Origin of the sequence: Streptomyces sp. NPDC020845 (assembly GCF_044334165.1) — a bacterium.
Classification (GTDB): Bacteria; Actinomycetota; Actinomycetes; order Streptomycetales; family Streptomycetaceae; genus Streptomyces.
The window spans coordinates 229,642-287,312 of sequence record NZ_JBIRSJ010000004.1 but is presented as its reverse complement, the minus strand read 5'-3'; the positions used below and the strand labels follow the sequence as shown (position 1 = coordinate 287,312).

The following is a 57,671-nucleotide window of genomic DNA, read 5'->3' as shown; positions in this document are numbered from 1 at the left end:
GATTCGAGGCAGACGCGGAGCGGTCGGAATCCGCATCGGAGTCGGAGTCGGAGTCGGAATCGGAGTCGCTGTCCTCGGTTCCGGACGAGCGGGCGTCGTCCGAGAACAGGCTGTCCGCCGAGTCGGAGGACTCGGACGCCGAGTCGTCCAAGGCGTCCGGCATGTCGTCGTCGGAGTCCGACTCCGCCGACGTCTCGAAGTCCAGCAGGTCGGCGTCCCATGCCTCCCCGTCCAAGGACGCCGCGGCCGTCGACACGACCGGCCGGGGAAGCGGGGCGGGCGCGGCGGCCTCGGTCCACCGGGGCCGCAGACCCAGCTCCCGCCGCAGCGTGTCGGCCAGTTCCCCGGCCGACCGGGCGTTCGGCCCGTGGGCGAGCAGGTGCTCGGCGACGTTCCGAACCGCCTCGCGGAACGCGTCCCTGGCGTAGCGGACATCGGCCTGCGCCGCGTACGGCGGAAGGGGCAGCACCAGGAAGGCGGCGAGCTCCCAGGCCCGAGCGGCATCCAGCGCCGCGCCGTCTTGCGCCTCGGGCCCGTCCTGCGCCTCGGGGCCGTCCTGCAGTCGCGCGTCGTCGTGCGGGGCCGCGCTCTCCGCCGGGGCCGCGCCCTCGCGCGCCGCGGCGGCCTGCGCGAACTCCGCGTACGCCGATCGCCACAGTCGCCGCGACACCTCGGCCGCGACCGTGTCGAGCCCGTCCGGCCCCGGGCCGGGCCGGTGCAGCAGCAGCCGCACCTGGTCCTGCGGGGTCAGGCGCCTTGCCTGGAGGCGGTCGCCGCCCAGTGTGGCTTGGATCTCCAGAGCGGGCGTCAGCTCAGCGCCTGCGGCCCGCAGTTCGGCGAGGGTCACGGACTCGTCCGGGTCCAGGCGCGGCGCGCCCTGGTGCAGATCGTTGGCCGTTATCTGGTCGGCGAGCCAGCTCCGCAGGTGCTCGCCCAGGGCCGGGGGCGGGACCGCGGCGGTGTTTTCGGGTGTGGTGGCGTCGGTCAGCCGGGTCGGCGGGACGCCGAGGTGGTACAGCAGGGTTACCGCGTCCTCGAGCCGCGCCAGGGCGTCCTCCAGCCGCCCGGCGGCGTCCGTGGCGGTGTCCGTGGCGGCGTCCGCCGCCACGGCGAGAGATGCCAGCGCCCAGGTGTGCTCGTCCCAGGCGAGCGCGACGGTCGCCGCGTCCTGGCGGCCGTCGTCCGGGGGCGGCGTGGCGGTGGAGTCGTCGGCGTCCCCGGGCGGCGCGGCCGGAGTGTCGGCCGGCTCCACGGCGTGCGGCGCCGCGCGGCCGATCCCGTAGGTGGCCACGGGGCCGCCCACGGGCGGCAGCGCCCAGGCGGGCCCCGAGGCCGGCGGCGTGAGATCGCCCGGCCTGATGAGGTGCCAGTCGGACGGCTGGGGCCGGCGCCCCGACGCGTCCGGCGCCAGGTAGAGGGTGTACGTCCTGGACCCGGGCCGGCGGTGGATCCCGGTCCGGCCGGAGGTGGCCCAGACTCCGCGGCCCGAGTTCCGGGCGGCCTCCCCGGCGAGCGTCCCGGCGAGGGGCGCCCCGGCCGGGGGCCGGGCGCCGTCCGCCACCAGGAGGATGTCGGCCTTCCAGGGCGCGCCGTGCAGCATGGCGTCGCGGAAGACCAGTTCGCCGAACTCCTGCCGCGGCACCGGCGCGCCCAGGAAGCCACCGTCGAAGACGTACTGGAACGGGGCCGGGCTGCCCGGTGCGTACCAGGGGGCCGGGGCCGTGCCGACCTCGACGAGCGAGCCGTCGGGCGCGTAGTCCATGAGGGTGATGACACTGGCGTCGAAGTCGCCGTCCAGCCCGGCTGAGCCGTGGCTCAGGTCGCGGCCGTTGATCGCGCCCGCGGTGTTCCTCCCGAGCGTACGGTCGGACAGGGCGCCCCCGCTCTCCAGGTGGTAGGCGGCCAGCTCGGGCAACGACAAACGGCCCACGGCCAACGCCTTGCGCGCCAGCGCGACCGCCTCGCCGAACCGCGCCGGGTCGGGGCGGTCGAGGTGCAGCACGCCGGCGGCGAACTCCGCGCCGTCGACGACGGTGTCCAGCAGCTCCAGCAGCCTGACCTCGGTCCACAGCAGCCAGGACAGCTCCGCCTCGCGCACCGGCTGCCCGGCCCCGAGGCCCAGGACCTCCCGGGCCATGGCCTCGGCGGCCGGGGTGCCCGCCGCGGGCAGCCGGTTCAGCGCGGTGGTCACGTGCGGCAGCGCGGCGAAGCCGCCGAGCGGGCGCCCGGGCCTGGCCTGCCACGCGGCGTCGGCCCAGGCCAGCACCTCCTGGATGTGCTCGGCGCCACCGGGCCGCGTGCCGGGCCGGCCCGGCGGGAACCGGCGCACCACCCGGTGCAGCAGGTCCAGGGTGAACTTGCGGTTGCCGTCGCGGTCGAGGTCCGGATCGCGCTCGCGCATGCGGTCCAGCGCGCCGAGGCCCCTGAGCAGGTCCGGATAGTCCGGCCGGAGGTCCACGTCCGGGTCGTCGAATGCCTCGCGCAGCGCGCGCACCAGCCGCAGCGCCCGGTCGCGCGTCGCCTCGGGCGCGGGGCCGGGGCCGTGGTGCAGCCCGGCCGTCCGGGCCCGCTCGTCGAGCGCGGTGTCCTCCGGCTCCGGCGGGAACTTCACCAGACGGTCGCCCTCCCCGCGGGCGTTGGTGAACAGGGCCACGGCCAGGGTGCCGTCCGCCAGCGTCGGCGTGGCAACGCGGTACAGGGAGCCGTACGCCGTCGCCCCGGTCTCGTTGGCCACGTCCTGTCCGACGGCCACCACCGCGAGCGGGTCGGGGACGAACGGCAGCGGGCCGTCGTACATTCCGTGTCCGACGACGCCGCCGACGCCCGGCCGCGCGGCGGAGAAGCAGATCAGCAGCGCCTGCGAGCGGCGCGGCGACACCTGGGCCAGGGAGAACCAGCGGACCACGGCACGGGCGTGGTCACGGCCGCTCATGTCACGGCGCCCGTCCCGCGTGATCCAGGAAACGACGCCCGGGAGGCCGTGCAGGGCCTCGTAGACGGTCGTGCCGAGCGGCCAGGGCACGTCCCGCTTCGCGCCATACGCATGGAGCTGGGCGTTGTAGCTCACCAACGAGGTCGCCGTCGGCACCCGCGCGGCGCCCAGCAGCCGAGTCCGGCCCCCGTCGTCGTCGGCGCCGAGGTCGACCGAGACGAAGCCCGTCACCCAGCCGTCGGCGTCGGGGAGGGGGAAGGTGTCCGCGTCCCGCACCCAGTCGTCCGTCCCCGGGCCCGGGGCCACGGGCCCGGGATGGGACATGAAGAAGTCGCCCCGGGGCCGCCCCTCCTCGTCCAGCAGGCCCAGCACCCGGTGACCCGCCCGGCCCGGAAGGTCCATGACGGTCAGGAAGCCGCTGGTGGACACCACGGTGCGGTTGTGCCGGGTGGCGAACGCCCGGGGCCGGGCGACGATCCGGCCGAGGCCGGGGATCATCAGGGCCACCGCGACGTCCCAGGGGAGGGCGGCCAGGACCGGGTCGAGCGCCATCAGCTCGTTGAACACCTCGAACGGCACATGGCGCGCGAATCCCGCGCGGCCCCGCACCAGAATCCGGTCCTCGCCCGAGGTGGCGAGGAAATAGGGGTCGGGACGGCCCGGCCCGGAAGCCCACAGCGCCGGCCGGACGTCGCCGACGGTGCTCCCCCCGTCCCGGCGGACCATCACCGCGGTGGTGCTCGGATCGAGGCCGGCGGGGATCCGGCTCCCGGTCCAGTTGATCCCGAGCGGACGGCCCCGGGTGTCGGTGACGCGGAAGCGGTCGTCGAACACGCCCCGGTCCACGAGGTACAGCGCGCTCAGGCCCGTCAGGCTCGTCACGTTCCGGGCCGCGGGCGAGGACGCCAGCCGGATCAGCTCGGCGCGCCGGTCGCCGGTCACCCGCTCCTCGGGGGTGAGCAGCAGTACGCGGCGGGCGAGCCGGTCCATGTCCAGCGGGCCGTGGCGCAGCTCGGGGTCGGCCGACCGGAGTTGGTTGAGCCGGGCCCGGGCGGCCGGTTCACCGGGCGTGAGCCAGACCGTGCGGCCCGGCGAGGAGGGGCTGCCGACGGCGCGGTCGGGCCACTGCCACCGGCCTCGGGGCCGTCCCCGGGAGCCCGCCCACGGCCCGGTCCGGTGGGTTCCGGGCCGGTGCCGGTCCACCCTGCCCGGTCCGGGCCTGTGCGCCTGTCGGGGTGCGGGGCCGCCGGGTGCGGTCCCGCCGGGTGCGGTCCCGCCGGCCGCGGGGCGCCCGCTGTAGGTGGGGCCGGGGCCGGTGGCCGGATCGCCGGTGGAGGTGCCGGGGCCGGTGGGCGGCCCGGCGGTGGTGCGGCCGGCGGGGGCCGTGGTGGAGGCGAACCGGGGGGCCGCGGTGCTGCCCTCGTAGTGGTCCCCTCCCATGGGGCGCCCGCTCGCGTCGACCACTCTGCTGTGGAAGAGCTCGATCTCCCATGCGGCGCTCGCGGGACCGATCCCGCGCCGCATGCCGCGCAGGCCCGGCCGCCCGTCGACCCGGCTGTGGGACGAGGCGATGTCGATCCGTACGTCGAAGGCGTGCGCCAGCAGGTGGGGGAAGATGTCGCCGATGTCGGAGTTCCAGCTGTTGTCCCAGTCCAGGACCGCCGCGCGCAGGCCGGACAGCTCCTTGTCGTCCAGCGGGGTGTGCCGGAGGACCAGGTCGCCCATCTCCCCGCGCAGTTGCCCCCTGCTCGGGAACCGGCTCTGGTCCGGTACGGGGACGCCCAGCTCGGTCAGCCGGGTCACCAGCGCGACCTCGTCCATCCGGTCCACGGCCGCGGCCAGTCCGCCGGGCACCGAGTTGCGGTACTGGTGGACGATCTCGACCGGCAGCCGTCCCCGGCTCGCGGTCAGGCGGTCCGCGACGAACCGTCGCATGGTGTCGAGGACATGGCGGTCCGAGGGGCCGGGCGCGGCGGCGCGCGCCAGGTCGGCCCGGACCCGGGCGGGGTCCGACAGCCAGGCGTACGCGTCCCGGTCGGCGGTGGACCGGCCGTCCGCGGCCAGGCCGGGCAGGGCGTCGCGGACGAGCAGCGGGCCGCTCGCCAGGAACGCGTGCAGCAGGCAGAAGCCGTCCCCGGGCACCGGCAGCGGCCGCCCCCGGGCCCAGCCCGGGGTGCCGCCCACCGGCGACGTCATGATGGGCGACCGTGGCGGCGCCTTGGGCGGTGCCCCCTCCGGCGGTGCCCCCTCCGGCGGTGCCCCCTCGGGCAGCGTCGGGCCCTTGGGTGCCGTCCCGTCCGGCGGTGCCCCCTCGGGCAGCGTCCCGTCCGCCGGTGTCTCCTCCGGTGCCGGCCCCTTCGGCAACCGCGGCGGGGCCTCGGGCATCGTGGCCGGCGGCACCCTGCGCGGCCGCTTGGCGGAGGGCGGCGCCGCTCCGAGCGGACGAGCGTGCCGCTTGGCCCCGGCCCGCGGACGGGGCCGCTTGCGGCCGGTCGCCGGGCGGGGGGTGACGCCGGTGGTGGTCGTGACGCCGGCGCTCGGGCCGGCGGAGACGAAGTCGGCGGCGGTGCGCTGCCGCCCGTGCCGGTCGGGGCCCAGGGCGATGGTGGTCCGGCCGTCCTCATCGGTGTAGAAGTCCGCCATGCCGTAGGCGGTGTGCACCTTCACGCCCGTGCTCCGCGTGACCGCGTCCAGCAGCTTTTCGACGGCGGGCCCCGCCGTGGCGGGGTCGGTGCGCGGGAGCAGCAGGACGATCTCGCCGCCCGCGCGGCGTTCGGGGTCGATGTGGAGCAGGTGGGCGATGTCCTCCACGGGGACCCGCCCGGACAGCAGCCCCTCGCCCAGCGGGCCGTTGAGCCGGACCACCCAGGGCGCCGGGCCCTCCGGCCGGTCCCAGGGCGCCGTTTCGGTGGTGTCGAAGGTGAGCCTGCCGTCGGGCCCGGCCCCGACCAGGGTGACCTGGCTCAGGTCCAGGTCCAGGGCGGGGAGGGGCTGGTCGCCGTCGCGGCCCATCGCCGTGCCGTCGAAGCGGCGGATGACCCGCTCCGGCGTGAACAGGCCCCCGGTCGCCAGGTGGAACGTGGCCAGCCGCGCGCTCCGGCTCGCGTCGATCCCGACGTCGGTGGCCCGTTCCAGCAGCCGCACCAACTCCCGGCGCCGGGCCGGGTCGGGGGCGTCCAGGTGCAGGACGCGGGCGGCGAGGGCGTCCACGTCGTATCCGAAGTCCCGGACGACGGTCGCCCCGCGCTCTGCCAGGCCGAACCCGGCCAGCACCGCGAGGCTGGGCGCGGCGGTCATCTCGGGGGCCAGCGCGATGCCCAGCAGTTCGTCCCGGTGCGCGTCGGTCACGGGCGTGTCCGGGTCCAGCATCAGCACATGGCGGGCGAGCGCGTCCATGTCCAGCGGGCCTTCGCCGAGTTCGGGGACCCCCGCCCGCAGCGTGTCCAGCAGGTCCAGGGCCCTCCGCAGGTCGCGGGGGCGGACCAGCGACCGGCCCTCGGCGTCGGACCGGCTGCGGGTGCCGGCCGGGGGCGTGTCCAGGCCGAACGGCAGGCCGTCGTTGACCGGCCGCCGCCGTCCCCGGCCGGTGGGCGGGGGCTTCGGCGCGCCCTTGCCGCCGGGCGGTCCGACCGGGGGCAGGTCGACCACCGGCGGGGGCGGCGCGGGCCGGGTGGGCGGCGGCGGGGGCGGCGCGGGCCGGGAGGGCGGCGGCGGGGCCAACCGGGCGGGCGGGGACGGGGGCGGGGCCGGCTTGGTGGTGCTGAAGTTCCAGGGGCCGCGCGGGTTACGGGCGCCGCGGGGCAGCGCCGCGAGGTAGTCGCCGCCGCGTTCGTACAGGACAATGGCGTTGTCCACGTCGGCGGACGCCGTGCCGAAGGTGTCGATCGTGCCGTTCTCGTGCACGTAGGTCACGTGCAGGTTCATGTGCTTCGCCACCAACTCGGCGGCGAGCAGGGCCGTCCCCGGGCTCCAGCGGCGGGAGCTCCGCAGGTGGGCGCGGATCAGGCCGTCCCGCACCCAGTCGGGCGGCGTCGGCCAGGACTCGGGCAGCCGGCCGCCGCCGCGCAGGAACTCCCGGCGCCGCACGGGGTCCAGCGGGCGGAACCCGGCCTCGTACAGCTCGTCCTCGGTGAACGTGGCCCGGGGGTCGAGCCGGGCCGTCCGCGGCAGCGGCACCGTGTCCACCAGCTCGGTCAGGTCGTCGATCACCTCGAACCCGCGGCCGCCCGTGGGGGCCGCCCCCAGGGCGACGGCGATTGCCTGGTAGAACAGGTTCCCCTCCCCGGCCAGGGGCGCGACCAGGTCGTAGGTGTAGCCGTCGGGGTCGGTCAGGGTATGGACATCGGTGGCCGCGTCGAACTTGGGCTGCTCCGCGTAGGTCTCGTCGTCCAGGCCCTCCCACGTCCACGGACGGGTGGCGTGGGCGGTGAGCAGGGAGTCGTCCACCGGAGGCTCGGGCTTCGGCGGCGGGGGCGGGCCCTCGGCCACGGCGGCCGCTTCCACGGCGCGGAAGTGCCGGTCGGCCACGTACAGCACGACGCGCTCGGCGCCGGGAGGCAGCGGACGGTCGGAGTTGGGCGAGAAGTCCTGGTAGGTGCCGTCCTCGCGGACGACGCGCACGCCCACCCCGTACGTCCGGGCGGCGAGCGCGGGGAGCAGGTCGGCGGCGCTGTGGTCCCAGCCGGTGTCGTTCGCGGCGTTCGCGGCGCGCCGCAGCTGACCGGCGGCGAGGCCACGGCGCTGGGCTGGGGTCAGCGGCTGGTAGCGCCGCTCGGGGCCGGGGCGGTCGCCGGCCGAGTGCGGGATCACGCCGAGGACGTCGAACTCCCGGCGCTGCGGGGTGTCGATGCCCAGGTCCAGAGCCGCGGCGTCCAGTTCGGCGGAGGTGAAGGTGTCCGTCTCGTCCGGGGAGAAGTACGCCAGCAGCGGCGAGTCGTCCGGCAGCCCCTCCACCGCGTCCGCGAGTACGTTCCGCAGCCCGGCGGCGTCGAGCGGGGCGCCGTCGGCACCGGTGCGGGCCGCGGGCAGCGCGCGCTGGAAGGCGCGGTAGAAGGAGTTGTCCTGGGGAACGTCCAGCAGCCGGTGGGTGGTCCCCTCCGGGGATTTCAGCGCGGGCGTGCCGTCGCGGAGCGCGGTCACCTCGGTGTACCGCGGCGGCGTGCCGGAGGTCTCGGGCTCCTCCCGGAACATCGTGTCCGGGGTGTCATGCCGCCGGTCCGTCCCCGTGTCGGACCCGTCGGACCTGTCGGTGCCGGTGTCGTCCCCGGTGCTCCCCGGGTCGGAGGTGTCCGGCGCCGGGGCCTTACCCTCGGTCAGGTCCTCGGTCAGGTCCTCGGGCAGCTCCTCGGGCGTCTCCTCGGCGATGGGGTCCAGCCCCGACGGCGGCTTCGGTGCCGGCTTGGGCTTCCGCGCCGGCTTCGGCTCCGCCGACGGCTCCTCCGTGATGGAGTCCAGCTTCGGCGCCCGCGCCAGCTTCGGCTTGTCGGAGTGCTTGGCCGGGTTCTCGGTCCGCTCGGTCTTCACCGGCTCCCAGTCCGTCACCTTGGGCTCGGGCAGCCCGGCGCGGGTCGGTACCGCGCCCTCCTCGCCGCTGGGCGGGTCCTCGGGCAGCCGGTGCCAGTGCGTGAGCCGGTCGGTCTGGGCGCGCAGGTGGTGCAGGGCGTCCGCCGCGTTCTCGGCCTTGCGCTCCTGGCTCCGCACCGCCGTGATACGCGCCTCCACGGCGCGCTCGGCCGTCCGGAACGTCTGGGCCGCCGCGTGGGCCGCGTCCCGCGCGCCCGCCACGCGCTCGTCGGCCGCGGCCGTCCGGCGCTCGAAGGCCCGCTGCGCCTCCGCCGCCATCCGGTTCCGCTCCCTGCGCCGGATGGAGCCGACCAGGTCTTCCGCCTCGGACAGCGCCTGCCGGGCGCTTTCCAGCCGGGCCTCGGCGGCGGCTCGCAGCGCGGGCGTGGTGTCGTCCGTCAGGTCGGTCAGCAGGGCGTCCTGGAGGGTCTGCCGCGCCCCCTCGGCCAGTTCCGTCGCCGACCGCAGCTCGTCGCCCACCGGGGCCGGGAAGTCCCCGGGGTCCTGGGTGAGCGCGGCGTCGGCGGCGGCCGTCGCCGCCACGAGGTCCTGCCGCGCCGCCGCGAACTCCGCCCTCGCCGCGGCCTGGGCCTCCCGGCGCTCCCGGCGGGCCACCGAGCGCGCCACCCGGGCGGCCTCGACGGCCTCCCGCAGATCGGGGAGGTCGCGGCGCAGCTCCCAGTACTTGGCGTCCTCGTCGGCCCATGTCTTGGCCGCGTCCTTGACCTTGTCCCATGCCTTGGCGACGGACTCGGGGAAGTTGTCGTCGGTGATCAGCCCGAGTTGGCGGGCGACGTCCTCCCGCACCCAGGCCAGCACGTGGGTCTGCGACTCGACGGTCTGCGGGCCCGGCCTGACGCCGCCGAGCGAGCCCAGCAGGTGCTCGCGGACCCAGTTGCTGGACGGCAGGTCCTTGAACTGCCGGTGGACGTCGGCCACGCTCAGCCAGGCGGTGGGGATGGCGAACGCGAACACCCGGCCCGTGTTGGGCTTGACGGTCACCTGGCGGGCCTGATCGCCCGCGATCACCCGGCCGTCGCTGTCGGAGGTGTCGGCGCCGGTGCCGGAGGCGCCCGGGTTCGCCGAGCCGGTGGTGTCCGACTTCAGGGCGGGCGCGGCGCCGAGGACGGTGTTGTGGTCGCCGCCCTGGGAGGCGGTCGCGTTGTCGCTCTGGGTGATCCGGGTGGCGGACTCCATCCGGGCGCCGTCGGCCACCGCCATCAACCGCGCACCGGCGAAGTCGGGCCGGGAGAACACCCGCAGCGTTCCCTCGGAGCGGTCGGCGAGGGCGTTCTCGACCAGGCCGGCGGTCTCGTAACCCCTGTTGCCCGAGGCGTGTTCGAAGAACGCGGACAGCGCCCCGGAGCCGAGGGAGTCCTCCAGCACCTGCGCGGAGCCGGTCCCCTCGGCGGTCAGCGGGGTGATCCGCGCGGTGCGCAGGACCCGCTCCAGCTCCTCCCCGGTGAGCCGGCCCGAGGTGGTGGCGAGCCGGTTGTCGTACGCCTTGGCCAGCGCGATGGTGCCGGCCGCGAGGATGTTCTCGGCGCCGATGACGTTGCGGACGTGGAAGCCGTTCTTGGGCGGGACGAACGGGCCCTGCGTCCCGTCGGGCAGGGTGATGGCGCGCCAGGAATCGAGAACACCGGTGATATCGCTGCTCTTCTCCAGCGGGGAGTCTTTCCCGGTGAGCACGTTCACCGCGGTCGGCTCGTCGCCGATCTCCGGCGGGGCCAGCGGGTCCGGTCCCTTCGCCGGGGCGGAGCCCCGGGCGGTGTCCGGCCGCATCAGGCTGAGCGGGACGATCTCGCGCTGGATGCCGACGTCACCGCTGTGCTCGATCCGCCGGGTCTCCGGGTGCCTGGGCCCGTCGCCCCGCTTCCGGCCCATCTCCATGGTGATGCGCAGCCGGTAGCGGGTGGCGTACTCGGCGTGCGGTTCGCTGGTGTACGAGGACCACACCCGGCCCCGGACGCGGGTGTCGGTCGCGGAGACGTTCTGCCGGTTGGAGCCGGTCTCGGCCATCGACGGGCCCGCCGTCGGCACATCGGTATCGCCGGTGTGGACGCCCTCGTTGACCTGTGTTCCGGCGTCGCTGCCCCGGCCGCTGGAGAAGCCGTCGCTGTAGGTCTCCACCGCCCACCGGTGGTCCTCCAGCTCGGTGCGCGGCCACAACTGGACGAAACGCGGCTCCCCCACGGGTTCGAGCTGCGCCCGGATGCGTACGTTCCGCCCGCCGATCCGGATCTGCTTCCAGCCGGGGCCGCCGATCCTCGCGGTCACCGCCGAGCCCGTGCCCATCATCTCCCGGCGCAGCGCGCGGGTGACCCGGGCCGAGGTCAGCCGGTGGATGGCCTCCCGGCTCTCGTCGTCGATGGCCAGGTCGTCCAGTTGCCGCTCGAACTCCTCCACCACCTTGGAGGTGTCCACGGAGTCGACCGGGTACGTGGCGAACGGCGCCTTGCGGAACCACCGGGGCTGGAGCCAGTCGCGGCGGGTGTACGTCGGGCCACCGCCGAGGTCGTCGCCCCGGATGAGGCCGAGCCGGTGGGCGGCCCGCTCGGGCAGGTGGCCCAGCCAGCCGCCCTTGACGACCTGCCGCTCCCCGGCCCAGTCACGCAGCCTGCGCACCACCGCGCCCAGCGGCGAGAGCACGCCGGAGGAGCGCATCTCGGCGGCCACCTCGTGCTCGGCGTCGCCGGTGGTGAGCACCTGGTGGCCCTGGTCGACCCGGTTGATGTCCGAGGTGACCGTGCGGGTGATGGTTCCGCTGGCGCCCCGGGTGCGCCACCACGGCCGCCAGACCGTGCCGTAGTTGCCGGTGACGGCCGAACCCTGCTGGTGGGAGTGGCCGTAGACGGCGGTCAGACCGGCCGACTGGGTGAAGGACTTGCTCTGCGCCCCCGACATCCTGTTGCTGCCGCCGACCGTCATCTCGGTCTCCATCGGCTGCGGCCGGGTCAGCGCGCGCAGGTTGGTGACCCGCATCCGGTGCACGACGGTGGCCAGCCAGTCGATGTAGGGGCCCTTGCCGAACAGGCCCGTGGTGCGCGATCCGGTCGCGCTCGCGTTCTGGTCGACGTTGGCCGTCAGGAACTGCGGCTGCTCCGGGCGTACGGCGGCGTCGTGCGCGGGGGCGCCGACCCGGGTCAGCTGCCACTTGTTGTGGGACGCCTTGGCCAGGACCCGGTCGACGATTCCCGGGGAGGTCCTGTCGGCCACCACCGAGAGGGTCTGGTGGGGCACCCCTTCGAGCGGCCCGGGTTGCCGGCCGTCCTCGGTGGAGGCGTCGAGCAGCTTCCTGGCCTCGTCGCGGGTCATCGGGGCGCGGGTGACCGGGTTCGGGTCCAGGTACGGGTTGTCGGCGCCCGGCGCGTGCGGGTCGGTCTTCGGGGAGTGCTCGGACGGGATGCTCAGCAGCACCTTGCCCCGGACGGCCGGCACCTCGGCGTTGCCGCCGATGATGTCCCCCCGGCTCTTGGGGCCGCGGACGAAGAAGGAGGTGCCGAGAATGCCGAAGCTGACCAGGCCGCGCAGCAGGCTCCGGGGCCGCCAGTAGCCGCCGGTGCTCACGGTGAGGGACAGATCGTAGGAGTACAGGTTGCCCGGCTTGGTGCTGATCGACATCTGGTCGAACGTGGCGGTCGCGCCGTAGTTGGACTCGTCGCGCGTCTGCCAGCCGGCCTGGTAGCCGAGCTGCCCGGTCAGGGCGTGGCTGGGGAACCCGATGTCATCGACGGCGGTGTCCCGCACCGACGCCAGCGCCTCGAAGCCGAACTCGGCTCCCTGCACCCCGTACTGGCTCTCGCCCAGGGTCGTGGCGCCGGGCGCACTGTGGCGCAGGATGGTGTCCGTGGGAGACACATAGGTGCGGTTGGTCAGCTCCGCGTCGATCCAGATGTGGTAGTAACCGCGGGTGAACCGGCCGGGGTTCACCAGGCCGATCCGGATGCCGGTCCGGCTCATCGCCTCCAGGTTGCCGGCCATGCTGTGGTGCGAGAGCGCGTTGATGACGGTCAGCGTGTTGTGCAGCACCATCTGGTAGTGCGCGTGGTTGCGCCACCTCTTGTCGCCCGGGTCGCCGAGCTCTTCGAGTGTGGCGACCATCGTCGGGTACCTGCGGGAGACGGCGGTCAGCACCTGCCGGGTGAACGAGTCGAGCCGGTTGCGCTCGGCGAAGGTGACCTGCGGGCCCGCCTCGGTGGCCGGGCCGGGCTCGATCGCGGGCACGGTGCCGGTCCCGGTGCCGGCCCCGGTCCCGCTGTCGGTTTCGGCGGCGGGCGGGGGCGTGGTCCCGGAGGAGGTGTCCTCGCCCTCGGTGGCCGCCACGAACCTGCGGCTGTAGCGGCCGTTGGCGTAGAGGAACTGCACCGGCCGGGCCATGCCGAGGGTCGGCGGGTGGTTCTCGGTGAGGTAGGCGGGGGCGTACGGCTCGGTGGCGCCGAAGGTGTTCTCGTCCTCCATGCCGGCCAGGCGGCGCGCCTCGGTGCGCGTCATCCGGTCCAGGCTCCAGGTGGTGAACGGTGTCGCGTGCGCGTCCCCGGTCTTGCGGATCCAGACGGTCTTCTCGACCCGGTAGAGGTCGGTGGTGACGTTCTTGGCCCGGCCGACCGAGCGGACGGCGCCCGAGCCGCCGGTCATCGCCGAGCGGCCCCGGGTGTGCCCGATGCGCGCGCTGGGGCCGAGCTGGATCCGGGGCTTGACCCGGTTCATCCAGTCGGAGATGACGTTCTGGAGGCCGAACGTCGGCAGATTGAACGTGGGCCCGAGGACGAGGGAGAAGTCCTTGGCGATCGCCTTGGTCTGCTTCCGGGTGTTCTGCACCGTCAGGAAGGCCGAATCCCGCAGCTCCGCCTTGTCCGTCTCCGAGGCCAGCACGGCCCGCCCCGGGACCACTCGCTCGATGACGAAAGCGCCCAGCGGGGTGCGTTTCTTGTCGTCGGCGAACAGCGGCTTGCCCGGAACCGAGCCTCGGGCCATTCGCCCGGCGAGCTGGTGGAAGTTCCGGGAGGAGATGAACCGGTCCAGCTCCCGGTAGGCCGAGGAGTCCGGTTCGGCACCGATCCGGTCCACCGCCCAGTCGCGGATCTGCGCGACGGGCCCGAAGTCCTCGGTGATGACGAGCCGGTAGTCGGACTCGGGCCCCAGCTCCAGCGTCCTCGGGGTACGGCGGAGCTTGGGGTCCTTGGTCACGGCCTCCGGCAGCCGCGCCCCCAGCCCGTGGCGCACGCCGAACGCGAACTCCACGTCCGGGGCCGCCGCGGTGGCCGGCTTCGCCCGCCAGCGGGTGCCCAGGATCCCCCGCTTGGCCGGGCGCGGCGTTTCGGCGTCGGTGATGCGCACCTCGACGTACGCGTCGTCCAGGTACGGGTGCGAGGTGTCCCACCCGCGGGTCTCCCCCACGTTCAGGACCTGGTCCTGCATGGAGTAGTTGACCTCGCGGGTGCGGCCCAGCCGGAGGCCGATCCGGCCGAACGCGGAGAAGACCGTCCCCTGTGGCCCCAGCGGCACGGTCGGGGCGAGCTGGCGGGTCTGGCCGACCGTCTTCGAACCGCCGACGCTGGCCTGCGCGCGGGACGCGTTGTCGACCTTGATGGGGGAGGTGCCGTCGGTGAACTTGGTCCACTCCCCGTAGTTGCGGACCCTGATGTGCATCCTGCGCAGCCGCCCCGACTCCGCGCGGTACACGAACTCGCGGCCCTCCCCGAGGAAGGTCTGCGGGCGCTCGCGCATCGCGCGCTGCATCCGGTCGAAGACGGACTCGTCGATACCGCCGCCGCGCACCCGGTGGCGCAGCGACGGCTCCTCGCCCGAGGCCGTCTCCGCGCCCTCCGCCTCCATCTCGGCGTCGATGTGCTCCACGATCCGCTCCCAGCCGCGGAGGTAGACGTCGCTCTGTCCGAAGGCGATGGGCATGGCGGTGTCGTCGGACTCGTCGCCGGGGAACGCCAGGAAGCCGTCGACGTAGCCCGGCATCCGGGTGTCGTCGGTGAACTTGCTGGGCCGGTGCACCTGCGGCGGCGGCAGCATGTCACTGTCGACGCGCGGCCGGCGGCGCTTCTCCAGCTCCTCGTCGATCTGCCGCCCGGCCGGCCACGGCCGGGGGTTCTGGCCGGGCGGCGGGGTGGGCCCGAGCGTCGAGGGCGGCGACGGCGGGGGCGGGGGCGGTGAGGGCGGCCGGACCTCGGTGAGGGCGGTGGTGAGGTCGGGCAGCGGATCGTCGAGGCCCGGCACCCGGCCGCCGAGGTCGGGCAGCGGGTCGTCCAGCCCGGGCACCGGGGCGTCCAGCTCCAGGGTCGGGGCGGGTGCGCGGCGGTCGCCGCGCGAGGAGCCGGGGGCGTCGGCGTCGAGCGGCGGGGGCGGCACCGGCCCCGGCATGCTCACCGGGTCCAGCGCGCGGGGAGCGGACACCCGGATGTCCCCGGCGGTGGGGGTGGCCCCGGTGGCGGGTGAGGGGTGCAGGGAGAACACCGGGTGCGCCGCCCCGGCGGCCGTGTGCTTCCCGACGGGGAACTCGGTGGAGTAGGTCTCCCGGCCGATGCGCTGGGCCAGGTCCTGCGCCAGGCCGGGGGCGAGCCGGTCCAGTTCGGAGACGGCCAGGAAGACGGGGACGGCCTGGTCGAGGGTCAGCAGTCCCGGGTCGCCCGCCACCAGTTCGAGGAACTCCGCGGCCGGCACCCGCCGGGTCACCCCGGCGTACGACACGAAGAGGTGGCTCGGGTCGTTGCGGTCCAGCTCGGCGCGGACCACGTACGGGTGCGGCCGGTCGCTCCCGTCCGCGGTCTTCCCGTGCCATGGCGCGTCCACCGTGCCGCCGGGGGTGTGGAGCTTCGACAGGTCCACGGCGGTGTCCCCCTGCGGCGTGGCCAGCAGATGGCGCCCGGCCGCCGGGCCGCCGGCCGTGACCGGGGGCATGGCCGTGGCGGCGGACAGGGCCTGTTCGGTCTCCAGGTGGTAGGCGCCCACCTGGGCCGGGTCGGCCCCGTCGCGGCCGACCCCGTACGCCGCGGCCGTCAGGTCCCGCGCCTGGTCCCGCCGAGCCTCGTCCACCTCGGACGGGTCCAGGTGCAGCACCCCCGCGGTGTACGCGTCCAGGCCGGCGGCGTCGAGCGCGCCCAGCGCCTCGTGCGCCTTGACCCGCGCCCAGAACATCCGCGAGCGTTCGTCCTCGCCCACCTCGTCCGGGCCGGAGAGCTGGAGGACGTCCGCGATCTCCCGCGTCACGTCCGGGCCGCCCAGCCAGGCGACGGCCCGGTCCACGGCCGGCGGCAGCGTCACGAAGTCGCCCAGTGACGTGCCGGGGCCGCTGCCGAGGGCCTGGGCGAGCACCGCGCGGTAGTCCGCTCGGCTCGGCCCGGCCTGCCCCAGGGAGAGCTTCGCGGCGGCGACCCGCTGGAAGAACTCCAGGGTGAACGGGCCCGCCTGCCGGAAACGCGGATCCTCCCGCCACATCCGCTCCAGCGCAGCCGCCCCGCGCAGCAGCTCCGCGTAGCCGGGGTCCTGCTCGATCCGGACGTCGTCGTCGACCTCGTTCCCGAGCGTCAGCTTCAGCGCCCGCACCAGCTCCAGCGTCCGCTGCCGCGCCTCCTCGGACACCGGCCCGGGGCCGCTGTGCAGCCCGATGGCGCGCGCCCGGCGGTCCAACTCGTCGGTCTCCGGCTCCGGGAAGAACTCCGCGTACGACCCCCAGCGCCCCTGCGGGTCGGTCACCAGGCCATGGACGTACTCGCCGTTGTGGAAAAAGACGCCTGAGCTGACGGTCGTGGCGCTCGTCTTGTTCCGCATCTCGTTCGCGTAGTGCTGGCCCTGGGCGACGTTCCTGAGCGGGTTGGGCACGAACGCGCCGGCGTTGCCGTAGCCGCGACGGGACGGGACAGCGCTGTCCTTCGGGGAACCCGCCTGGCACATCACCAGGCCGAGCCAGTCCTCCTTGTCCTTCAGGAGGCCGGTGAAACTCCTGCGCTTCTTGAGCCACTTGGCGCCCGCGTCGCCCCACGCCGTGTGCTTTCCCCCGTCGGCCAGGGCGAAGGACGTGTAGCCCGCCCCGCCGTGAGCGGCGAAGAACGCCTTCAGCTTCCCCCGGGCGGCCGGTTCCAGGGGGAACGTCTTGGAGAGGGTGCCGGTGGCGAAGTTGGTGTGCACGTACTTCGTCACCTGGTCGAGGTGGCGGAAGTCCTCCTCCCGTATAGCCAGATGGTCGGGCGAGTAGGAGGCGCGGCCGATCTGCAGGTCCGTCGCCGCGCTCGCCAGCGGGGAGGACAGCACGTCCTCGTGCCAGTCCTCGTCGCTCCCGTCGTCCGCGTCGTCCGTGTCGTCCGCGTCGGGCAGCATGCCGGGCGGGACGGGGAACCAGGAGCCCACCGGGCGCCCGGAAGCGGTGAAGACCGCGACGGCCAGCCGGCCGTCCGGCGTGGTCATCAGCCGCGCGTCGCCGCTGTGCGCCCATACGGTGCGGCCCGTCCGCTCCGCCAGCAGCCGCGCCAGGTACTGTTCGCCGTCGCCGGCGAACGGCATGGCCAGCACGATGGGCGCGTCCGCGGGGAGGCTCGCCAGCTCCTGGTCCTTCAGGACCTCCGCCACGAACCGCTCGGCGCTCACGGTCCGCGTCGTGCGGTCCAGCGTCGGGATCCTCACCCGGTCGCCGTCCATGGTGGCCGCCAGCAGGTACGGCGTGGGGCCGCCCAGCCACCTGGGGACCTTCGAGTCGAGGATCCGGGGGGTGGCGCCCGGCTGCTCCTCCAGGAGGCCGATGGTGTCCGTGTACAGCTCGCGGTCGGGCAGGCCCGTCCAGTTCAGGCCCGGGGCGCGGGTGCCGCCCGTGGTGAAGCGGTGGGCCGCGTAGCGTTCCGCGTCCTTCTCGGCGCGGTACGCCGCCACCTCCGCCAGGCTGCCCGCCCGGCCGTCCCGCATCGCCGCGTCGGTCACCGCGTACAGGTCCGCGCGAAGTGCGCCGGTGACCGGGGTGGCGTCGGCCAGGCCCAGGACGCGCCTGGCCAGGGCGGCCGGCCGGAACGGGCCGTCCCGTAGACCGGCTTCGGCCTGCCGCAGCTCGTCCAGGCGCAGTGCCGTCGCCGAGTGCCGGTCGGCGGTGATGCCGATCGTCACCGAGGCGGGCGCCGGATCCGGTGACGTGGTGCCGTCGGTCGTCACGTGGAGGGTGAGGCCGCCTGCGGACAGGTCCGCTCCGGCCGCGCCGAGCGCGCTCAGCGCCCGGTCGAGGTGGCGCCGGAACACCGCGGCCACCGCGTCGGCCCGCGAGCGGGCGAGCTGCCCGTCCGCTCCGCTGCCGTGTCCGGTGATGCGGATCGGGGTCTCGGCCAGCTTCGCCCGCTTGTTCCGCAGGCCGGTCTCGGCCACCCGGGCCGCCAGCCGCGCGATCTCCGCCTCCTGGTCGGCCGACACCTCGGCGGACTGCCCGTCGAACGCCACCGGGGTGGACCGCGGCAGCACGGACGGCCCGGGGGAAGAGGCGGCGGGCGGGGCTACGGGAGCAAACCTGCCGGTCGGCGTCGCCGGGGCCGGTGCGGCGGGCGGATCGCCGACGGGCACGGTGTGCACCTGGTCCGAGTCGATCCGGGCGGCCAGCTCCGCGATCCGGCCCGCGGACAGGCGCGGGCCCGGCGCTGGCGGTGACGCGGACGGGGCCGCCGACGGCTGCGCGGGCCGGGCGGCCGACGCCCGCGCCAGGGCGGACCGGAGCGCCGGGGGCAGCGCCGGCATCGGCGCCCAGGGCGACGGCATGATCCGGCCGGCGCTGCGGGGCAGCGGGGCCGGCACCGGGCGCGGGGTGTCGACCGGCGGGTTCGGGGTGATGGGTTCGGTCTCGCGGAAGTCCGCGGCCGTGGGGGCCGGGCCGTTCGGAGGCGGGATCAGAGCGATCACGGGCGCCTGGGAGCCCTGGGCCGCGGGAGGCGTGATCCGGTCCACGGGCAGGGAGGTCGAGTGGACCGGATGGCCGATCCTCTGGGCGAGCCGTTGCGCCAGGCCGGGGAAGTGCCGGTCGAGCTGCGAGATCTCCAGGAGGACGGCGGTGTTCTGTGGCGTGACGAGCAGGTGACGGTCGCCTGCCAGCAGCTCGACGAACTCGGCCTCCGACACGCTCACGTCCGAGCCGTTGAGGAACAGCGCGAGGCGACCCGGGTTGTTCCAGTCCACCGAGGCCCGCACCACGTACGGGGCCGGCCGACCGGGCCCCGCCCACGGCGCGTCCTCGAGACCGCCGGGTGTCCAGACCTTCGACAGGTCCAGGTCCGCGGTCTTCGGCGCGTCCACGAAGTGGCGTCCGGACGCCAGTTGCGGCGGGTCCCCCGGCTTACCGGGGGTGGACACGGCGGTGGCGTCCGACAGAGCGCCCAGGCTCTCCAGGTAGCCCGCCCTCACCGTGACGAGGTCGCCCCCGTCGCGCCCGATCGCGTACAGCGCGGCCATCAGCCACCGGGTGGCATCGCGCAGGTCGTCGTCGGGTGTCCCGCCGAAGACCTGGGCGGTGATCCGGTCGATGTCCATGCCGGGAGCGGCCAGGGCCTCGTACATCTTGACCCGGGCCCAGAACACCCGGGACAGCTCGGCGGTTCCCACCTGCTGCGGGTCGTCCAGGGCCAGGGCGGCGGCGGTGGCCACGGCCGGGTCCACACCGCTCCACCAGGCGGCCGCCTCGTCCAGCGCCCCCGTCAGCCCCGGGGCGAAGGCGGTCAGGGGCGTACCGTCGGGCGCGGCCGCCGCGGCGGTGAGCACCGCGCGGTAGTCGTCGTGGCGGGCCTCGGTCTGCCCCTGGGGGAGCCGGGCGGCGACGATCCGCTGGAGGAGGTCCAGTGTGAACGGGCCCGCGTCGTCGGACCGCGGGTCGTCCCGCCACATCCGGTCCAGCGCGGCGGCCCCGCGCAGCAGTTCCGCGTACTCCGCGTCCTGCTCCACCTGGACGCGGTCGTCGACGTCGTTCCCCAGCGTCAGCTTCAGCGCCCGCACCAGACGCAGCGTCCGCTGCCCGGCCTCCTCGGGCACCTCCCCCGGGCCCGTGTGGTATCCGGCCACGCGGGCGCGGCGGTCCAACTCGGCGGTGTCGGGCTCGGGGTAGAACGTGACGATCGCGCCGAGCCGCCCCTGCGGGTCGGTGTAGACCGTGATGACGTATTCGCCGTCGTGGAACAGGACGCCGACCGACCCGAAGGTGGCGCTGACCTTGTGCCGGGTCTCGTTCGCCGTGTGCTGTGCGACGGAGATGTCGGCGAGCGGATCGGGGACGAAGGCGGTGGACAGTGCGTGCAGCGCCCCGGGGAAGACGGTGTCCGAGTTCCCGATGCCCGGAACGGCACGGTCCACGGGAGAGCCGCTCCAGCACGACTCCATGTGGATCCAGTCGTCCTCGTCGAGGTTCTGCACGCTCTTGCGGCGCGCGAGGTACCGGGGCCCCTCGGCGCCGTAGGCGTAGTGGGTCGTGCCGTCCGCGAGCTCGAACGCCATCCAGCCCGGCTTGGCGTGTCCGTCCCAGGTGTACCTCCTGCCCAGGTACGGCAGCGGGATCTTCCCGGACACGACGTCGCCCGTGACGCCGTTGACGTGGACGTAGTGCGTCATCGTGCCGAAGTGACGCTGATCGTCCTCCGTGCCCAGCCGCGCGACCTCATCGTCCGGCAGGCCGGAGCGGCCGGCCTGCCGCTTCGACCGCACGTCCATGATGGTCCGCGTCAGCACCTTGCGGTACCACTCCGGGAGGCCGGGGCCGCGGTCGGGCGCCATACCGGGCGGGCTGGGGATCCAGTCGCCCTGGTGACGGCCGCTCTCGTGGAACACGCCGAGGGACATCAGGCCCTGCTCGCTGCCGGCGAGCACATGGCCGGAGTGTGCCCACACCGTTCTGCCGGTCCGCTCGGCCAGCAGCCTCGGCAGATCAAGCCCCTGGTCGCCGGCGAAGGGGACGGCCAGCACGATGGGGTGGTCCTTCGGCAGGCCCTCCCGCTCCAGGTCGCGCGCGACCAGCTCGATGAACTCCCCGGCGGTCAGGTCGCGGGTCGTCCCGTCCGGCCACGGCACGACGACCTTCTCGTGGGTGCCCTCGGCCGCCACGACATAGGGCCTCGGCCCGCCGAGCCACTCGGCGTCGGGGGTGTCGGCCACCTCGAAGCTGCCGTCCGGCCGCTGCTCGATGATGTCGAACGAGTCGGTCATCACCTCGGCGACCTTCTCGTTGGCCCAGTTGAGGCCCGGGACACGGGTGCCGCCCACCGTCAGGTAGCGGTCCCGGTTCGGGGCGATCACGCCTTGCTGGAAGACGTGGTACGCGCCCAGCGCCGCCAGGCTGGTCGCCCAGCCGTCCGCGGCGGCGTCGGTGATCAGCGCGTGCAGCCGCTCGCGCACGTTCGCGTCCACCGGAGCGTCCGGGGGGAGATGGAGGATGCGGCGGGCGATGACGTCGCCGTCCAGCGGGTCGTTCACCAGGTCCGGGTCGGCGAGGCGGAGTTCGTTCAGCGTCGCGGCCGGGTCGGCCGACTCGATCGTCACCTGACGGCGCGCCGCCGCCACGTCCGCGTCCGGAGTGGTGCCGGTCCGCCCCACGTCCGCACCGCGCCCGCGCCAGACGATGTGGAAGTCGTCCGCCGTGATCCGGCTGTCCACGGGGACGTTCCCCTGGCGGCGTTCCAGCGCGCGGTTCAGGTCATCCGCGAACCGCTTGTACACGGCGGCCGCGCGCCGCAGTGCCTCGGCGTCCGCGTCCTGCGCCGTGCCCTCGCCGTAGCCGAGGATGATCGCGCCGGGCTTGGCGACGCCCCGGCCGTGGTGGTCGAGACCGATCCGGGCCACCTGGTCGGCCAGGTCCCTCAGCGCCGTCCCGGCGTCCTCGGACAGCGTGGCCGACCCCGGAGCGAAGTGCACCCGCGTGAGGGGCACGGGGCCGGGCGCGGCGGCCGGGGGTGTGACCGGGGCGACGTGCACCGGCGGCGGGGTCGCCGGCCGCAGCCCGGGCATCGGCGCCCCGGGCGCCGCCCGGACCACCGAAGCGGGCTGCGGCCGGGACTTGGCGACCGGTACGCCGTCGGGGGCGACGGACGACTCGGTGTCGGAGTCGGGCTCGGTGTCGGAATCGGTGTCGGGCTCGGCGTCGGTGTCGAACTCGGTGTCGAACCCGGTGTCGGAATCGGTGTCGGAATCGGTGTCGGAATCGGCGTCGGTGTCGAACTCGGCGTCGGAATCGGCGTCGGGCTCGGCGTCGGCGTCGAACCCGGTGTCGGAATCGGTGTCGGAATCGGCGTCGGTGTCGAACTCGGCGTCGAACTCGGAATCGAAGAGGCCCGGCACGGTGTCCGGCTCGGAGGTCGTGAACGGCCCCGTCGGCTCGGTCAGTTCGATCGTCGTCTGCCGCAGCACCTCCGGGTCCACGTCACCGGACGCCACGCCCTCGCCACGGCTGCGGGCGGTGAACCGGAAGTGCGCCGCGGTGAGCCGGTCGGCCTCCGGCACCCCCCGCTGAAGCCCGGCCAGCACCTCGTCCAAGGAGTCCTCGAACCACGCGAGAACCGTCTCGGCCCGCTCCTGCCCCATCTCCCGCGCCCGCACCGCCGGACCCTCGCCGAAGCCGGTGACCACACCCGACGGCAACGGCCGCCCCGCCCGCCAGTCCGCCAGCGCCGAAGACGCCACCTCACGCGCCAGATCCTCGATGTCCGCCACATCGTCCTCGGACACCATGGTCGACCCCGAATCGAACCGCACCGTGAACGCGCGCCCCGCCGGAGCCGGCACCGCCTCCGACGCCGCCAGGGGAGGCGGGGCCGGCACGGGGCGGGACGTGTTGGTCGGGTTCTGCGGGTCGACCGGCTTCGTGGAGGTCCATTGCACGGCCGCCGAGGACGCACCGGCCTGGGCCGGCGGGTTCAGGGTCAGCACCGGGCGCTGCGCGCCCTGGGGCACCGTCTGGCTCGGGACGGCCGAGGTGGTCCAGATCTCCCGGCCGAACTGCTGGGCCATGTCCCGCGCCAGCCCGGGGAAGTGGCGGTCGAACTCGGCGATGTCCAGCAGGAGCGGAACCGCCAGGTCCCTGCCGAGCAGGGAGCGGTCGCGGTCCAGCAGCTCGGTGAACTGCCGGGGGGTCAGACTCCTGGTGACGGTTCCGAAGGACACGAGCAGGCGGCCCGGGGTCTTCGGGTCCACCGTGGCCCGCACCACATAGGGCGCCGGCCTGGCCGTGTTCGTCCTCGTGTCCTTCCCCGCCCACGGCGCGGCCCGCACCCCGGACGGCGTCCGGATCTTCGACAGATCCGGGAAGGCGTCCTTCGGTCCGGGCCGGTAGTCGCGTCCGGACACCTCGTTCGGGGTGCCGGGCGCGTGCAGGGCCGTCGGATCGGCCACAGCGCCGAGGGTGTCGAGGTGGTACGCGTACAGCACGGCGGGATCGGACCCGTCGAGCCCGATCGCGTACGCCGTGGTCATCAGCTCCCGGGTGAAGTCGCGCCCCGCGTCGTCCACCTGGCCGGCGGAGGGCAGGTCGTACAGCTGGGCGGTCAGCTCGTCGAGGTTCACGGACGTGTCCAGCGCCTCGTACGTCTTGACCCGCGCCCAGAACATCCGGGACCACTCGGCCTCGTAGGGCGTGGTCGAGCCGTCCATACGCAGGGCCTTGACGGCCACCTCGGACAGGTCCACCGTGGCTTTCCACTCGGCCGCCCGGACCACCGACGACGGCAGTGTCACGAAGTCGCTCAGCTTCGTACCGTCGGGGGCGGCGGCCGCCGCCTTCAGTACGTCCCGGTAGTCGGCCTGACGCGCCTGTGTCCGCCCCGCGGGAAGCCGCGCCTCGACGATCCGCCGGAAGAGGTCCAGCGTGAACGGACCCGTGCCGCGAAGCTGCGGCTCCTTCATCCGCATCCGGTCCAGCGCGGCGGCACCGCGCAGCAGCTCCGCGTACTCCGGGTCCTGCCCCACCTGGACGCCGTCGTCGACGTCGTTCCCCAGCGTCAGCTTCAGCGCCCGCACGAGGCGCAGCGTGTGCTCCCGCGCCCAGGCCGGGGGCTGGGGGCCGGTGTAGTACCCGGCCTCGCGCACCCGGCGGTCCAGCTCGGCGGCCTCGGGCTCGGGGTAGAACTGCTGGAACCACTGCCGCCGCCCCTGGCGATCGGTGGCCAGGATCCGGAAGGGCATGTTCTGGTACAGCCCCACCCCGTCCAGGCGGATGAGGGCGTTCGTCTTGTGCCGGGTCTCGTTCGCGACGTGCTGTCCCATGGGGACGTCCGCGAGCGGATCGGGGACGAAGGGGCCGGGGAAGGAACGGCCCAAGGCCCCGAAGCCGGACGGCACGGCGCGGTCCGCGGGCGAACCGGCCCAGCAGATCAGCAGCTCGTTCCAGTCGTCCTCGCCGAGCGCCTGGCTGCTCTTGTGGTGCGCGAGGTACCGGGCCCCCTCGGCGCCGTAAGCACGGTAGACGGTGCCGTCCTCCAGCGGGAACATCAGGTAACCCGGGCCACCGTGCATCACCCAGTGCTGCCGCTTGGCGTCCGGCTTGCCCGGCCGTACCAGGCGAAGCGGCTTCGAGTAGCGGCCGGTGGCCGGATTCCAGTGAGCGGCCGCCCTGATCGAGTCGAGTGCGTCGTGGAGCCTTTCCCGACGCTCACGGACGACCTCGTCGGGGCGCAGCGCCTCACGGCCCGTCCGCTGCCCCGTGATGCGGCTCATGAGGGTCCGGGTGATCACCTTGCGCCACCAGGCCGGGGCGTTCCCTGGCCGGTCCGGCGCCATTCCGGGTGGGCTGGGGATCCAGTCGCCCTGGATCGCGTCGGCCTTGTGGAGGACCCCGATGTGGGGGGCGTCCGCCGTGGCGAGACCGCTGTGCGACCACACCATCCGGCCCGTCCGGTCGGCCAGCAGCCGTGGCAGGTCGAGTCCCCGGTCACCGGCGTGCGGAACGGCCAGCACGATCGGCGCCTCGAGGGGCAGCCCGGACAGCTCCGGATCGTTCGCGATCAGTTCCACGAACTCGTCGACGGTCAGGTCCCGGGTGGTGTCGTCCGGCAACGTCACCCGCACCATGTCGTGCCGGCCCGAGGCCACCACGACGTACGGCGTCGGGCCGCCCTTCCACGGAGCGTCCTTCGTGCCGATCACCTGGAGGGCGCCGTTGCCGTCACTCCGCAGGATCTCGATCGTGTCCGTGTCGTCCAGGTCGAGGACCTTGTCCTTGCCCCAGTTGACGCCCGGCACCCGTGTGCCACCCACCTTGAGGTAGCGGTCCCGGTCCCCGTCGAGCACACCCTGCTGGTCCATGTGGTACGCGCCCAGGACCCCCAGGCCGGTCCCCCAGCCGTCCCGGCTCGCGTCGACGACCAGGTCGTACAGCTCCTGGCGTACGGCATCGTCCACCGCGGCGCTCGCGGGCAGGTGCAGGAGGCGACGGGCCATCACATCGACGTCCGGCGGGGCGTGCCGGAGGTCGGCGTCGGCCCTCCACGCGGCGTTCAGCACCGTCAGCGGGTCGACGAATTCCAGCGTCACCTGCCGACGCGCGTCCGGGGCGGGGGGCGTGACGGACGGTTCGAGGTCCTGACCGCGGGAGCGCCCGACGATGTCGAAGTCGTCCGCCTGAAGACGACGGGTGCCCTGGGGGACGCCGGTCTGGAGGCGGGTGAGCGCGGTGTCCAGGGCGGCCAGGAACTCGTCGTGCACGGCGCCCGTGCGCTGCTCGCCCTCCTCCAGCGCCTCATCAGCCGCGTCCGGGCCCGTCCCCTCGCCGTACCCGCTGATGGTCACCGCGGGGATCGGCCGGCCCCGGCGCCAGTTGTGCCACGCGGACCTGGCCAGGGCGTCGGCCGCGGACGCGATGGCGGACCCGGCCTGAACGGACAGCTCCGTGGAGCCCGCCGCGAACGGCAGCCGCACGGCCTTCGGCGGCGCGAGGGGGGCGGTGGCACCCGGACCGGCCACCGGCGCGGTGTGCACGGGCAGCGAGAACGAGGACCCTCCGGGCGGCCCCGGCACCGCCGTGCCGGACGACCGCAAGGTCCGCGGCCGCGGACTCGCGGCGTCCGGCACGGGAGCCGCGGACGTCTCCCCCGTGGTGTGATCGCTCACCGGTACCCGCGCCGTGTCGGCGCGGGGAGCCGGGGGGCGCACCGGGGAGGGGGCGAACTCCGGGTTCTGCGGGTCGACGGGGTCCGTGGGGCGCGGCTCCCCGACCACCCAGATCCGCCGGCCGAGGCGCTGGGCCAGGACCCCGGTCAGGCCGGGGGCGTGGGCGACGAGTCCCTGGATGTCCAGCAGGACCGGAGTCGTCAGGTCCTCCGCCCACAGGTCTTCGTCACGGGCCAGCAGCTCGGCGAACTCCTGGGGCGACAGGCTCCTGGTGAGGGGGCGGCCGGTGACGGACTTGAAGGTGACGAGCACCCGGCCCGGGGCGTTCGGGTCGACCGTGGCGTGCACCGAGTACGGAACGGGCTTCTCCTCACCCGTCTTGTACCTCCCGGCCCACGGGGCGTCCACCGGCCCCGACGGGGTCTGGATCTTCGACAGGTCCGGGGCCGTCCCGTTCAGGGACCCCAGGAAGTCCCGTCCGATCACCTCGTCCGGATCGCCGGGCGGGGACAGGGCGGTGGTCTTCGACACCGCGCCGTTCCTGTCGAGGAGGTAGGCGACCATCACGTCCGCGTCGGCTCCGTCGAGCCCGCCGGCGAACGCCCTCGTGACGAGGTCCTGGGTGAACTCGCGCTGCCGGTCGGTCACCTGGGCGGACGGGGGGAGGTCGTACAGGTGGGCCGTGATCCTTTCGAGGTCGGAGCCGCCCCACGCCTCCTCCATCTTGACCCGCGCCCAGAACATCCGGGACAACTCGCGCCTGCCCACGTCGCCGGGGCCGCCCAGGCGCAGGGCCCGGACGGCCGCGTCGACGACGTCCGCGGTGTCGAGCCAGTGTGCCGCGTCGTCCAGCGACGAGGGCAGCGCCACGAACGTGGCCGCCGTCGTACCGGCGGGGGCGGCGGCCGCCCGCTTGAGCACGTTCCGGTAGTCGTCCTGGCGCGCGGGTGTGCCCGCGGGAAGCGTCGCCGCGACGACCCGCTCGAAGAAGTCCAGCGTGACCGGGCCCGCGTCTGCGAACCGCGGGTCGAGGCGCCACATCCGGTCCAGCGCGGCGGCACCGCGCAGCAGCTCCGCGTACTCCGGGTCCTGGTCGATCCGCAGGTCGTCGTCGATCTCCTTGCCCAGGGTCAGCCGCAGCGCCCGCACCAGCCGCAGCGTCGCCGCCCCGGCCACCGCGGGGGCCGGTCCCGGGCCCGTGTGGTACCCGATCTCCCGCGCCCGGCGGTCCAGCTCCTCGGCGTCGGGCTCGGGGAAGTACTGCTGGTACGAACCCCGCCGCCCCTGGGCGTCGGTGTCCAGGGCCCGGATGTATCCACCCGGGTAGGCCACCGTGGCATCGGTGAGGATGCTGGCATTGACCTTCTTCCGCGTCTCGTTCGCGACGTGCTGCCCCATGGCGACGTCCGCGAGCGGGTCGGGCACGAAGGAGCCAGGGAAGCTGTCGCCGAGGTCGAAACGGGCGCGGTCCACGCCACGGTCCTGGGGCGAACCGGCGTAGCAGACCACCAGCTCGATCCAGTCGTCCTTGTCGAGCTCCTGCACGCTCCTGCGGCGCGCGATGTACCGCGCACCCTCTTGGTTCCAGGCGCGGATCTCCCTGCCGTCCTCCAGGGGGAGGACGATGTAGCCGGGCCCGCCGTGCGCGTCGAAGTAGTACCGCCTGGTACCCGGCTTGCCCGGGCGCGGCAGCGGGAGCAGACCGCTGACGAACCTCCGCACGGCGGTGTTGAAGTGGGCGTAGTGCTTCATCGCGTCGAGATGACGCTGGTCCCACTCCATGTCCTTCTCGACGACCTCCTCCGGACGGAGCGCGGTGCGCCCGAAGCTCAGGCCCGTGAGCCCCACGAGGGTCCTGTTGACCACCTTGCGCCACCAGCTCGGATCGTCCGCCCTCGCGTCGGGCGCCGTGCCGGGCCGGCTGGGGATCCAGTCGCCCTGGATGCGGCCGTCCCGGTGGATCACGCCGATGCCGCACGTCTGCGGCCCGGTCTCGTGGAGCGTGGGATGTCCGCTGTGCGCCCACACCGTCTTGCCCGTCCGGTCCGCCAGCTTCCGCGGCAGGTCCAGCCCCCGGTCCCCGCCCTGGGGGATGACCAGCACGATCGGGATGCCCGGAGGTGCTCCGTCCAGGTCGGCCGCGACCAGTTCGACGAACTCGTCGGGGGTCAGGTCGCGTGCCGTACCGTCCGGCCACCTCGCCGTCACGCGGTCGTGGCCGCCCTCGGCCACCACGGTGTACGGGAACCAGCCCGGTCCCCACGGGGCTGGGGCACTGCCGACCTTGTCGAACCCGCCACCGGGACGTTCCCGCAGGATGTCGACCCCGCTGACGGCCAGTCCGACAACCTCTGCCGCCGGGCTCCAGTTGATACCCGCGACGCGCTGGCCGTTCACCGTGAAGTGACGGGCCCGATGCCTGGAGATCAATCCCTTCACGAAGGCGTGGTACGCGCCCAGCGCCCCCAGGTTGTCCGCCCAGCCGTTCTGGTACGCGTCGTGGACCAGCTCGCCGAACCGTTCGCGTACGCCAAGGTCCACGGGGGCGCCGTCGGGGCGGTGCAGGACGCGGCGGATCAGACCGTCCATGTCCGGCGGCGCGTTCCGCAGGTCGGGATCGGCCTTGCGCAGGTCGTTCAGCAGCGTCATGGGCGAGACGACCTCGACCGTCACCCGGCGGCGCAGCGCTTCCGCGTTCCCGCCCGCGGACTGCCCGACGTCCCCGTCGAAACCGCGCCAGTCGATGGTGAAGTCATTGGCCGTGAGCTGCTCATCGGCGGGAAGGCTTTTTTGCCGGCGGCTCAGCTCGACGTCCAGGCTCGCCAGGAACTCCACGTACGCGTTGGTGGCGCGGGCTTCTCCTTCGGCCTGCGCCTCCGCGTCCGTTCCCTCGCCGTACCCGGTCAGGATCACGAAGGGCAGCGGGAGATCGTGCTTGCGGCTGCGCAGCCCGTCCCGGGCCACCCGGACGGCCAGGTCCTCCAGTGACTCCTGGGCGGTCTCGGACAGGTCGGTGTCCGCCGGCTCGAAGGACACCTCCGTCAGCCGGGGGGCGTGGGACCAGAACTGGTTGGCCGGGCTCCCCACCGGCGCGGTGTGCACCGGCAGGGTGACCTGACCCACTCCGGGCATCGCCTGTCCGGACGATGCCCGCGCCCCCGGCCGGATGGGGGCCTGCGGTCTCGGCTGCGGCTCCGGCTCGGCCGACGGCACCTCGTCGAGCCCGAAGGCCGAGGCGAAGAGGGAGTCGGTGTCGGTGTCTGTGTCGGTGTCTGTGTCGGTGTCGCGGTCGGTGTCTGTGTCGCGGTCGGTGTCCGTGTCGCGGTCGGTGTCCGTGTCGAAAACGAAGTCGGCGTCGAGTACGGAGTCGGCGTCGAGTACGGGCTGCGTGGTGTCCGGCCGCGGAAGGGCGGCCTCGCCACCGGCCGCTGGGGGCACCGCCGCCCCGGCCGGATGCTTGCCGGTGAAGCCCTTGGCCGTCGGCGCCTCCGCGATGTGCGACAAGGGCTTCGGCGTGAGGACCGGGTGCCGCTGCGGCCCGGGCTGGGACAGCCCGATGGGGTACGCATCGGTGTCCGACGGAATCCCCGCGGGTTCGGTCGCCTCGGTGGAGGGGGGCGGGCTCTGCGTGATGACCGACATGGGGGCATGCCCCGTGGTCAGCGCCGGAGGCTCGGTACGTCCCCAGTCGTCCGCGGCACTCGACTGCGCCGGGTCCGCCGTCACCACGATCACGTGCTGCTTCGCCGCGCTGTCGGCCACCACCGTGGCGGGGTGGGCGGGCGTCAGCACCGTCCTGGCGGTCCCCTCCCGGGCGGCCAGGGCGTCCGCCATCCTGGTGCCCCCGGGACCCTGGCTCGGTCCGATCAGGGCGATGGGAACGGTGAGCGGGGTGGTACGCAGGGCCTGTTCGACAAGCGCGACGACCTCCTCGTACGGCACCTTTCGGGTGGTGCCGCCGCGCCAGGGGATCTCGGCGTGGTCCTGGTCGCCGTCGACCATCAGCACGAACTTGGGGCCCTGGGTGGTGCGGCTCTCGCCGCTTCCGGTCGTACCGTCGGGCGACACCCGGTAGACGTCCGTGTTCAGCGGGCCGCCCAGGGGCTTGCCCGTCAGGTTGAGGCCCGTCGTCTGTCCGGCGGGCGAGGTGATGGCCGTGGCCGGGGACAACAGCCCGCTCCGCCTGAGGTGGTGCGCGGCCAGGGCGACCGGGTCGTACACGTCGACGCCGATCAGCGCGGCCCCCGCCATCAGCCACAGGGCCATCTGCCGCATCGCGTCCGGGTTGGACGGCGCGCCCTCCACGTGCAGGATCCTGGCCGCCAGGGCATCCGGGTCCGGGTGGTTCATGAGCGCCGGCCCCGCCTTGGCGAGCGCCCAGAACACCAGCGACCGGGAGGGCTGTCCCGGAGCGGGGAGGGCCTTCAGCCCCATGGCGCCGAGGCTCTGCGGGGGGAGCAGCCCCATCATGGCCGCGGTCTGGTCGAGGACGGTGAGCGGGACGAAGTCGCGCAGGGCGACCGGGCCGGGCGCGCCCTGGAGACGGCCACGCGCGTCGTCCAATACCTGCCGGACGGCGCTGCGCAGTTCGGTGGAGTCGGCGAAGGCGGCCGGCCTCGGCTTCGGTGTCCCCCGCTGTTCGAGGTGGGCCCGCACCACGAAGTCCAGCAGGTCCAGGCTGAACGGACCCGCCTCCGCCAGCCCCGGATCGTCGCGGCGCATGACCTCCAGCGCCCCGATCCCGCGCAGGAGCTTCTGGTACTCCCCCGACGGGTCGTCCCTGCCGTTCTCGACCTCGTGGCCGAATACCTCGCGCAGGGCCCGTACCAGCAGCAGGGTGTTGTCCCGGTCGGCCTCCGGCACCGGGGCGGAGTCCGGTATGCCGAAGGCCACCCGCGCGAGCCGGTCCAGCACCTCCGGCTCGGGCTCCGCCCGCAGCTCCGACCACGCCCCCTGCTCGCCCCGGACCGAGGCAAAGATGCCGACGAAGCCCTGTGTCACCGAGAAGCCGTGCACCCGGTTGAGGACGATCAGCGGGTGGTCTTCTCCGAGCTCGTTGGCCGCCTTCTGCGCCTGGGAGATGGTCGTCAACGGGTTGGGCACGAAAGGCGTCTCGACGCCATCGTGTACGGCGACGGGAAGGCTGCCGTCGTAGGCCGCGTTGGCCCAGCACGAATGGGCCACGATCGGAGTGCCCTTGGGGAGCGCTTGCACACTCGGGCGGCGCTTCAAGTAGCCGCCGACCTGGTCACCGGCGGCGGCCTTCCCCTCGCCGTGCCCATCGTCGGCCGTCGCGTCCACCGCGAAGAAGAAGCCCGGGAGACCGTGCAGGATGAAGTGATAGGCGTTCCGCCCGTACCACGGCGTCTTCTCCGCAGGGCCGAGCGCCTGCTTGGTGACCGGGTCGTAGTGGGCGAACTGCAGGTTCTGGAGGTTGCCGAAGTTCGCCTCTCGCTCGACCACATCGGCGTCGGTCAAGACGGCCCGGCCACCCGGCCGGTTGGTCCCCGGCGTGGTGAGGGTGACGCTCTTGACGTCCCGGTCCATCAGCCTCGAACCGTCGGCCAGAACGATGAACCCGTTCCCCGCCTTGGCCCACGCGCCGTTCGGACCCAGGTCGTCGGGGCTGATGGAGATCCATCTGCCCCGCGGTATCCCCTGCGCCCGCTGGTCCGCCGAAGGGACGTTGTACCGATTGGTGTTCGGGTTGTAGATCAGCAGGGGTGTGCCGCTGTGCACCAGCAGCCCCCGGCCGATGCCGGCGGAGATGCCCCGGGGCATCTCCAGGCCGCCGTCACCCGCGTGCGGCACCACCAGCGTCACCACGGCCTGGGGGCCCCGCTTGGCCAGCTCCTCGTCCATGGCGAGCAGTTCGGTGACCTCGTCGCCCGGCACCCGACGGGTCGAACCGTCCGGCCACGACACCACGATGTGGTCCGGCCCGCCGTCCGCGTCCACGAGGTACGGACGGTTGCTGCCGGACTGGTCGGGGCCGGGCGTGGCGGGCGGCGGTGTCTGCCGGTCCCTGAAGGTGCGGCCCACCACCGAACCGTCGTCGGGGGAGAACAGCAGGGTCCGCTGGGACAGCACATCGCCCCGCCGGACGAGGTGGAACGCGCCGAGAGCCGCGAGGCTCTTGTCCCGCCCCTCGGCCATCGCCTCGTCCACCAGCGCGTACAGCTCGTCGCGCACCGCCGCGTCCACGGGCGCGGCCGGGTCCAGGTGCAGGATCTTCCGCGCCAGCGGAACCGGGTCGAACGGGCCGTCCTCCAGCTCCGGGTCCGTACGGCGCAGTTCGTCCAGCCGCCGCACCGCGGCCGTCCCGGACGGCAGCTCGAACTCGACCACCACCTGCCGGGCGTCGCCCTCCCCGGAAACCTCCCCCGGCTTCCGGCCGGACGCCGCGACGGTGAACGTGCCCGCCGCGCCCGGCCGCCCCAGCCCGGCGCGGTACGCCTCCGCGACGGCCGCGGCCCGCCGCCCGGCGGCCCCGGACCCGGACGCCTGGCCGCTGTCGTCGTAGCCGGTCACCACCAGGCGCGGCCCCGGGAGACCCGCGAGGGCGTTCCGCTCCCCCACCTCGATGGCGCGCCCGAGGAGCTCACGGATCCGGGCCCGTTGGTTGTTGCTGGGCTTCTCCGCGCCCTCCGCGAAATTGATCCGGGCCGACACCGGCAGCACCGACTCGGCAGGGCCCCAAGTGTGCTCCGTGCCTTCCCGCTCCGACAGCGTGAGGGAAGCCATCCCGGCGGTGGCGGAGGCGGAGGCGGAGGCGGAGGCGGAGGCGGAGGCGGCTTCCCCGGCCGGGGCCGCGGCCTGCTTGCCCTTCGACCCCGCGGCCTTCTTTTTCTTCCCGGCGTTGGTGACCAAGGTGTCGCCGTGCGGCGCGGCCCACACCCCGGCCGCGGTGCGCACGGGTTCGCCGGGCGTCGCCGGTGCGAGGGGCGCAACGAACTCGACGGTCGTCCGCGGCGCCTGCGGGCTCGCGCCTCCGGGTGCGGCGGCCGACCCGGCGTTCCCGCCCCGTCCGGCCGTCGAGGTGGCGGTGGGCCGGGCCGGGGTGGGCGCCGGGTCGGTCAGGAGGTCGGTGGACGTGGTGGCGGTCGGCGTCGGCGGGAGCGGGGCAGCCGAGCCGGCCGGCGTCTGCGACTCGGTGGGCGTCGTGGCGCCACCGCGGACGAGGGGGGTCTGGCCGAGGTTCTTCCGGAGCGTATCGGCGAGCGCGAGGCCCGACGGCGCGTCCAGCCCGTGCCTCAGCAGGTGGTCGGCGATCTGCCGTACCGCGTCGCGGTACGTGGCCTCGGCGTGGCGGGAGTCCGCCAGGAGAGGGGTCGACGCCGGCGGCAGCACCAGGGAGACGGCCTTGTCCCAGGCGCGGCCGGCGGCCAGCCGCTCCGGTCCGACGTCCGGTATCGCGCCCGCGAAGTCCGCGTACGCCGACTGCCAGATGCGCCGGGTGGCGTTGGCCGCGGTTTCGTCGAGCGGGGCAGGCCAGGGACCGGACCGCACCATCTGGACCTTGACGTGGTCCACCGGGGCCAGATCGCTGTCGTGCACCGGGAACCGGTCCATGCCGAGGGCCGCGGCGGTCTGCTGCCTGGGTCCTGGTGTGACGCCCGCGGCGTTCAGCTCGGCGATGTCCACCTCGTCGTCCGGGTCGAGCAGAGGCGGGTTCTCCGGCAGGTCGTCCGGGATGACCTGCTGGGCGATCCACTGGCGCTGCGCGTCGTCGCGGTGGACGACGGGCACCTGCCGCGACCGCTCGTCGCCCTCGATGCCCTCCTGACCCGGGGTGTACGGGTCGCCGTGGGTGTCGATGCCGAGGCCCCGCAGCCGCGCCGCCGCGTCGAGCATCCGCCCCCGCGCCTGCTCGGCCCGGTGCCCGGCGTCCTGGTGCGCGGCGGTGTCGGCGCTGGTGCCGACCCCCGTATCCAGCCGCTCGCCGATGGTGTCCACCTCGGTCGCGGCGGAGGTGAAGGAGTCCAGCGCGTCCTCGTAGTCCTTCCGGGCGCGGACGATCTCCTCCTGGTCCGGGGGCGCCGGGGTGGCCGGTGCCTTGCCCCGATCGGCGGGGTCCGTGTCGGGCCGGGTGTCGGCGTCGGCGTCGGCGTCGGGGGTGACGGCCGTGTCGGTGTCCGCGTCGATGGCGGAGTCGGCCGACGGACCGCCGGACGTCTCGGTGTCCGGGCGCGGTTGCTGCTCCCCCTCGGTGCGGGGTCCCTGGCCCGACTGGGGGGTGCCGGAGCCGGAGTGCTGCCCGGACGAGGGCGAGTGCGGAGTGGTGGCCGGGGTCTGCCCGCTGCTGTGAGTGACGGGGGGCAGGGCCGTGCCCGCGCTCCGGTTTGCGGGGGTGTTCTGGTCTGCGGGGGTGCTCTCGCTGTTCTCGCCGGGAGTCCCGTCGAACGCCATGTCCGGGTTGGAGACCGTGGGGGTACGCGTCGCCGGCGGCGCCGGGACGCTCGACGAGTCCGGGAGACCCGAGGTGCCCGGCAGACTCGACGAGTTCGGCAGGTCCGAGGTGTTCGGGAAGTCCGAGGTGGCCGGGAGGTCCGAGGTGGCCGGGAAGTCAGAGGTGTTCGGGAAGCCAGAGGTGGCCGGGAAGTCAGAGGTGGCCGAGGAACCCGAGGTGTTCGGCGGACCATCGGGGCCCGTCTGGAACTCCTTGGTCCCCTTGAAGTCCTCGACGTACCCGGGCGTCGGGAGACCGGGCCCTGTGGAGTGGGAGCCCGTCGGCGACAGGTTTCTCCCGACGGAGCCGGGCTGGTTCAGCGGCGGGTTCTGCGGGGTGGCCTGGAAACCCTTGTCAGCCGTGAAGTTCGCGTGGGGCACATTCGACGACGAAGAGTTGTACCCCGGGAAGGGGAGAGGGGAGGGCGAGGGGGCGGGGGCCGTGGCGCGGTCCGAACCAATGGAGTTGATGGAGTCGAAGGAACCGGCGGAGTTGATGGACGCGGCGTCGTCGAAGACGGAGGTGTCCGAGGAGTTGGAGGAGTCGGAGGAGCCGTACGAGTCCACGGAGTAGGTGTCGGAGTCGCGGCCGCCGGGCGTGAACGAGCCGTTGTCGCCGGGCAGCGAGCCGTTGTCCTCGTACAACGAGCTGATGCCCTCGTACATCGAGTAGCTGTCCCCGTAGTCGGGGATATCCGAGGACGACGTGATGGGGAGGGCGGACTTCGGGATGTCCGGGGGCGCGTCGGAGCCGGAATCGGAATCGGAATCGGAATCGGAATCGCCTGGGGAATCGCTCCCCGCCCCGTCCCGGAGATCAGCTATCGCATAGCTCTTGTTGATGAAGTCGGTGAAGATGTTCCCGTTGGGGAATGCCTTGCCGTGCAGCCAGCCGGCGCCGGACTCCAGCGCGTACCCCGCGCCCATGTCCGCCATGCCGCTGGTGCCGGAGAAGACGAACGTCTCCCACTTGAACGCCCAGTTGCCGTGGAGTATCCCCTGGGAGACCACCTCGCCGAAGCCCTCGCCCAGGCCGTGGGTGACAAACGTCGCCGGGAAGTCGTAGGCCATGTTCTTGATCGTGTAGGGATTGAACCCGCCGGGGTTCTTGAAGATGCGATCAAGATGCGGTGAGTTGAAGTCGATGTCCTTGAACGTGTTCCCGAAGTCTCCGTCGAACTTATCGAAGATGTCCTTGTCGAAATTCTTCTTAAAGAAGTCCGAAATGCCCTTCTTGAAGTAGTTCGCCGCGCCCCGGAAGACGTCGATGAAGAGACCGGTCATGAAGCCGCCGAAGAAGCTGTCCCGGAGGTTGCTCCCGTCGATGCCCTTCGGCCTGCGTGCCGGGGGATTGATGGCGAGCTGCGCCAGGTTGACCGCGAGGGCCTGGATCATCTCCTGGACCGCCTCCAGCAGGGCCCCCGCGATGGGGAAGAAGTTGAGCAGGCGCTGCATCGCCATCAGGATGCCGAGCGCCGCCCGCGCCCTCACCAGTGCGGCCGTGGACAGCGAAAGACCGCCGGTGAAGAAGGACATCGCCGAAAGCGCGGCCAGCTCGATGAGCATCATCGTGATCTCGGCGATGATCTCCCACTTCGCCTGCTGGATCTTGATCGACTGGTTGCCCCGCTCATTGGGCAGGTCCATCCGGAGCCGGTTGAGCAGGTCCCCGATGCCGTCCGATCCGCTGGAGTCGAGCAGTGGCCCCATGGCCTTGTTGATCGCGTCCCCGACCTGCTTCGGAAACGCGCGGGCGACATCCCCCAAGGAGTCCCGGAGGTTGTCCAGGGCCGCAGTCAGCTTGTCGGCGAGATCGGGATACTGGTCCTGGCTGTCCCACGCCAGGTTCTCCCTGGCGCCGATCGGCTTTTCACCGATGAGGACCAGGACCCAGTACCGTTCCTTGGGGCTGAAGTTGATCTCCTGCATGGAGTCAGTGCTTTCCGCCGGACTGTTCGTCGTCGCCGGACTCGTAGCCGGAGTCGTCGCCGCTGTCGGGGTCAGCGATACGTTTCTGCTGCTCGATCAACTCGCTCACGTCGGCCTGAACGGCCTTGACGCTGCCGAGACTCTCCAACAGTCCGGCTCTCAGCGCCGATACCGCCAATCCGAGACCCTCGATCGCTTCGGTGAGCGTCCGCACCGTCTTCTCGTCGTCGGGCTCGGTCTTCGTGTAGTAGTCGTCCGGTGCGTCTTTGTCGCCGTTCCAGCCCCTGTACCTCTCATGGTCGCCCAGGTACTCCCCCTTCAGCGCCATGAACTGGTTCTCCACACCGGCCAGGCCGGCGAGCGCTCCCCGTATCCTGCCCAGATCCATGTCATAGGTGTCGTCGCTCATGGCTTTCCTCCGGGGACATCCGGGTCCTCGTGGATCTCGTCGCGCAACCCGTCGCTGGACGGCCTGCCGCCACCCGCTCGCCCACCGCCCTCGAACGCCGACCCGAAGTCGAAGAGCCGGTCCCAGTCGATGCCGATGTCCCGGGACCCCGGGACATCGGGGTTCGCCGCCAACAGCGGGCGGAAGGTGTCCATCACCCGCTGGGTGACCTGCTGACGCCCCCGCTCGGCCGCCTCAAGAACCGAGGCGGCCAGTTGCGGTCCGGTCATGTTCAGGTACTTGTTGTCCACGAACGTCAGCCCGGCCAGCTCTCCCTGCGGGCCGATGGTGACCTCGACCGCACGGTCCCGCGAACGGGCCTTCACCTTGTTGGCCGCGAGCTCCTGCTCGGCACGGGCGATGGCGGCCTTCGTGGCTTCGAGGTGCGCCCTGGCCTGATGGACGCGCTCCGCGTACGAATCGTTCAACTCGCTCAACGTGTGCTCCTCGGGCTGGTCGGACTGGTCAGGCTGATCGGTTTGGCTGCACGGTTTTCCGGAACGACGGCGCGGCGGGGGCTCATCGGCCGATCACGGCCGGTGAGCCGCCCTCGTCGCTGCCCCACACGTCCTCGTCCTCCGGCACCCACGACTCGCGCTCGCGGTCGTCGGTCTGGGTCGCCACCTGGCCGGGCGCCCCGGCTCCGCCCGCGCCGCCCATCGGCGGCATGAACGGGGTGCCGCCACTGGTGATCACGTTCTCTCGCTCGTCGAGGAGTCCGCCGCCGGGGCGGCCGGGCCTGGGCGCCGCCCGGCGGTTGCTGACCACGTCGTCGCTGTCGATCACGTTGCGGACCCGCTCGGTGGGGCCGCCCTCGCCACCGCCGGCGCCACCACCACCGCGTCCGGGCATCGTTCCGGGGTTGAGGGGCATGCCGCCGCCCCCCGGTGCCCCGGGCTGGTTCTGGTTGCCGAGGTTGGCCGCCGCCTGGTTGTTGCCGTTGCCGTTGCCGTTCTGTTCACCGGGCGACTGATACGGGTCCTTGTCCCACAACTCCTCCTCGTACGAGGACGGGTCGTACAGCGAATGGGAGTTGCCGCCCCCGCCGTTGCCTCCGATGTGGCCGAAGTTGGACCCGGGGGTCTGGTGCTGGAAGTCCGGGAGTGAGTTGCCGCTTCCGTTCAGGTGCCCCGTGATCGACTTGCCGTCCGAGTCGGTGATCGAGGTGGCGCCGGTGTGCGGATCGATCGTGGACGTGCTGCCGTCCGGGTACTCCGTGACGATCTGCCCCTGCGGATCGATGTGCGACCTGCTGCCGTCGGGGTTGTTGAGGACGTTATCGACGTTGAGCGGGCCGGAGCGCGTGTGGCCGTCCGGCGTGGTGATGCTGGAAGTCTGGGTGTCGGGATCGATCGTGGTGGTGTGGCCGTCCGGGTACTCCGTGACCACCCGGCCGTGGGAGTCAATGTGCGACTCGCTCCCACCGGGGTTGTGCAGTGAGTCATCGCCGTTCACCGGCCCCGTGATCGGGTCGTGCGACAACGGCGGCAAGTTATCGCCGTTCAGCGCGCCGCCAATGCGGTTGAGCGCCTGATCCTGCTGCTTCTGGTACTGCTCTTGCTGCTGCTGGCTGTGCTCCTGCTGCTGCTGATACTGCTGCTGTTCCTGCTGGTACCGCTGCTGCTCCAGCTGCTGCTCCTGCTGGTACCGCTGCTGCTCCTGCTTTTGTTCCTGCTGGTACCGCTGCTGCTCCTGCTGGTACTGCCGTTGCTGCTGTTGTTCCTGCTGCTGGTACTGCTTGTCCTGGTATTCCTGCTGCCGCTGCTGGTACTCCTCCTGCTTCTTCTGCTGCTCCTCCTGTTGCTGCTCCTGCCGCTGCTGCTGCTCCTCCTGGTACTGCTGTTGCCGCTGCTGGTACTCCTCCTGCTTCTTCCGCTGCTCCCTCTGGTCGGCCTCGGCCTCCTTCTTCGCCTGTTCCTGCTCTTTCTCGGCTTCCCTCTGCTCCTGTTCCTGCTTCTTCTCCTGCTCTGCCTGCTTGGCCTCGGCCTCCTTCTTCGCCTGCTCCTGCTCCTTCTCAGCCTGGGCCTGCTTCTGCTCCTGCTCCTTCTGGTACTGCTCCTGCTTCTGCTCCTGTTCCGCTTGCTTGGCCTCGGCCTCCTTCTCCTTCTCCTCCTGCTCCTGCTTGGCCTGCCTCTGCTCCTGTTCCTGCTTCTTCTCCTGCTCCGCCTGCTTGGCCTCCGCCTCCTTCTTCGCCTGCTCCTGCTCCTGCTCCGCCTCCTTCTCCTTCTGCTCCTGCTTGGCTTCCTGCTCCTTCTGCTTCTGCTCCTGTTCCTTCTCCGCCTGGGCCTGCTTCTGCTCCTGCTCCTGCTGCTCCTGCTCCTGCTTCTTCTTCGCCCGATCCTGCTCGGCCTTCTGCTGAGCCACTTGGCCAAGTTGAACCTGCTGTTGCTGTCGCTGGTACTCCTCCTGCTTCTTCTGCTGCTCCGCCTGCTTGGCTTCGGCCTCTTTCTCCTTCTGCTCCTGTTCCTTCTCAGCCTCGGCCTGCTTCTGCTCCTGCTCCTTCTCCGCCTGGGCCTGCTTCTTCTCCTGCTCCGCCTGCTTGGCCTCGGCCTCCTTCTTCGCCTGCTCCTGCTCCTGCTTGGCCTCCTTCTCCTTCTGTTCCTGCTTGGCTTCCTGCTCCTTCTGCTTCTGTTCCTGTTCCTTCTCCGCCTGGGCCTGCTTCTGCTCCTGCTCCTTCTCCTTCGCCGCCTGCTTCTGCTCGGCCTCCTTCTCTTTCTGCTCCTGCCCCTCCTTCGCCTCGGCCTGCTTGGCCTCTTGCTCCTTCAGGTACTTCTCCTGCTTGGCCTCGGCCTCGGCCTGCTTCTTCTCCTGGTCCTTCTCCTTCCGATCAGCCTCGGCCTCAGCCTTCTTCTCCTTCTCTTCCTGCTCCTTCCGGTACTTCTCCTCCTTCTCCTCCTGCTCCTTCCGATACCCGTCCGCCTCCGCCTTGGCCTTCTTCTCCTTCTCTTCCTGCTCCTTCCGGTACTTCTCTTCCTTCTCCTCCTGCTCCTTCCGATACCCGTCCGCCTCCGCCTTGGCCTTCTTCTCCTTCTCTTCCTGCTCCTTCCGGTACTTCTCCTCCTTCTCCTCCTGCTCCTTCCGGTACTTCTCCTCCTTCTTCTCCGCTTCCTCCTTCTCCTTGTCGGCCTTGTCCTTCTCGTAATCCTGGGACAGGCTGTCGCCGCTCGACGTCTTGACGGTTCCGACGTCGAAGACCGAGGGGCTCCACGCGTCGTGCACCGTCTTGAGCGCGATGTCGGCGTTGTCGATCAGGTTTTCCTTGACGGAGTCCTTCCACCGCTCGATCGCCGCCTCGCCGACCGCCTTCCAGGTCTCCAAACTGCTCAGCGGTCCATAGTTGTGACCCTTTTTGTCGATGGCATCCTGGCGGAAATGTTCGGTGGCGTGATAGGTGGTTCTCGTTCCACCCCTGGCAACGGTATGCACTTTGTACGTGATGTTCGAGATGTTGGTGTCCCATACGTGGTCCACGATCTCCGACAGCAGGTCGGAGAGGAAGCTCAGCGGGTTACCGTCCCTTGCTTCCCAGACGGCCCACTCCTGCTGGAGTTTCCGGGCCGCTTTCCGGAACTCGTCACCTGCGATCCGGATGGCATCGCCCGGTACGGAAAACATCGCACCGTTGCGCAGGTCCTCGGCGTAGTCCTCGTACCGCTTGTTCAGCTTGTGGATGAGATCCCAGAAGACGCCGGCCGCCGTGCCCTTCCACGCCTTGTTCTCCTGCATGCCGACCCGCTTGTGCCATTCCTCCAGTTCCGCCTGGCGGTCGACGTAGAACTGGGCGACGCGGTCGAAGGCGTCCGCCGCCCTGCCGAACGACGCGAGATCGACGACACGTTCGGCGGGCACGTCGATTCCGTTCCACTCGAACCCACGCGTACCACCCTCGTTGTCGAGCACGGCCTCAAGGGCCCGGCCCGTTCCATAGGAGTACTGCGTATGCGGACCGGTGTCCCACGTGGTCCCTTCGTCCGACTTCTTGAAGTCGTTGTCGTACCTGGCCTTGTGCTCACCCCCCTCGTACACACCGCCGGAGGGCCTGTCCTTGCCGTTGTGGTTGCCCAAGAGCGTGAATCGGGCCTTGTAATAGGTGATCGTGTCCCCCAAGGCCTCATCGCCGGACTCCTCCTCGTTCCCCGTCTTGTAGAAGGGGATCACGAAGTCCGTGTTGTTCACGTCGCGACCCGCGTTATCGATCCTCCACTGAAGGTCATCCACATCGACGTAGGTGACGCGCTTCTGCTTGGTGATTTCCACCTTCATCAGCGGGATGTCATCGTTGCCCACCCACTCGGAGAACAACTTGTCGATGTGCGGCGCATCGTAACCGGTAAAGAAGTAAATCGCCTTCTGCCAATAATCACTGGCGTTGGAAAACGGCACGGCGGCGCCTCCATCGGGCGGGGGAACGAGGGGGTGTGGTTACTGCGGTGCTCAGCCGGGGCGGCTACGGCTCACTCGGCGCCATGGTTCTTCACCGTCATTTCTTGTCGTCCTTTCCATCGCCCCCGCCGGAGCCGGACCCTTCGGAGGCCAGGTCGTCGTCCACGTCTTCAAGGGGGTCGAGAATCTTCTCGCCGTCGATCTTGCCCAGGTTGTCACCCTGCGTCTTCAGCAAAGTATTGACGGTTTCCCGCAGATTGTCTTCGATGTCGTCGAAGAGCTTCTGCTGATCCTCGATCATCCCTAGGATCTGGTCGATGAGTTGCTTCAGGGTCTTGTGTATGTGCGACCCGTTGGTCAGCTCCTCCTCTTCGGTCATGGCGCCGATCGTGAGGGGAAGCTTCGTCCCCGAGGGGATGTCCGCGCCCTTCCAGTCATGCGGATTCTCCGACTTGAGGCTGCCCAGCGCGGGAATATCCCCCTTGTCCTTGAGGATCTTCTTCAGCTCCGCCTGGAAGTCATGCACATCGACGTTGATGAAGTGCTCCATCCACGCCTTGTCCAGCTGGATCGGTTCGGCCATCTCACTACCCCTTCTCGTCGGCCGTTGCTCTCCGTGGATGTCCTGTGCCGAAACGGGCGACCGCCCACGTGTGGCAACGCGCAGGCAGTCGCCCGTACCGCACCCGGCCTCAGCGGCCGATCTTCACGTTTTCCCAACTGGACGTGAGATTGCGCTGATTGGTCCGGTAGTTGTCGCCGATGTCGTCGAGCAGTCCAGCGTGGCTCCTGAGGAGCTCCTTCATTTTCTCGACGGCCCGGTGCCATGCCGCCTGCTTGCGGACGTAGACCTCCTGGTCTTCACCTTCCCAGCTGCTGATGAACTTCTGCAGCTCCGTTTCGAGCTGGTTGAGAATCTTCTCGATGTTCTGAGTCTGCAGACGCATGTCCTCAGCTGCGTTGTCGGTGCCCTTGAAGTCGACGTAGATGTGTCCGTCGGAGAAGTCCATTGGCACAGCACGTACCTCTTTTCACTGCGAGGGGATACAGGGGATGCGGGACGGAACGAAACCGGGTGTCCGTTACCGGGGTTCAGCTCAGCCGTGCAGCGCGTCGAAAATCGACTTCGCCTGGGTGTACTCCTGGTCGACGGCGTCCTTCTGCGAACCCTGCGTCAGGTTGTTCGACCGGAGCGTCTCGTTCAGCGTGTCGATGACGTCCATGAGGTTCTTCGAGATGACCTCGGCCTGGTCGTCCCACTGCTGCAACAGGTCCTGGTACTGCTTACCGTCGCTGCCCCCGTAGGCACCGCCCACGTTGAGCTTCGTGTTCTCGACGTCCTGGCGGCAGACCTGGATGTTGCCGAACGCCTCTTCCGTGGCAGAGATTCCGTTGCGGGTTGCGCCCTCTTCTGACCTCGTCAGTCCTGGCATGAGATATCCCTTCGGCTGTTGTTCGCCACCAGGCACGGTGCACTGGCGGCCGGTCAGTTCTCCGTCTCACACTGCGGCGCCGTGGATTTGCTCCGTCCCGCGCTCGCCGCCTGTGGAGTCAAATCCGGGCCGGTTGGCAGCATGGCCAGCAGTGAGGACGGAAGTGCCTGTGCCTCGCCCTCGCTGTATCCCAGCGCCTTCAGGGAATCGGCGGTGGGCAGCCGGTATTTCATTCCGGTGTCCGTCACCAGATAAAGCGTGTTGCCGACCTCGCCGCCGCCCGCGCCCAGCACATGCACCAGTGCGCCTCCGTCCGGCCGCACCGTGATCCGGTTGACCGTCACACACGCCGGTACCAGCCCCTCCGGCGGAGCCTGCGTGGTCGGGCCGAGATCCACGTCGCGGATCAGGGCCACGCTCACCCGCGTACCGTCGCTCCCGGACTCCACTCCGACACACGGTGTCTGTCCGGCATCGAGGTCCACCGGCTCCGGCGGGGTCGCCGGCTGCCGCTTCCCCGTCTCGACCTCCGGCGTGTCCGGGGCCAGATGGCCGCTCAGCGCGTCGGCGCCCAGGCTCGCGGGCGACACCGCCCCGCCCGCGTACGCCTTCTTCCGGGTGTCCGGATCGCCGAGGACCAGCGCCGCGCCGGTGGCGGTCAGCGGGGCAAGGCCCTCCTTGCGCAGCAGGTAGTAGCGGGCGGTGCCACCCGGCGCGGCGACCTTGAAGACCTGGCCGACCCGGGTCCGGAGCCCGCCCAGTTCCGGCCCCTGCCCGCCCCGGCCCGGCACGACCGGCGGGGACAGGTCCGGGCCCGCGGGCAGGGAGTTGAGGAACGCGGCGGAGACCGGCACCGGCTTGGTGGAGCCGTAGCCGAGCGCTTCGGCGGCGTTTGCCTTCTGGTCGAGCCGCAGCCTGCGGCCCTGCCACACCAGGTAGTCGTCCTTGTCGGGCCCGCTCACCAGCAGCCCCTGCCCGGATTTCAGCCCCGCGCCTTCGGCCTTGACGCCCACGGCCACCGTGGTGCCGGTCGCTCCGCTGGTGTTGCCGGAGCACACCTGCCACGGGTCGCCGGTGAGGTTGTCGTTGCCCGGCGGCTCGTCGGGGGCACCGCTGATGCCGACCGGCGCGCCGTGCGGGGTGCCCCGCAGCGACTTGCTCCCGATGGTCATGACCTTCATCTGGTCACCCGCGAGCAGCCGCGCCGAGGTGTGGTTGCGCACCGGTCGCAGCCGTCCGTCCAGGTACAGGTAGCGGGTACCGGTCTCCTTGTTGATGACCAGCGTGCCCGGGTCCCGCCAGGAGCTCTTCGTGCCGGGGCTGAGCAGGCCGAAGACGAACGATCCGGCGCAGAGCAGGATGGCGATGAGGACGCTGATGGTCACGGCCCGGTTGGTCCTGCCCTGCGGGCTCTCCGGGGCGTCGGGGTCCGCGCGCAGCATGGCGGACGTCAGCCGCCCCATGACGAACATGTGCGCCTGGACCTGGTCCCGCTTCGTCTGCATCGGTCACTCCCTTCCGTCTCGGGCCGTCTCGCTCACGCCATCAGCCCGCGCAGCGCGCTGTAGGCGCCGAGCGCCCACAGGACCAGGGGCAGCAGGCTGAGCGCCATCAGGTAGTGCAGGATCTCGGCCGCCCGTCCCCAGTACGGGACGAGGCGCCGCCCCGGTACGGTCCAGGAGACGATGGCGATGACCGCCGTGAGGCCGAGCAGTCCGGCGGCCACCACCGGCCGGCGGTCCGGTGCGTAGGACTCCGCGCCGACGAGGATCAGCAGGAGCAGCCCGGCCGCGCCGGGGAGGGTCAGCGAGAGCCGCTGCCAGGTGTTGCCCAGACCTCGCGCGTGCAGCATCAGCAGCAGCGAGAGCGCCACCACCGTGAGCACCGAGGGGAGGTTGGCGTACCAGGCAAGCGCCCCAAGGCAAGCGGCGCAGGTGGCGCCGACCGCCCCGTACAGCGAACTCATCCAGCCGTCCGCGAGCGCTGTGCGGCCGGCGACCGCCGCGGTCGGGTGCGGTTCGATGCCCTCCTGGAGTTGCTGGGCGTTGGTCGGCAGCGGTGGCACCTTCAGCCCCGACATCCGGAAGGACAGCGAGGGGACGAACGCGCCCAGCACCACCGCTGCCAGGGCGATGATCCCGGCGACATGGTGCGGCGCCAGGTCCGCGGTGATCATGAGGGTCCCGGTGATGGCGCCGAACACTGTGACCACGCCGATGCCCAGGAAGAGCGCGGCGTACGCGGCCACGGCGGCGAGTACGACGATCGCGCCGCCCGCGCCCGCCGCGCAGGAGGCCAACAGCCGCGAGCCGACCACCTCGTTGGCATGCGCGCCGGTGATGTCGCCGCCGGGCAGCAGCCATCCGGCGAACGCCAGGTAGGGCGCGGCCATGAAGCCGAGCGTGGCGCCCGCTCCGGCGTCGCCGACCGCGCGGCTCGCCGACCCCGCGCCCGCGACCAGCAGCAGTCCGGTCACGGCGGCGCACAGGGCGCGCACCCCCACGGAGCCGCCTGGCAGGGCGAGCACCACGAGCCCGGCGGTGAGCACGGTCACCGCGAGGCCGAGCAGCAGCCGCCGGCTCGCCTCGGGGGTCCAACCGTAGGGGCGGGACCGCATGGTGTCGGAGATGCCGGCCACGAGGTCGTCGAGGTGGGCCTCGGGCAGCGCCTCGGTGCGCGGCCGGAGGTAGAGCGTTTCGCCGTCGCGCAGATCGTACGAGTCGAGGGTGCGCTCCTCGTCCATCGGCCCGCCGCCGAGGCGCTGCAGCACCCAGCCGCCGTGGTCGATGCCGGTCTCGCCGAGGTCCTCGCCGCCGTAGCCGAGGACGGCGGGCAGCAAGTCGGCCACGGGGACATCGGAGGGCACCGCCAGATCGACGCTCTTGGCGGGCGCGCGAACGGTCAGCCGACACAGGTCGGCAACCTGAGTGTCAGTCATCTGGTCGGTTCACGCTCCTCCGGGGTATTCCGTCGAAGGAAATCGTGTCGCGAAATGACAGAATGACACTGAAACTCCGGCCGGAAACTGTCTCGGTAGCGAAACGGGCTGGACCTGCATTCCAGTAGGACATGACTCCGTCCGCTCACCTGGGCAATGCACTTACCTTTCGGCAAAGTACACACCTTCCATGGGGTACACAAGTAAAGAGACCGAAGGACAGCGTGTCACTAAATGACAGAATGTCACTGGAGTTCATTGAGGCAATAGCAGCGAAACTCCAGGCGTAAGCTCTCGCGGTGGCGAAAAAGGCTCGACCTGCATTTCAATAGGCCATGGTTTCGTCCGCACCGCGCCCGTAAGGAGACCGTTCGTTGAGTGTGGTCCTGTTCCGCAGGCCGGCCCGCCGCCGTGGCCCGGACATGCCCGAGGGCGAGCTGAACCTCCAGGAGCCGCCCACGCTGCCCGAGGTGGTGCCCGACAGTTCCGCCGTGTGGACGTATCTGCCGATGGCGCTGATGTCGGTGTCGATGATGCTGATGTTCATGCGGCCGGGCATGAGCCGTTCGTCCGGAAGCCACTTCATGTACCTGGCCGTCGGCATGATGGTGCTGGCCTCCGGCGCCATGATGCTCGGCCAGATGATGCGCAAGGTCAGTGAGCGCAAGCAGCGGCTCAAAGGCGAGCGCCGCGACTACCTGCGCTATCTCACGCAGATCCGGCGCAAGGTGCGCACCGCGGTCGCCGACCAGAAGAAGGCGCTGGCCTGGCGCCACCCGGACCCCGCGGCCCTGTGGGCACTGGTGGGCACCACCCGGCTGTGGGAACGCCGCCCGCAGGACGAGGACTTCGGCGAGGTCCGGGTGGCCGTCGGCGAGCAGAAGCTCGGCCTGCGGCTGACGCCGAAGGCCACCACGCCGGTGGAGGACCTGGAGCCACTGGCCGCGCACGCCCTGCGCAGCTTCATCCGGGCGTACTCCACCGTGCCAGAACAGCCCATCGCCATCTACCTGCGGTCCTGGGCGCGGGTGCTGTTCCGCGGCGACGAGGAGCGGATACGTTCCGTCGCCCGCGCCATGATCGCCCAGTTGGTGACCTTCCACGCGCCCGACGACATATGGGTGGCGCTGTGCGTGTCCGACGAGCGGCGGGCGGACTGGGAATGGGTGAAGTGGCTGCCGCACAACCTCCACCCCCAGGAGAGCGACGGCGCGGGCCAGGCCCGCATGTGCGTCTCGGCCTTCAACGAGCTGGAGGACCTGCTCGGCGCCGAGTTCCTGGAGCGGCCGGCCTTCGACCCGGACGCGGCGGCCGGGCGCGAGGAGCCGTTCACCGTGATCGTGGTGGACGGCGGGAGCGTCCCCGGCGGGCACCGGCTGGACGGGCCGGGCTTCCGCAACGCCGTCGTACTGGATCTGAGCGGCGCGCTGACCTGGCGGCCCGGCCGGGTCACGCTCCGCTTCGAGGTGTCCGGGCAGGACTTCACGCTGGTCCGTACCGACCGGGAGCGCAAGGAGCAGCCCACCCGACTCGGCCGCCCCGACCGGTTCGGACCGAGGGGCGTCACCGCGCTGGCCAAGCGGATCGCCCCGTACCGGATGGGTATGGGCAGTGAGGTCGCCGAACCGCTGGCGGCGAATGTGGAGTTGACCACCCTGCTGGGGATCAACGACCTGCGCCGGCACGACCCGGCCACGCTGTGGCAGCGCAACACCGGCTCCGCCCGGCTGCGGGTGCCGATCGCGGTATGCGCCGACGGCACACCGCTGGAGCTGGACATCAAGGAGTCCGCCCAGGGCGGCACGGGGCCGCACGGCATGCTCATCGGCGCCACCGGCTCCGGCAAGAGCGAGCTGCTGCGCACCCTCGTGCTGGCGCTCGCGCTGTCCAACTCCTCCGAAACGCTCAACTTCGTCCTGGTCGACTTCAAGGGCGGCGCCACCTTCCTCGGCCTGGACGAACTGCCGCACACCTCGGCGGTGATCACCAACCTGGCGGGCGAGGCGGCGCTGGTCTCCCGGATGCAGGACGCCCTGCACGGCGAGCTGATGCGGCGGCAGGAGCTGCTGCGGGCGGCGGGCAACTACACCTCCGCGCTGGACTACGAGAAGGCGCGGGCGTCCGGCACCCCGCTGACGCCGCTGCCCAGCCTGTTCATCGTCGTCGACGAGTTCAGTGAACTGCTGGCCGCGCACCGCGAGTTCATGGACCTGTTCGTGATGATCGGGCGGCTCGGGCGGAGCCTCGGCGTGCATCTGCTGCTCGCCTCGCAGCGGCTCGACGAGGGCCGGATGCACCAGCTGGAGAGCCACCTGTCGTACCGCATCGGCCTGCGCACGTTCTCCGCCATGGAGAGCCGTGGCGTGCTCGGCGTGCCCGACGCCTACCAGCTGCCGCCGCGGCCCGGCAGCGGCTATCTGAAGTCCGGTGTGGAGGCGCTGACGCGGTTCCGCGCGGCGTACGTCTCCGGCCCGTACCAGGAGCGGCGGGCCGGCGCGAACCAGGCCCGGGTGGCCAGCCAGACCATGCCGTGGACCTCCGGTTATGTGGTGCCGCGCCAGCTGCCCGACCTGCCCGAGCCGGAGCCCGAGGAGAACTTGGAGGAGACGGGGGACACGCTGCTGTCCGTCGCCGTGGAGCGGCTGCTCACCGCGGGGCCGCCCGCCCACCAGGTGTGGCTGCCACCGCTTGACCTGCCCGCGACCCTCGACCAGGTGCTGCCGCCGCTCACCCCCGACCCCGACCTGGGGCTGACCACCGTCGGCTGGCCGGGGCGGGGGCGGCTGACCGTCCCGATCGGCATCGTGGACAAGCCCTTCGAGCAGTTGCGGGACCTGCTGACGATCGATCTGTCGGGCGTCGGCGGACACGTGGCCATCGCGGGCGGCCCGCAGAGCGGCAAGTCCACCCTGGTGCGCACCATCCTCACCGCGCTCGCGCTCACCCACTCCCCCCGCGAAGTGTCGTTCTTCTGCCTGGACTTCGGCGGCGGCGCGCTGGCGGTCTTGGCGGAGCTGCCGCACATGGCAGGGGTGGCGGCGCGGCTGGACACCGAGCGGGTGGGCCGGACGATCGCGGAGGTCAACTCGCTGCTGGCCGCGCGCGAGCGGTACTTCCTCGACCACGGCATCGACTCCATGGCCACCTACCGGCGCCGCCGGGCCGCCGGGGAGTTCGCGGACCAGCCGTACGGGGACGTGTTCCTGGTCATCGACGGCTGGTCGACGGTGCGGCAGGACTTCGACCAGCATATCCAGACGTTCAACTCGATGGCCGCCCGCGGCCTCAACTACGGCATCCACCTGATCGTCACCACCGCCCGCTGGGTGGAGCTGTCCGCGGGCGTGCGCGACCAGGCCGGCACCCATCTGGAGCTGCGGATGGGCGACTCGATGGACTCCGAGATCAACAGCCGCCGCGCGGCCACCGTGCCGCGGCTGCCGGGCCGCGGTCTGACCCGGGACGGCATGCTGCACTACCTCTCCGCACTGCCCCGCATCGACGGCGTGGAGAGCGCGGAGGACCTTGCGGACGGGGTCGCCGGCCTGGTCGCGGCGGTCAAGGAGAGCTGGCCGGGGCCGCGGACCCCGCAGGTGCGGATGTTGCCGACCAAACTGCCGGTCTCCCAGCTCCCGCCGCCCGAGGGCGATCTGCGGATGCCGATCGGCCTGGAGGAGAGCGAACTGTCCACGGTGTGGCACGACTTCAGTGAGACCCCGCACATGATCGTCGTCGGCGACACCGAGAGCGGCAAGACCAACATGCTGCGGCTGACGGCCAAGGCGATCATGGAACGGTATACGCCTGCCGAGGCACGGATCATGGTCGTGGATTACCGCCGCACCCTGGTGGAGGCCATCCCCGACGAGTACCGCCTCGGCCACGCGGTATCCGTCGACGCGCTGCGCGACATGATCGGCGGGGCGGCCCCGGCGGTCAAGGAGCGGGTGCCGGGCCCGGACATCGCCCCGGGCCGGATGAAGCTGTGCGACTGGTGGACGGGCCCTCGGCTGTTCATCCTGGTCGACGACTACGACATGGTGGGCGGCGATTCGATGAACGCGCCGTTCGACCCGCTGCTGGCGCACCTCGCGCTCGGCTACGAGGTCGGGCTGCATCTGGTCGTGGCCCGCTCCGCGGCGGGCGCCTCGCGCGGCCTCAACGACCGCCTGCTGCGGCGGATGCTGGAGGTCAACACCCCCGGTCTGCTGCTGTCCTGCCCGCCGGCGGAAGGCTACCTCTTCGGCAATGTCAAGGGCCGGGTGCTGGCGGCGGGACGGGCCACGCGTATCGCCCGTCACAAGACGACACAGGTGCAGACGGCGCTCGTGGACGACGGGCCGGCGACATGACGCGCCGATGCCGGAAAACGGCCCGCTCCCCCCGGACATATTCACCTTCCCGCGGGGCCTCGGCCGCCCGCCCGGGATATTCGGGCGGGGCGGCTGCCCGGATTACCGCGGAGGCTGCCCGAATGGAAGCGAGGGTCCGCCCGTACGGGCGGCGTTCCTCACGAACTCCCGGCCGCCGCAGGCTCGGTGGGCTCCGCGGGCGCTGTGGGCTCCCCGTCCCGCGCGCCCCCCGGACGCCAGCCCCGGGCCCGGCCGCGGGGGATCAGCACGGCCCCCGCGGCCACCAGCAGCACCAGGCCGCCGGCCGCGCCCACGATGATCAGGGCGCGCTGGCGCGGCTCGGCGGAGGCGGCCGGGGGGACGTGTGCGGCCGCCGGCTTCGGGGTGGCGCCCTGCTTGTCGGTGAGCAGCGAACTCACCGCCGCGTACGGGTCCACCCGTGGCGTGTCCGACGGATAGGCGGCCACCGTCAGCTGCCGTGCGACCTCGGCCGCGGACATCTCCGGGTACCGGGCCCGTACCAGCGCCGCCGCCCCCGCGACATGCGCCGCGGCCAGCGAGGAGCCCGAACCGATGTAGTGGCCCGAGCCCTTGGGCCCGACGCTGACCACCGCGTCACCCGGCGCCGCCAGGTCCGCACCGTCCAGCGCGGGCGCGCTGTCTGGGCGCTTGCCGTCCGGGCCGTAGTCGATGACCGAGAGCACACCCGGCGCGGACGCGGGCCAGTACCAGGGCGCGGGCTCGACCGTCCCGCCCGTGTTCCGGTCCCTGGGGAGGAAGTCCGGGCCGACCGGCGCGACCACCAGCGCGTCGTGCTCGGCCGCGTACGCCGCGGCCTTGGTCAGTTCAGCCTTCCCCGTCGCCAGCACCCGCCCGACGTAGATGACCTCGGCGCCCTTGTCGACCGCGGTGCGGATGGCCGCCGCGAGGGTCGCGGCGGTGGTCTCGCCGCGCGGCTGCGCCCCGCGCACCGCCAGGATCCGCGCCCCGGGCGCGACCCCCGCCACGCCCACGCCCTTGCCGGGCGCCGCCGCGATCAGGCCCGCCGCGAAACTGCCGTGGCCCACGCAGTCCTCGCCCGCGTCACCGACCGCGGTGACCCGGCCGGACAGCGCCGGGATGTCCGTACCGACGCCGGAGTCGACCACGGCGACGGTCACCCCGGCGCCCTGGGACAGCTCCCAGGCCCGGCCGAGCCCGAGCGTGGCCCGGGACCAGGTGGCGTCCTCGGCCTTCTTGGTGGACGCCTTCGCACACGGGGCGTCGGACGCCAGCACGGAGGTGACGGCGGGCAGTTCCACCGAGTCCGCGGTGGCGGGGGTAGCCCCCGTGGCGAGCGGAGCCGTGGCCAGCGCGGCGGCGGCGACCGCCCGCGCCACCGGATGACGGTGAGTAAGAACACGTCGCATGGCGCGCATGATACGTGGCTCGGGGACAACCCACCCCAAGGTGGTCGATTTACCCATATATCGTGGTGCGACAGGCACCACAACAAGGAGGTCTCAGCGTGTCACGGCAGTTGCTCACGGTCGGCCCGGACCAGACGGAAGACTTCCGGACGATCGGCGAGGCCCTGGCGAAGGCGCGTACGGGAGCGGTCATCCGCGTCAAGCCCGGCCGCTACCGCGAGAACCTCACGGTCAGGACCCGGCTCACCATCGTCGCCGACGGCGACCGCGGCAGCGTGGAGATCTGCCCGCCGCGCGGCACCGCCGTGGTGCTCGTCGCGGACGCAGTGATGCTCACCGACCTGATGCTGCGCGGCGGCAGCGAGGACCTGCCGGTGGTGGACGCGCCGCGCGGCCAGGTCGCCATGGACGGCTGCACCGTCGTCGGCTCCGGCTGGACGGCGCTCCTGGCCCGCGAGAACGGCTCGCTGGCCATGCGCGGCTGCCGGGTCTCCAACCCCGAGGGCGCGGGCGTCGTGGACACCGCCCCCACCGGCAGCGTCATCGACGACTGCCTGATCGAGCACCTGGGCACCTCCGCGGTCGTCCTCAGCGAACAGGCCCGCACCACCGTGCGCGGCTGCCGGATGCGCGACGCCAAGGGCAACGGCCTGCTCGCCAACGGCGAGGCGCAGGGCCGGGTCGAGAACTGCGACATCTCCGGCACCGAGAAGCCAGCCGTTGCCCTGGAGGGCCGGTGCGCCACGCATGTGGCGCGCACCCACGTACACGACACCTCCGTCGGCGTCTACGTCACCAGTGCCGCCCGGCCGGTGCTGGAAGAGGTCACCGTCAGCGACACCACAGGACCCGGCATCGTGCTCGCCCAGGGTGCCGACCCGGAGCTGCTGCGCTGCCGCACCGCGCGTACCAAGGGCAACGGCCTCGCGGTCACCGAGCGTTCCCGGGGCACGTTCCAGGACTGCGCGTTCGACGCCGCGGCCTCCTCCGCGATCCGCGTCGTCGCCTCCAGCGCCCCGCTGCTCTCCGACACCACCGTGCGCGACTGTGCCGACGCGACGGCGGCCGTCCTGCTGTCCGAGGACGCCTCGGCCGAGTTCGACCGCCTGGAGGTGGTGGACGCCGCCGGTGTCGCCGTCTCCATCCGCACCGGGGCCAACCCGCTGCTGCGCAACGCCCGTCTCCTCGCGCCCGGCGGCCACGGCGTGGAGGTCACCGAGGACGGCCGCGGGCGTCTGGAGGACTGTACGGTCGAGCGCTCCCAAGGGGCGGGCATCCGCGCTGTCAACGGCGGCGCCCCCGAGGTCACCGGCACCGTGCTGCGCTCGACGGTCCAGGCCGCCGTCTGGGTCGGCATGGGCGGCCGCTCCACCGTGCGGGACTGCCAGATCCACGCGTCCACCGCTGCGGGGCTCCACGCGGAGAGCGGCGCCGAACTCTCCGCCACCCGCACCCAGGTGACCGAGGCCGGGGCGCACGGTGTGCTCGTGGCCAACGGCGGCCGGGCCGAGCTCGACGCCTGCCAGATCAGCGGCAGCGTCGGCGACGGCATCCGCGTCGACAGCTCCGAGCAGGTCACCCTCACCGACTGCGCCGTACGCGACAACCGCGGCGCGGGCCTGAAGCAGACCCGCGCGACCGAACGCCTCACCGTCCAGGGCCTGAACAGCAGCGGGAACGCCACCCCCGACGCCTGGGGCGAGACCGCCGGGGACCTGGCCCAGGAGGGCAAGGCCGCCGCCCGCCCCGGCGAGAAGAAGCCCGAAGGCCCGCTGGCGGAGCTGGAGTCGCTGATCGGCCTCGCCGACGTCAAGCACCAGGTGCGCACCCTGGTCAACCTCAACCAGCTCGCGCAGCGCCGGGCCAGCCTCGGCATGCCCGTCCCGCCGATGAGCCGCCACCTGGTCTTCTCCGGTCCGCCCGGCACCGGCAAGACCACCGTGGCCCGGCTCTACGGCGGCATCCTGGCCGAACTCGGCCTGCTGCGCTCCGGGCATCTGGTGGAGGTCTCCCGCGCCGATCTGGTCGCCCAGATCATCGGCGGTACGGCCATCAAGACCACCGAGGCGTTCAACGAGGCGCTCGGTGGTGTGCTGTTCATCGACGAGGCGTACACGCTGCTGTCCGACGGCAAGGGCTCCGGCGCCGACTTCGGCAAGGAGGCCATCGACACGCTGCTGAAGCTGATGGAGGACCACCGCGACGAGGTCGTCGTCATCGCCGCCGGATACACCGACCACATGGGCTCGTTCCTCGCCTCCAACCCGGGCCTGGCCTCCCGCTTCACCCGCACCATCGAGTTCGCCAACTACTCGGTCGAGGAGCTGGTGACCATCACCGAGAGCATGTGCGCGGCGCACCGCTACGAGCTGGCCCCGAGCACCCTGGACGCTCTCGACCGGCACTATGAACGGATGCCGCGCGACGCCACGTTCGGCAACGGCCGCGCGGCCCGCCAGGTCTTCGAGGAGATGATCGACCGGCAGGCGTTCCGGCTCGGCTCCATGGTCAACCCCGCCGAGGCCGACCTCTCTCTGCTGCTGCCCGAGGACATCGCGGACGAGTCGGCGGCGGGCGCGGGCGGCGGCCGCAGCCCCGAGGAACTGCTCGCCGACCTCGACGCCATGATCGGCCTGCAGGCCGTCAAGCGCGAGGTCACCGACCTGGTCAACCTGCTGTCGGCCACCAAGCGGCGGCAGGCCGCCGGCCTGCCCACCCCGAAAATCAGCCACCACCTGGTCTTCTCGGGCCCGCCCGGCACCGGCAAGACCACCGTGGCCCGGCTCTACGCCGACCTGCTGCTCTCCCTGGGCGTGCTGGCCACCGGCCAGTTGGTGGAGGTGGCCCGCGCCGACCTGGTCGGCCGCTACGTGGGCCACACCGCACAGCTCACCAAGGAGGTTTTCGAACGCGCCCTGGGCGGCGTGCTGTTCATCGACGAGGCGTACACCCTCACCCCCGAGGGCGCCGGCTCCGACTTCGGCCGCGAGGCCGTCGACACACTGCTGAAGCTGATGGAGGACCACCGCGACGAGGTCGTCGTCATCGTCGCGGGATACACCGAGGAGATGGCCCGCTTCCTCGCCTCCAACCCGGGCCTGGCCTCGCGCTTCTCCCGCTCGGTGGACTTCGAGCACTACTCCACGGACGAACTGGTCGAGATCATGAGCCGCCACGCCACGGCCTCCGGCTACGACTGCGCACCCGAGACCGTCGAGGCGCTGCTCCAGTACGTGGCCGGACTGCCGCGCGACCGCTCGTTCGGCAACGCCCGCACGGCCCGCCAGATTCTGGAGGCGATGATGACCCGGCAGGCCCGGCGGATCGGCCCGATGGCCGCACCGGGCCTGGACGACCTACGGCTGCTGCTGCCGGACGACCTCCCGACGGACACGCGGCAACCGGCGGGCTGACGGCGGGGGCCGCCCCGGTCAGCCGATGGGGCCGCCCACGGCCCCGCCGATGGTGCAGCCGACCATCCCAGCCGTTACGAAGAACCGGCAATTGGATACGCTGGGCCGGAAAATGAGCCTTGACCAGGAGAGTTCCAGCGAGCCTGGAATGCGGGAATGGGCTGCGGCGGGCCACGCGGGACATGGGGAGGATCGGTGTCAGGGTCGATAGGGACCACCGGAGCGACCGGGCCCACCGAGGACGCGGAAGCGTTCGCGGAGTTGCTGCTGAGGCTCAAGGAACGCTCGGGGCTGAGCTACGGGGCGCTTGCCAAGCGGCTGGGCATGAGCACTTCGACGCTGCACCGTTACTGCAACGGCAGCGCGGTGCCGACCGACTACGCGCCGGTCGAGCGGCTCGCCCGGGTTTGCCGGGCGACCCGCGAGGAGCAGGTCGAGCTGCACCGGAGGTGGATTCTGGCGGATGCGGCGCGGGCACGCAGGAGGCCGGGTCCGAACGGAACAGAGCCGGAGGGAACGGGGCCGAGCGGGGCGGGGCCGAGCGGGGCGGGGCCGGGCGGAACGGCGCCGGGCGGGGCTGGACCGGAGAGAACGGCGTCGGCATCCACTGGCAGCGAACTCCGCAAACCAGGCGAAAGCGATGAACCAGACGTCGGCAGCGTCGCTCCGTCCGCCCCCGCACACCCCCGCCGACGCCGCACCACGCTCATCGCCCCCGTCGCCGCGGCCGCCGCTCTGGGAGCCGTCGCGCTCGCCGCGATTCTGCCGTCCTTCAGAGGCGACGACGGCTACCGGAGGGCCGGGGACATCACCGTGGGCACCCTCTCCGGCACGGAGGACGACGGAACCCCGGCCGACACAAGCCCGGCCGCCTCCGACTCCGCTTCTCCATCCCAGCCCGAGAAGAAGGGCAAACCCTCGGCGTCGGCGTCCGCCGCCCACAACAGCGGGGTCACCACCGAGCAGGCCGAGGCGGCACCAATCAAGGTCACCACCCGGCCCTACGTCTACAAGGACCCGTGCAACCAGCACTTCCTCGTCGACAGCGAGCCCGAACAGGTCGGTCCGCCCGTCACCGAGCAGGACGCGCCCCGCTGGGCCGCCGCGTACGGCGCGGTCCCCTCGAGGGATCAGCGCGTCGCCCTCTCCGTACAGGGCACCGGGAAGGACACGGTCGTCCTGGAGGCGCTGCATGTACGCATCGTCTCGAAGGACGCCCCACTCGCCTGGAACGACTACTCGATGGGCGTCGTCTGCGGCGGTGGCGGCGCCGCCGTCAAGAGCGAGTCCTTTGACATCGACCTCGACGACGGCAGCCCCCAGGTCACCGTCAAGAACGGCCAGCGCGACTTCCCGTACAAGGTCAGCGAGTCCGACCCGCAGGTCTTCTACGTCACCGCCCACACCAACGCGCACGATGTCCGCTGGGACCTCTCCCTGGACTGGTCCAGCGGCGACCGCCACGGCACCGTGCGCATCGACAACAAAGGCACCCCGTTCCGCACCAGCGCCCGCCGCCCCGGCTACACCTACCAGCCGGACAGCAGCGAGTGGATCAAGCCGGAGAGCTAGGGCGCGGCCGGCACGACCATCCGGTGGGTGCCGGGCGGGGCCTGGTACAAGGCGCCGGCCGGGTGCGCCCCAGCGTCATCGGCCGGGGTCTCCCCCACGACCACGACGTTCCAGGGCAGTTCGCTCTCGGTCTCGATGACTGTCTCGCCGCCCGAACGCCGGACGGTGAAGACCGCGGCGGCCGCAGAGCCTGACCGTGCGGGGATGGTGGTGACGGTCACGGCGCCGTCGGCCCCGCCCGGGTACACATGGAGGGTCACACCGTCCGCCCACTCGGATCGCGGGCCGTCGTCCACCGCGCCGAAGGGGACCACCGAGCCCGGCCGGGCCAGCAGCGGCAGCGTATGGAAACCATGCCGCTCGCGCCTCCAGCCCGGACCGCTGACCCGCTCGCCGGTGAGCACATTGGTCCAGATGCCCTCTGGTACGTAGTACTCGACCGTGCCGTCTTCGCTGAAGACGGGGGCCACCAGCAGATCGGCGCCGAGCATGTACTGCCGGTCGAGCGCGTGGGTGCCCGGGTCCTCGGGGAATTCCAGCAGCATGGCCCGCATCACCGGTGTGCCGGACTCCTTGGCCTCGACCGCCGCGTGGAAGAGATACGGCATCAGCCGGTGCTTCAGCCGGGTGAAGTCACGGGTGACCTCGACCGCCTCCTCGCCGTAGTCCCACGGCACCCGGTAGGACTTGCTGCCGTGCAGCCGACTGTGCGAGGAGAGCAGGCCGAACTGCACCCAGCGCTTGAAGACGGCCGGCGGCGGGGTGCCCTCGAATCCGCCGATGTCATGGCTCCAGAAGCCGAAGCCGGACAGGCCGAGGGACAGGCCGCCGCGCAGCGACTCGGCCATCGCCTCGAACGTCGACTCGCAGTCGCCACCCCAGTGGACCGGCATGCGCTGGCCGCCGGCGGTGGCGGAACGGGCGAAGAGCACCGCCTCGCCCTCACCGCGCTCTTCGACCAGCAGGTCGAAGACCGTCTCGTTGTAGAGCTGGGTGTAGTAGTTGTGCATCCGCTCCGGGTCCGAGCCGTCGAACCAGACGACGTCTTCGGTCGGCACCCGCTCTCCGAAATCGGTTTTGAAGGCGTCCACTCCCTGGCCGAGGAGGTGTCGCAGCTTGGCGGCGTACCACTCGCGAGCGGCGGGGTTGGTGAAGTCCACCATGCCCATCCCGGCCTGCCACTTGTCCCACTGCCAGACGTCACCGTCCGCCCGCTTCAGCAGATAGCCGGCCGCCATGCCCTCGGCGAACAGATGAGACTTCTGCGCGATGTACGGATTGATCCAGACGCAGACGCGCAGCCCCCGCTCCTTCAACCGGGACAGCATCCCTTCGGGATCCGGGAAGACCGCCGGGTCCCAGACGAAGTCGGACCACTGGTACTCCCGCATCCAGAAGCAGTCGAAGTGGAAGACGCTGAGCGGGATGTCCCGCTCGGCCATGCCCGCCACGAACCGGGCCACCGTCTCCTCGTCGTAGGAGGTGGTGAAGGAGGTCGACAGCCACAGCCCGAACGACCAGTCCGGTGGCAGCGCGGGCCGGCCGGTGAGACCCGTGTAGCGGCGCAGAACGTCCTTCGGGGCGGGTCCGGCGATGACGAAGAACTCGAGGGACTGGTCCTCCACGCTGAACTGGACCCGGCCGACGTTCTCGGAGCCGATCTCGTAGGAAACGTTGCCCGGGTGGTTGACGAAAACACCGTAACCACGGTTGCTCAGGTGAAACGGCACGTTCTTGTAAGCCTGTTCACTGCTGGTGCCACCGTCGGCCTGCCAGATGTCGACGCTCTGGCCGTTCTTG

General features: G+C 72.1%; 14 protein-coding genes (2 of these 14 only partly in view). 3 read left to right on the top strand and 11 right to left on the bottom strand.

The features are described 5' to 3' along the window. The 9 genes from ACH4U7_RS11155 to eccD form a co-directional block, all read right to left on the bottom strand. Positions 1–35,923, bottom strand: partial view of a lonely Cys domain-containing protein gene (locus ACH4U7_RS11155; protein ID WP_398527682.1) — the 5' portion only. 3,674 nt of this gene lie to the left of the window's left edge; only the first 35,923 of its 39,597 coding nucleotides appear in the window; the start codon lies at positions 35,921–35,923; its stop codon lies off the left edge, out of view. Between the two features lie 4 nt (positions 35,924–35,927). After that, on the bottom strand, positions 35,928–36,332 hold the full coding sequence (locus tag ACH4U7_RS11150) for a hypothetical protein (RefSeq protein WP_398527681.1): 405 nt from the start codon (positions 36,330–36,332) through the stop codon (positions 35,928–35,930). After that, positions 36,329–36,808: a YbaB/EbfC family nucleoid-associated protein gene (locus ACH4U7_RS11145; protein WP_319686589.1), complete on the bottom strand. Its 480-nt coding sequence runs from the start codon at positions 36,806–36,808 to the stop codon at positions 36,329–36,331. Before ACH4U7_RS11145 ends, ACH4U7_RS11150 begins: the two co-directional genes overlap by 4 nt. Before the next feature lie 82 nt (positions 36,809–36,890). Next, complete coding sequence (locus ACH4U7_RS11140; protein ID WP_398527680.1) at positions 36,891–40,754, bottom strand: AAWKG family protein; 3,864 nt, start codon at positions 40,752–40,754, stop codon at positions 36,891–36,893. Positions 40,755–40,851: 97 nt separating this feature from the next. Continuing rightward, positions 40,852–41,337 (bottom strand): type VII secretion system-associated protein, encoded by a 486-nt coding sequence (locus ACH4U7_RS11135; protein WP_398527679.1) that lies wholly within the window; start codon positions 41,335–41,337, stop codon positions 40,852–40,854. Between the two features lie 109 nt (positions 41,338–41,446). Then, entirely contained in the window at positions 41,447–41,764 is a 318-nt protein-coding gene (locus ACH4U7_RS11130; RefSeq protein WP_319686592.1) for a WXG100 family type VII secretion target, read from the bottom strand. Between the two features lie 87 nt (positions 41,765–41,851). Continuing rightward, positions 41,852–42,187 (bottom strand): hypothetical protein, encoded by a 336-nt coding sequence (locus tag ACH4U7_RS11125; protein WP_319686593.1) that lies wholly within the window; start codon positions 42,185–42,187, stop codon positions 41,852–41,854. Between the two features lie 53 nt (positions 42,188–42,240). Next, positions 42,241–43,692, bottom strand: a complete 1,452-nt coding sequence (gene eccB, locus ACH4U7_RS11120; RefSeq protein ID WP_398527678.1) for a type VII secretion protein EccB — start codon at positions 43,690–43,692, stop codon at positions 42,241–42,243. A gap of 32 nt (positions 43,693–43,724) precedes the next feature. Beyond that, a complete protein-coding gene (eccD, locus tag ACH4U7_RS11115; RefSeq protein WP_398527677.1) occupies positions 43,725–45,125 on the bottom strand; it encodes a type VII secretion integral membrane protein EccD in 1,401 nt (466 codons plus the stop codon). 380 nt (positions 45,126–45,505) lie between these two features. Between eccD and eccCa the strand changes: the two genes are divergently transcribed. Beyond that, positions 45,506–49,477 carry a type VII secretion protein EccCa gene (eccCa, locus tag ACH4U7_RS11110; protein ID WP_398527986.1) on the top strand — a complete coding sequence of 1,324 codons (3,972 nt, stop codon included), beginning with the start codon at positions 45,506–45,508 and terminating at the stop codon, positions 49,475–49,477. Positions 49,478–49,635: 158 nt separating this feature from the next. On the opposite strand, the gene ACH4U7_RS11105 is transcribed toward eccCa, so the two are convergent. Continuing rightward, on the bottom strand, positions 49,636–50,886 hold the full coding sequence (locus tag ACH4U7_RS11105; RefSeq protein WP_398527676.1) for a S8 family serine peptidase: 1,251 nt from the start codon (positions 50,884–50,886) through the stop codon (positions 49,636–49,638). A gap of 98 nt (positions 50,887–50,984) precedes the next feature. Here ACH4U7_RS11105 and ACH4U7_RS11100 point away from each other — a divergent pair, with 98 nt between their 5' ends. Both ACH4U7_RS11100 and ACH4U7_RS11095 read left to right on the top strand, forming a co-directional pair. Further along, on the top strand, positions 50,985–54,299 hold the full coding sequence (locus tag ACH4U7_RS11100) for a right-handed parallel beta-helix repeat-containing protein (RefSeq protein ID WP_398527675.1): 3,315 nt from the start codon (positions 50,985–50,987) through the stop codon (positions 54,297–54,299). Between the two features lie 156 nt (positions 54,300–54,455). Further along, positions 54,456–55,871 carry a helix-turn-helix domain-containing protein gene (locus ACH4U7_RS11095; protein ID WP_398527674.1) on the top strand — a complete coding sequence of 472 codons (1,416 nt, stop codon included), beginning with the start codon at positions 54,456–54,458 and terminating at the stop codon, positions 55,869–55,871. Here ACH4U7_RS11095 and yicI read toward each other — a convergent pair. Further along, on the bottom strand, positions 55,868–57,671 hold the 3' portion of the coding sequence (gene yicI / locus ACH4U7_RS11090) for an alpha-xylosidase (protein WP_398527673.1). The gene runs 518 nt beyond the window's last position; only the last 1,804 of its 2,322 coding nucleotides appear in the window; the start codon falls outside the window, past its right edge; its stop codon occupies positions 55,868–55,870. The two genes, ACH4U7_RS11095 and yicI, sit on opposite strands and share 4 nt — an antisense overlap.

Bases quoted from the DNA above. Each gene is read 5' to 3' on its own strand.
- ACH4U7_RS11150 (WP_398527681.1), bottom strand. From the start codon at position 36,332: ATGAGCGACGACACCTATGACATGGATCTGGGCAGGATACGGGGAGCG.
- ACH4U7_RS11135 (WP_398527679.1), bottom strand. From the start codon at position 41,337: ATGGCCGAACCGATCCAGCTGGACAAGGCGTGGATGGAGCACTTCATC.
- ACH4U7_RS11130 (WP_319686592.1), bottom strand. From the start codon at position 41,764: ATGGACTTCTCCGACGGACACATCTACGTCGACTTCAAGGGCACCGAC.
- ACH4U7_RS11125 (WP_319686593.1), bottom strand. From the start codon at position 42,187: ATGCCAGGACTGACGAGGTCAGAAGAGGGCGCAACCCGCAACGGAATC.
- eccB (WP_398527678.1), bottom strand. From the start codon at position 43,692: ATGCAGACGAAGCGGGACCAGGTCCAGGCGCACATGTTCGTCATGGGG.
- eccD (WP_398527677.1), bottom strand. From the start codon at position 45,125: ATGACTGACACTCAGGTTGCCGACCTGTGTCGGCTGACCGTTCGCGCG.
- ACH4U7_RS11105 (WP_398527676.1), bottom strand. From the start codon at position 50,886: ATGCGACGTGTTCTTACTCACCGTCATCCGGTGGCGCGGGCGGTCGCC.
- ACH4U7_RS11095 (WP_398527674.1), top strand. From the start codon at position 54,456: ATGGGCTGCGGCGGGCCACGCGGGACATGGGGAGGATCGGTGTCAGGG.